The 56973-nt window shown below is 72.6% G+C and carries 51 protein-coding genes and 2 pseudogenes (1 of these 53 only partly in view); 28 read left to right on the top strand and 25 right to left on the bottom strand.

Annotated elements, in window-relative coordinates; genetic code table 11:
- The 6 genes from KXC43_RS44455 to KXC43_RS44435 all read left to right on the top strand — a co-directional run.
- Window positions 1-1528, top strand: partial view of a protein kinase domain-containing protein gene (locus tag KXC43_RS44455; RefSeq protein ID WP_221382322.1) — the 3' portion only. 230 nt of this gene lie to the left of the window's left edge; only the last 1528 of its 1758 coding nucleotides appear in the window; its start codon lies off the left edge, out of view; the stop codon is at window positions 1526-1528.
- A 99-nt stretch (window positions 1529-1627) separates the two neighbouring features.
- Window positions 1628-1828: a nickel-binding protein gene (locus KXC43_RS44450; RefSeq protein WP_308129537.1), complete on the top strand. Its 201-nt coding sequence runs from the start codon at window positions 1628-1630 to the stop codon at window positions 1826-1828.
- Window positions 1785-1880: a hypothetical protein gene (locus KXC43_RS51990; RefSeq protein ID WP_308129536.1), complete on the top strand. Its 96-nt coding sequence runs from the start codon at window positions 1785-1787 to the stop codon at window positions 1878-1880. The genes KXC43_RS44450 and KXC43_RS51990 overlap by 44 nt, the downstream gene beginning before the upstream one ends.
- A 126-nt stretch (window positions 1881-2006) precedes the next feature.
- A complete protein-coding gene (locus tag KXC43_RS44445; RefSeq protein ID WP_221382321.1) occupies window positions 2007-2285 on the top strand; it encodes an AfsR/SARP family transcriptional regulator in 279 nt (92 codons plus the stop codon).
- An 18-nt stretch (window positions 2286-2303) separates the two neighbouring features.
- Window positions 2304-2546 (top strand): hypothetical protein, encoded by a 243-nt coding sequence (locus tag KXC43_RS44440; RefSeq protein WP_221382320.1) that lies wholly within the window; start codon window positions 2304-2306, stop codon window positions 2544-2546.
- Window positions 2547-2772: 226 nt separating this feature from the next.
- Window positions 2773-4260 carry an MFS transporter gene (locus KXC43_RS44435; RefSeq protein WP_221382319.1) on the top strand — a complete coding sequence of 496 codons (1488 nt, stop codon included), beginning with the start codon at window positions 2773-2775 and terminating at the stop codon, window positions 4258-4260.
- Between the two features lie 117 nt (window positions 4261-4377).
- On the opposite strand, the pseudogene KXC43_RS44430 reads toward KXC43_RS44435, so the two are convergent.
- From KXC43_RS44430 to KXC43_RS44420, 3 genes and pseudogenes are all read right to left on the bottom strand, one after another.
- Window positions 4378-5035, bottom strand: a pseudogene (locus KXC43_RS44430) (response regulator).
- The gene (locus KXC43_RS44425) at window positions 5032-6192 is read right to left on the bottom strand and encodes a sensor histidine kinase (protein ID WP_221382318.1); all 1161 of its coding nucleotides are present in this window, start codon (window positions 6190-6192) and stop codon (window positions 5032-5034) included. The pseudogene KXC43_RS44430 and the gene KXC43_RS44425 overlap by 4 nt, the downstream one beginning before the upstream one ends.
- A gap of 127 nt (window positions 6193-6319) precedes the next feature.
- Window positions 6320-7894: a bifunctional AfsR/SARP family transcriptional regulator/alpha/beta hydrolase gene (locus KXC43_RS44420; protein ID WP_221382317.1), complete on the bottom strand. Its 1575-nt coding sequence runs from the start codon at window positions 7892-7894 to the stop codon at window positions 6320-6322.
- A gap of 67 nt (window positions 7895-7961) precedes the next feature.
- Here KXC43_RS44420 and KXC43_RS44415 point away from each other — a divergent pair, with 67 nt between their 5' ends.
- Genes KXC43_RS44415 through KXC43_RS44400 form a run of 4 tightly spaced genes read left to right on the top strand, consistent with a single transcriptional unit; the run spans window position 7962 to window position 12308 of the window.
- On the top strand, window positions 7962-9245 hold the full coding sequence (locus tag KXC43_RS44415; RefSeq protein ID WP_221382316.1) for an FAD-binding oxidoreductase: 1284 nt from the start codon (window positions 7962-7964) through the stop codon (window positions 9243-9245).
- Window positions 9242-10024 carry an SDR family oxidoreductase gene (locus KXC43_RS44410; RefSeq protein WP_221382315.1) on the top strand — a complete coding sequence of 261 codons (783 nt, stop codon included), beginning with the start codon at window positions 9242-9244 and terminating at the stop codon, window positions 10022-10024. The genes KXC43_RS44415 and KXC43_RS44410 overlap by 4 nt, the downstream gene beginning before the upstream one ends.
- 35 nt (window positions 10025-10059) lie before the next feature.
- Window positions 10060-11481, top strand: a complete 1422-nt coding sequence (locus tag KXC43_RS44405; protein WP_221382314.1) for a glycerophosphodiester phosphodiesterase family protein — start codon at window positions 10060-10062, stop codon at window positions 11479-11481.
- Between the two features lie 38 nt (window positions 11482-11519).
- The gene (locus KXC43_RS44400) at window positions 11520-12308 is read left to right on the top strand and encodes an alpha/beta hydrolase (protein ID WP_221382313.1); all 789 of its coding nucleotides are present in this window, start codon (window positions 11520-11522) and stop codon (window positions 12306-12308) included.
- Here the strand turns inward: KXC43_RS44400 and KXC43_RS44395 are convergent.
- Window positions 12289-13023 (bottom strand): CPBP family intramembrane glutamic endopeptidase, encoded by a 735-nt coding sequence (locus tag KXC43_RS44395; protein ID WP_221382312.1) that lies wholly within the window; start codon window positions 13021-13023, stop codon window positions 12289-12291. The two genes, KXC43_RS44400 and KXC43_RS44395, sit on opposite strands and share 20 nt — an antisense overlap.
- A 32-nt stretch (window positions 13024-13055) precedes the next feature.
- A complete protein-coding gene (locus KXC43_RS44390; protein WP_221382311.1) occupies window positions 13056-13898 on the bottom strand; it encodes a helix-turn-helix transcriptional regulator in 843 nt (280 codons plus the stop codon).
- A gap of 123 nt (window positions 13899-14021) precedes the next feature.
- Here KXC43_RS44390 and KXC43_RS44385 point away from each other — a divergent pair, with 123 nt between their 5' ends.
- The 4 genes from KXC43_RS44385 to KXC43_RS44375 all read left to right on the top strand — a co-directional run bounded on the left by KXC43_RS44385 (window position 14022) and on the right by KXC43_RS44375 (window position 17726).
- Window positions 14022-15020, top strand: coding sequence for an aldo/keto reductase (locus tag KXC43_RS44385; protein ID WP_255645879.1), 999 nt, complete (start codon window positions 14022-14024; stop codon window positions 15018-15020).
- Between the two features lie 267 nt (window positions 15021-15287).
- Window positions 15288-15476: a hypothetical protein gene (locus KXC43_RS51985; protein WP_308129535.1), complete on the top strand. Its 189-nt coding sequence runs from the start codon at window positions 15288-15290 to the stop codon at window positions 15474-15476.
- Window positions 15455-15736, top strand: coding sequence for a divalent metal cation transporter (locus tag KXC43_RS51980; RefSeq protein ID WP_308129534.1), 282 nt, complete (start codon window positions 15455-15457; stop codon window positions 15734-15736). Before KXC43_RS51985 ends, KXC43_RS51980 begins: the two co-directional genes overlap by 22 nt.
- 94 nt (window positions 15737-15830) lie before the next feature.
- Window positions 15831-17726, top strand: a complete 1896-nt coding sequence (locus KXC43_RS44375) for a putative bifunctional diguanylate cyclase/phosphodiesterase (protein WP_221382309.1) — start codon at window positions 15831-15833, stop codon at window positions 17724-17726.
- Window positions 17727-17818: 92 nt separating this feature from the next.
- Here KXC43_RS44375 and KXC43_RS44370 read toward each other — a convergent pair whose 3' ends face one another.
- Both KXC43_RS44370 and KXC43_RS44365 read right to left on the bottom strand, forming a co-directional pair.
- Complete coding sequence (locus KXC43_RS44370) at window positions 17819-19057, bottom strand: ricin-type beta-trefoil lectin domain protein (protein WP_221382308.1); 1239 nt, start codon at window positions 19055-19057, stop codon at window positions 17819-17821.
- A gap of 560 nt (window positions 19058-19617) precedes the next feature.
- Window positions 19618-20139 (bottom strand): hypothetical protein, encoded by a 522-nt coding sequence (locus KXC43_RS44365; RefSeq protein WP_221382307.1) that lies wholly within the window; start codon window positions 20137-20139, stop codon window positions 19618-19620.
- Between the two features lie 174 nt (window positions 20140-20313).
- Here KXC43_RS44365 and KXC43_RS44360 point away from each other — a divergent pair, with 174 nt between their 5' ends.
- Entirely contained in the window at window positions 20314-23256 is a 2943-nt protein-coding gene (locus tag KXC43_RS44360) for an MGH1-like glycoside hydrolase domain-containing protein (protein WP_221382306.1), read from the top strand.
- Window positions 23257-23302: 46 nt separating this feature from the next.
- Here KXC43_RS44360 and KXC43_RS44355 read toward each other — a convergent pair whose 3' ends face one another.
- A complete protein-coding gene (locus KXC43_RS44355) occupies window positions 23303-23659 on the bottom strand; it encodes a DUF5615 family PIN-like protein (RefSeq protein WP_221382305.1) in 357 nt (118 codons plus the stop codon).
- Window positions 23660-23720: 61 nt separating this feature from the next.
- On the bottom strand, window positions 23721-24731 hold the full coding sequence (locus tag KXC43_RS44350) for a molybdopterin-dependent oxidoreductase (protein WP_255645878.1): 1011 nt from the start codon (window positions 24729-24731) through the stop codon (window positions 23721-23723).
- 279 nt (window positions 24732-25010) lie between these two features.
- On the opposite strand from KXC43_RS44350, the gene trhA reads away from it, so the two are divergent.
- Window positions 25011-25691: a PAQR family membrane homeostasis protein TrhA gene (gene trhA / locus KXC43_RS51975; RefSeq protein WP_255645877.1), complete on the top strand. Its 681-nt coding sequence runs from the start codon at window positions 25011-25013 to the stop codon at window positions 25689-25691.
- Window positions 25692-25814: 123 nt separating this feature from the next.
- Here trhA and KXC43_RS44340 read toward each other — a convergent pair whose 3' ends face one another.
- The gene (locus tag KXC43_RS44340; protein WP_221382302.1) at window positions 25815-26588 is read right to left on the bottom strand and encodes a class I SAM-dependent methyltransferase; all 774 of its coding nucleotides are present in this window, start codon (window positions 26586-26588) and stop codon (window positions 25815-25817) included.
- Window positions 26589-26685: 97 nt separating this feature from the next.
- Here KXC43_RS44340 and KXC43_RS44335 point away from each other — a divergent pair, with 97 nt between their 5' ends.
- Entirely contained in the window at window positions 26686-29697 is a 3012-nt protein-coding gene (locus tag KXC43_RS44335; RefSeq protein ID WP_221382301.1) for a helix-turn-helix transcriptional regulator, read from the top strand.
- Here the strand turns inward: KXC43_RS44335 and KXC43_RS44330 are convergent.
- From KXC43_RS44330 to KXC43_RS44320, 3 genes are read right to left on the bottom strand one after another with little or no spacing between them, the layout of a single operon-like run.
- Complete coding sequence (locus tag KXC43_RS44330) at window positions 29672-30274, bottom strand: TetR/AcrR family transcriptional regulator (RefSeq protein ID WP_221382300.1); 603 nt, start codon at window positions 30272-30274, stop codon at window positions 29672-29674. The two genes, KXC43_RS44335 and KXC43_RS44330, sit on opposite strands and share 26 nt — an antisense overlap.
- Before the next feature lie 4 nt (window positions 30275-30278).
- Window positions 30279-30707: a nuclear transport factor 2 family protein gene (locus KXC43_RS44325; RefSeq protein WP_221382299.1), complete on the bottom strand. Its 429-nt coding sequence runs from the start codon at window positions 30705-30707 to the stop codon at window positions 30279-30281.
- 42 nt (window positions 30708-30749) lie between these two features.
- On the bottom strand, window positions 30750-31994 hold the full coding sequence (locus KXC43_RS44320; RefSeq protein WP_221382298.1) for a putative bifunctional diguanylate cyclase/phosphodiesterase: 1245 nt from the start codon (window positions 31992-31994) through the stop codon (window positions 30750-30752).
- A 94-nt stretch (window positions 31995-32088) separates the two neighbouring features.
- Between KXC43_RS44320 and KXC43_RS53030 the strand changes: the two genes are divergently transcribed.
- The 3 genes from KXC43_RS53030 to KXC43_RS44305 all read left to right on the top strand — a co-directional run bounded on the left by KXC43_RS53030 (window position 32089) and on the right by KXC43_RS44305 (window position 37371).
- Window positions 32089-33591, top strand: a complete 1503-nt coding sequence (locus KXC43_RS53030) for a GGDEF domain-containing protein (RefSeq protein ID WP_221382297.1) — start codon at window positions 32089-32091, stop codon at window positions 33589-33591.
- A 168-nt stretch (window positions 33592-33759) separates the two neighbouring features.
- Entirely contained in the window at window positions 33760-34188 is a 429-nt protein-coding gene (locus KXC43_RS44310) for a hypothetical protein (protein ID WP_221382296.1), read from the top strand.
- A gap of 60 nt (window positions 34189-34248) precedes the next feature.
- Window positions 34249-37371: an ATP-binding protein gene (locus KXC43_RS44305; RefSeq protein ID WP_221382295.1), complete on the top strand. Its 3123-nt coding sequence runs from the start codon at window positions 34249-34251 to the stop codon at window positions 37369-37371.
- On the opposite strand, the gene KXC43_RS44300 is transcribed toward KXC43_RS44305, so the two are convergent.
- Together KXC43_RS44300 and KXC43_RS44295 are read right to left on the bottom strand one after the other, a co-directional pair.
- Window positions 37331-37966 (bottom strand): hemerythrin domain-containing protein, encoded by a 636-nt coding sequence (locus tag KXC43_RS44300; RefSeq protein ID WP_221382294.1) that lies wholly within the window; start codon window positions 37964-37966, stop codon window positions 37331-37333. The genes KXC43_RS44305 and KXC43_RS44300 overlap by 41 nt on opposite strands.
- A gap of 46 nt (window positions 37967-38012) precedes the next feature.
- Window positions 38013-38279 (bottom strand): helix-turn-helix domain-containing protein, encoded by a 267-nt coding sequence (locus KXC43_RS44295; RefSeq protein WP_221382293.1) that lies wholly within the window; start codon window positions 38277-38279, stop codon window positions 38013-38015.
- Between the two features lie 68 nt (window positions 38280-38347).
- On the opposite strand from KXC43_RS44295, the gene map reads away from it, so the two are divergent.
- Both map and KXC43_RS44285 read left to right on the top strand, forming a co-directional pair.
- Window positions 38348-39175, top strand: coding sequence for a type I methionyl aminopeptidase (gene map, locus KXC43_RS44290; RefSeq protein WP_221382292.1), 828 nt, complete (start codon window positions 38348-38350; stop codon window positions 39173-39175).
- Between the two features lie 67 nt (window positions 39176-39242).
- The gene (locus KXC43_RS44285; RefSeq protein ID WP_221382291.1) at window positions 39243-40226 is read left to right on the top strand and encodes a hypothetical protein; all 984 of its coding nucleotides are present in this window, start codon (window positions 39243-39245) and stop codon (window positions 40224-40226) included.
- Window positions 40227-40233: 7 nt separating this feature from the next.
- Here KXC43_RS44285 and KXC43_RS44280 read toward each other — a convergent pair whose 3' ends face one another.
- Window positions 40234-40872 carry a TetR/AcrR family transcriptional regulator gene (locus KXC43_RS44280; RefSeq protein WP_221382290.1) on the bottom strand — a complete coding sequence of 213 codons (639 nt, stop codon included), beginning with the start codon at window positions 40870-40872 and terminating at the stop codon, window positions 40234-40236.
- Between the two features lie 62 nt (window positions 40873-40934).
- On the opposite strand from KXC43_RS44280, the gene KXC43_RS44275 reads away from it, so the two are divergent.
- A complete protein-coding gene (locus KXC43_RS44275) occupies window positions 40935-41450 on the top strand; it encodes an ester cyclase (RefSeq protein WP_255645876.1) in 516 nt (171 codons plus the stop codon).
- A 13-nt stretch (window positions 41451-41463) separates the two neighbouring features.
- Here KXC43_RS44275 and KXC43_RS44270 read toward each other — a convergent pair whose 3' ends face one another.
- A complete protein-coding gene (locus KXC43_RS44270; protein WP_221382289.1) occupies window positions 41464-42957 on the bottom strand; it encodes a gluconokinase in 1494 nt (497 codons plus the stop codon).
- Window positions 42958-43081: 124 nt separating this feature from the next.
- Here KXC43_RS44270 and KXC43_RS44265 point away from each other — a divergent pair, with 124 nt between their 5' ends.
- Window positions 43082-43876 (top strand): SAM-dependent methyltransferase, encoded by a 795-nt coding sequence (locus KXC43_RS44265; protein ID WP_221382288.1) that lies wholly within the window; start codon window positions 43082-43084, stop codon window positions 43874-43876.
- 48 nt (window positions 43877-43924) lie between these two features.
- Here the strand turns inward: KXC43_RS44265 and KXC43_RS44260 are convergent, their stop codons facing one another.
- Together KXC43_RS44260 and KXC43_RS44255 are read right to left on the bottom strand one after the other, a co-directional pair.
- Window positions 43925-44659 carry a helix-turn-helix domain-containing protein gene (locus tag KXC43_RS44260; RefSeq protein WP_221382287.1) on the bottom strand — a complete coding sequence of 245 codons (735 nt, stop codon included), beginning with the start codon at window positions 44657-44659 and terminating at the stop codon, window positions 43925-43927.
- 91 nt (window positions 44660-44750) lie between these two features.
- Window positions 44751-45746 carry an alpha/beta hydrolase gene (locus tag KXC43_RS44255; protein WP_221382286.1) on the bottom strand — a complete coding sequence of 332 codons (996 nt, stop codon included), beginning with the start codon at window positions 45744-45746 and terminating at the stop codon, window positions 44751-44753.
- Window positions 45747-45891: 145 nt separating this feature from the next.
- Between KXC43_RS44255 and KXC43_RS44250 the strand changes: the two genes are divergently transcribed.
- The 3 genes from KXC43_RS44250 to KXC43_RS44240 all read left to right on the top strand — a co-directional run bounded on the left by KXC43_RS44250 (window position 45892) and on the right by KXC43_RS44240 (window position 50369).
- On the top strand, window positions 45892-47262 hold the full coding sequence (locus KXC43_RS44250) for an FAD-binding oxidoreductase (protein WP_308129533.1): 1371 nt from the start codon (window positions 45892-45894) through the stop codon (window positions 47260-47262).
- Between the two features lie 4 nt (window positions 47263-47266).
- Window positions 47267-48838: a Na+/H+ antiporter gene (locus tag KXC43_RS44245; RefSeq protein ID WP_221382284.1), complete on the top strand. Its 1572-nt coding sequence runs from the start codon at window positions 47267-47269 to the stop codon at window positions 48836-48838.
- Between the two features lie 151 nt (window positions 48839-48989).
- Complete coding sequence (locus KXC43_RS44240; protein WP_221382283.1) at window positions 48990-50369, top strand: serine hydrolase domain-containing protein; 1380 nt, start codon at window positions 48990-48992, stop codon at window positions 50367-50369.
- On the opposite strand, the gene KXC43_RS44235 is transcribed toward KXC43_RS44240, so the two are convergent.
- Together KXC43_RS44235 and KXC43_RS44230 are read right to left on the bottom strand one after the other, a co-directional pair.
- Window positions 50302-51624, bottom strand: coding sequence for an RNA polymerase sigma factor (locus KXC43_RS44235; protein WP_221382282.1), 1323 nt, complete (start codon window positions 51622-51624; stop codon window positions 50302-50304). The genes KXC43_RS44240 and KXC43_RS44235 overlap by 68 nt on opposite strands.
- Before the next feature lie 9 nt (window positions 51625-51633).
- Window positions 51634-52089 carry a YciI family protein gene (locus KXC43_RS44230; protein ID WP_221382281.1) on the bottom strand — a complete coding sequence of 152 codons (456 nt, stop codon included), beginning with the start codon at window positions 52087-52089 and terminating at the stop codon, window positions 51634-51636.
- A 109-nt stretch (window positions 52090-52198) separates the two neighbouring features.
- Here KXC43_RS44230 and KXC43_RS53395 point away from each other — a divergent pair.
- Window positions 52199-52393, top strand: a pseudogene (locus KXC43_RS53395) (STAS domain-containing protein); the annotation flags it as partial.
- Here KXC43_RS53395 and KXC43_RS44220 read toward each other — a convergent pair.
- The 4 genes from KXC43_RS44220 to KXC43_RS44205 form a co-directional block, all read right to left on the bottom strand.
- Window positions 52320-53507 carry a sensor histidine kinase gene (locus KXC43_RS44220; RefSeq protein ID WP_304523172.1) on the bottom strand — a complete coding sequence of 396 codons (1188 nt, stop codon included), beginning with the start codon at window positions 53505-53507 and terminating at the stop codon, window positions 52320-52322. The pseudogene KXC43_RS53395 and the gene KXC43_RS44220 sit on opposite strands and share 74 nt — an antisense overlap.
- On the bottom strand, window positions 53504-54163 hold the full coding sequence (locus tag KXC43_RS44215) for a response regulator transcription factor (protein ID WP_221382279.1): 660 nt from the start codon (window positions 54161-54163) through the stop codon (window positions 53504-53506). Before KXC43_RS44215 ends, KXC43_RS44220 begins: the two co-directional genes overlap by 4 nt.
- 9 nt (window positions 54164-54172) lie before the next feature.
- Window positions 54173-54808 (bottom strand): VanZ family protein, encoded by a 636-nt coding sequence (locus KXC43_RS52490; RefSeq protein WP_308129532.1) that lies wholly within the window; start codon window positions 54806-54808, stop codon window positions 54173-54175.
- Window positions 54809-54874: 66 nt separating this feature from the next.
- The gene (locus KXC43_RS44205; protein ID WP_221382278.1) at window positions 54875-56839 is read right to left on the bottom strand and encodes a right-handed parallel beta-helix repeat-containing protein; all 1965 of its coding nucleotides are present in this window, start codon (window positions 56837-56839) and stop codon (window positions 54875-54877) included.
- Between the last annotated feature and the right edge of the window lie 134 nt (window positions 56840-56973).

Here is a 56973-nt window from a genome sequence, read left to right as displayed (position 1 = left end):
CATCGGCGAACAGACGACCGCGAACGGTGAGAGGCTGCCCTTCATCGTCATGGAGCTCGTCGTCGGCCGCACCCTCAAGGAGGCGTTGGCCGCCGAGGGCTGGTTCCCGGCCCGGGCAGCGCTGGAGATCACTGCCGACCTGTGCGCGGCGCTGGAGTTCAGTCATCGGCACGGCATCGTCCACCGCGACGTCAAGCCGGGCAACGTCATGGTGACCCGGAACAGCCAGGTCAAGGTCATGGACTTCGGCATTGCCCACGCCATGGCCGACCCCTCGGGCATGACAAGCGCCAACGCGGTGATCGGCACGGCGCAGTATCTGTCACCGGAGCAGGCCCGCGGCGAACGGGTGGACGCCCGGTCGGACGTCTATGCGGCCGGCTGTGTGCTGTTCGAGCTGCTCACCGGCCGTCCGCCGTTCGTCGGGGACAGCCCGGTCAGCGTGGCTTACCAGCACGTGCGGGAAGAGCCGTCACCACCCGGCGCGCTGAACCCTCAGGTCACGCCCCCGGTCGACGGGATCGTGCTGATGGCGTTGCAGAAGGATCCGGCGCGTCGCTACCAGAGCGCGCAGGAGATGCGGGCCGACATCCTGCGCGCGGTCTCCAACCAACCCGTCCTCGCGGCTACCACGACGTCCGTGAACGAGCCGACCCTCGACCTGCGGCCACCACCGGGCCCCGCCCCGACGGCCGCGGCCCGCAAGCCCGGCGGCTGGTGGCGCAACATCCGGATGCTCAGGATGGCGGCCAGCGACGACACACCGCCGATCGTCTACATCCCGGTCTCGGTCGATCCGAGCTTCGGCGGGCAATCCATAGCACAGCTCGAGGCCGTGCACGCCAGGCTGAATCAGCAGATCGACGAGGCCCTCGCCCGCCGCGACTGGGAGACCGCGAACAGGCTCCGGGCGACAGCGTCCTCGGTGCTGACCGAGATCATCAGGAAGTTCCGGGCGGAGCCCGAACGAAAGCCGCCGGACACGCCACCCCGCCCGGCCACAGGCAAGATCTTCATCTGCTACCGCCGCGACGACTCGCGGCATTCGGCGGCCCGGCTGTCCTACCTCCTGGGCGAGCGTTTCGGCCGAGAGTCGATCTTCATCGACGTCGACAACGTGCCGATCGGCGCCGACTTCGTCGACGAGGTGCGACGCGAGGTCGGCAGTTGCAAAGCCCTGCTCGCGGTGATCGGCCCGCAGTGGGCCAACGCGAAGGCCCAGGGCCGCCGCCGGCTCGACGATCCGGACGACCTGGTCGTGCTCGAGATCCAGGAGGCTCTGACCTGCCGCGTCCCGGTCATCCCGGTGCTGGTCGACGACGCCCGGATGCCGCGCCTCGACCAACTGCCGGCCGGGCTCAAGCCGCTGACCCGCCGCAACGCCCTGCCGCTGGGCCACGACACGTTCCGCACCGACGCCGCCCCTCTCATCGCCGTCCTGGAGAAGGTGCTCGCCCCCACCACGAACGAACGAAGCGGCTACACGACCACCGGCACCTATTGGCCGCACAACAAAGACCAGCCCTGACGCTCTCAGCCCTGACGTCAAACGGGGTGTCAAACAGGGGCGCTGTCTTATGGGCCGTGCTCGGGAAGACGCCCGGGACTGTGTGGTCAGGAGTTTGTCGTGCCGGTTCACATGGACGTACACAATGTTGAGGGTGGCGTGGCGGGGAAGGACGTCGCCGCCGCGCATGAGGCTGATCTGGCGGCCCAGGGGGCGCACGGGGTCAACTATCTGAAGTACTGGGTGGACGAGGAAGCCGGGAAGATCTTTCTGCCTGGTGGAGGCGCCGGACGCGGAAGCAGCGAACACTGTGCACCGTGAGGCGCACGGGCTCGTCGCTGACGAGATCTACCCGATCAGCGCGCAGGGCTGAGACGAGGAGGACCGGTGGATCTCACGGTGCACCTGCTCGGTTCGCCGTGGGTCGACCGGTCCGACGGGATCTCGTACCAGGTTCGCAGCCGTAAGAGTTGGGCCCTGCTGGCCTGTCTGATTCTCAATGAGCAGCCACCGGCCCGCAGCCGGCTCGCCGGTCTCCTGTACGCCGAGGCCGACGACCCGCTGCGGGTGGCTGCTCTCGGAGCGGCGGCGGATCGCGGCGGCGTCCGAGGCGATTCTGCACGAGGCCGCGCTCGGGCGGCTGGCCGCGGGTGATCTCACGGCGGCTCGCGGTCTGGCCGTGCGAGCGGTGGAGATGAACCCGCTCGACGAGAACCATCAGGCCCTGATGATCCGGCTGTACCGGCTGGGCGGTGACGAACGGGGCGCCGAACGGTAGTACGCGGCGGTCACCGAGTTGTTCGAGAAGGAGCTCGGGGTGGCGCCCGGCATCGCGGTCCAGACCGCGATGCACGAGTCCCATCAGCGGGAACCGGACGACGCGTCGCTCGAGGCGATCGTCGAGTCGGGGGTCGCGGCGGTGGCGGCGGGGTCGGTCGAGACCGGCGTACGGTCGTTGCGGACCGCGGTCGGGCTGGCCGACGCGCGCAGTCGGACCGGTGGCGGCTGGCGGCCCGGTTGCGGCTGGCCGAGGCGCTGATCCACTCGTTGCGCGGGCTGGACGAGGAGGGGCTGGCCGCCCTGCACGAGGCCGACCGGATAGCGCTCGCGGCGCGGTCACCCCGACCTGGACCTCTGGATCGACGCCCTCGGCCGCCTGGCGTCGCGAACCGGAATTCCCGTGTGACGTAAGCAACTGTTTACTTATGGATCGGTCGGATCATAATAAGTCAGCAGGCGTTTACTTCTAGCTGTTGGGAACACCCATGACGCAGACGGTGGAAGAGACCGGGGCCGGGCCGGCCACGAGCAAGAGCTCGTTGCTCGTGCTCTATCTGGCACTGGGCGGGCTGGCCTTCGCGGTGCTCCAGTCGCTGGTGTCGCCGGCGCTGTCGACGATCGGGCACGAGCTCCAGGTGTCCACGAGTGACGTCAGCTGGGTCGTCACGGCGTACCTGCTGTCGGCCTCGGTCCTGACCCCGATCCTCGGCCGGCTCGGCGACATGCGGGGCAAGCGCAAGGTTCTGATCGGCGTGCTCGCCGTCCTGGCCGTCGGGACCGTGGTCGCCGCGCTGGCGCCCAACCTCACCGTCCTGATCGTCGGGCGCGTGCTGCAGGGTGCGGCCGGCGCGATTCTGCCCCTGTCGATCGGCATGGTCCGCGACGAGCTGCCCCGCGAACGGGTCGCCACCACGGTCGGCCTGATCTCGGCGATCTTCGGTGTCGGCGCCGGTATCGGCATCGTGGCGGCCGGGCCGATCGTCGAGCACCTGTCGTGGCACTGGCTGTTCTGGCTGCCGCTGGTTCTGGTCGTCGTGGCGCTGCTCGGGGCGATCTTCGGCATGAAGGAGTCGGCCGTCCGCACGCCGGGCAAGCTCGACGTGCTGGGCGCCGGCATCCTCTCCGTCTCGCTGGTGGCCCTGCTGCTGGCGATCAGCAAGGGCCAGGCCTGGGGCTGGGACGACGGCAAGACCATCGGGCTGCTCGCGCTGGGCGCCGTCGGGCTGACCGGGTTCGTCCTCGTCGAGCTGCGGGTCAAGGAGCCGCTGATCGACATGCGGCTCATGAAGATCCGCGGCGTCTGGGCCACCGACCTGGTCGCGCTCATCCTCGGCTTCGCCATGTTCGGCACGTTCCTGCTGGTGCCCACGCTGCTCCAGCTGCCGGCGGTCACCGGCTACGGCTTCGGCAAGTCGGTCTCCCAGGCGGGCCTGTTCCTGCTGCCGACCGTCGTCATGATGGTGGTGTTCGGTCCGCTCGCCGGCATCCTCAACCGCAGGTACGGGCCGAAGCTGCCGATGTTCCTGGGCGCGGTCTTCGTGGTCGCTGCGTTCGCCCTGCCCGCGATCGCGCACGGCCAGATCTGGCAGGTTCTCGCCTCCGGCATCCTGACCGGCGCCGGCATCGGCTTCGCCTTCGCGGCCATGTCGAACGCGATCATCGAGAGCGTCCCGGCCGCCCAGACCGGCGAGGCCACAAGCGTCAACACCATTGCCCGTACGATCGGCAGCAGCATCGGCACGGCCGTGGTGGCCGCCGTGATCACCTCCAACACCACGCCGCAGGGCCTGCCCACCGACGCCGCGTTCACCAACGGCTTCTGGGTCTGCGCCGCCGTGGCCGTGCTTGCGGTCGTCGCCGCGCTGGCCCTCCCCCGTGCCCGGAAGCGGCACGAGGAGGCCGTCGAGGCCGGCGTGGACGACCTCCCGCCCGAGCCCGACGAGATCCACCTGCTGCACCGCACGAACGCCTGAGCAATCCGGACGGGGTGTGGCCGCCTGCCCGAGCGGCCACGCAAGATCGCGGCGCGGCTCGCTCATCGGCTGGGCGGCTCGCTGGACGACCGGCGGCACCTCGACCCGGACGGCAGGTCAGGGGCTGACCAGGCCGGTGCGGTAGGCGTAGACCACGGCCTGCACGCGGTCACGCACGGCGAGCTTGGTGAAGATTCTCGACACGTACGTCTTGACGGTTTCGGGCCCGATCACCAGGCTCGCCGCGATCTCGGCGTTGGAGAGGCCCTCCGCGATCAGCTTGAGCACCTCCCGTTCGCGGGGTGTCAGCTGGGCGGCCGCGGCCCTTTCGGGGGCGGTGGGGCGCACGCGGGCGCCGAACCGGCCGATGCTCGCGGGTGACTGCGGGAGCGATCAAGGCCTCGCCCCGGGCCACCGTGCGGACGCCGTCGATCAGCTGCTCGGGCGAGGCGTCCTTCAGCAGGAAGCCGCTGGCCCCGGCCCGTAGCGCCTGATAGACGTACTCGTCGATGTTGAAGGTCGTGACCACCAGCACCTTGACCGGGTCGGTCACGCCGGGGCCGGCCAGCTGTTCGGTGGCCGCGATGCCGTCCATCACGGGCATGCGCACGTCCATCACCACGACGCTCGGGCGCAGCCGCCGGACGAGGTCGACGGCCGACCGGCCGTCCGACGCCTCGCCGACCACGGTCAGGTCGGGCTGCGAGTCGAAGATGGTGGTGAAGCCCGCGCGAATCAGGGCCTGATCGTCGCAGACCACCAGCTCGATGGTCATGCCGTTCCGCCCACGGGCACGCGGGCGTGGACGAGGAAGCCGCCGTCGGCGCCGGGGCCGGCGGTCAGCTCACCGCCGAACAGCTCGACCCGTTCACGCAGCCCGGCCAGCCCGCGACCGGACCCGCCGCCGGGGCCGGTCGACGCGCGGCCGGTGTGCACGGTGATCGTCACGGCGTCGGGGCGGTAGGTCAGCTCGACCGCGGTCGGCTGCCCGGCCGCGTACTTCAGGGCGTTGGTCAGCGATTCCTGCACCACCCGGTAGGCCGCGAGCTCCCGCCCGGCGCCCATCTCGGGCGGCGTGCCCGCCTCGGCCAGGGTGACCGGCTGGCCCGCGGCCCGGGTCGAGGCGACCAGCTCACCGACCTGGCCCAGCCCGGGCAGCCGGTCGCGCGGGGCCGGGCGGGTCGGGTCGAGCACGCCGAGCAGATCCCGCAGCTCGGTCAGCGCCTGCCGGCCGGTGTCGCCGATGACCTTCAGCGTGTCCGCGGCCGGTCCGGGGCCGGCCACGAAGCGGGCCGCGTTGGCCTGCACCACTATCGCGGTGACGTGGTGGGTGACCACGTCGTGCAGCTCGCGCGCGATGCGGGCCCGTTCGGCCGCGCGGGCCTGCTCGCTGTCCTCGGAGCGTCGTTTGCGCACGATCGCGCCGCCGACCGCGGCCAGTCCGAGCAGGACCACGAAGATCAGGTAGTCCGGGAGGCGCGCGGTCGAGCCGGCCGCACGAAGGGCGGAACACAGTCCCACGTACGCGACGACGGTGGCGACCACCAGCGGGCCGCGGAAACGACGCTGGTACAGGCCCGCGCTGTAGAGCGCCACGATGAGCCCGGCCCCCGCGAAGCTCTGGTAGCCGCGGAGCTCCTGCACGGCGAACCCGGTCCCGGCGGCGACCAGCACGGCCGAGGGCCACCGGCGCCGTACGGCCAGCGGCAGCGTCATCGCGACGGCGGCGAGCACGGCCAGCACGTCGGCCGGGCGCCGGGGCAGCTCCCCCAACCGGGTGCCGGCCGCGGCCAGCGGCGGCACGAAGGCCAGCGCCAGCAGGACCAGTCCGCCGAGCCCGTCGCGGATCACGACCGGCCGCGAGCGCCACCAGCCGAGCGGCACGATGCGCCTCGAACCGGGCCGCGCCACCCGCCAACCCCGCTGAGCCACCGAGGCAGCGTACCGGGTGATCATTTGCGACCGGCGGGAACGAAGCGCGCCCGGCGGAGCAACAGGAAGCTGAATCACGGGGGAACGCTACGGACACTGACCCGGGTCGATAGTCACCGTGCGGTGGTCAATCCGCGGTAGCTCGCTCGGGGGATGCGAGGAAGTCGAGGGCGTGCCGCAGCAGGTCGGTGGGGCCGGTGAACCACAGGGCGTCGGCGCCGGGCGTCAGCTGCAGGCGGGCCCGGGGCAGATGGGTGGCCAGGTAGGTGGCGTGGCCGGCGTCGACGTTGAGGCAGCTGCGGCGATGCAGCACCAGCGTCGGCGCGGTGATCCGCGGCAGCCGGTGGCGCAGGTCGGCGCCGGTGGCCACTGTGCGGACCGCGAGCGCGACCGACGGGCCGGCGCCACGCCGGCCGAGGCTGTTCCACCACCGGCGGAAGTTCTCGTCGGCGGCGACGCTGGGCGCGGCCTGGGTGACCGAGTCCACGCCGTGGGCCGGGTCGGCGGGCGAGACGGTGTCGCGGATCAGAGCCTCGGTGGTTTCCCGGTCCAGGCCGTACGGATAGTCGGGGCACCGGGTGTAGCGCGGGTAGCACTGCGCCAGCACCAGTGAGCGCACCCGTTCCGGGTGGCGGGCGGCGAACTCGAGCGCGACCAGCCCGGTGTCGAAGTTGGCGAACAGGTCGGCCCGGTCGACGGCGAGGGTGTCGAGGACCCGGCCCACGTCGGCCACCCACTGGTCGAGCGGGTCGCGTCCCGGATCGAGCGGGTCGGAGAGGCCTATCCCCCGCCGGTCGAGGCACACCACGGCGGCGTGCCCGGCCAGCGTGGTCAGCGCGGCGCGGGCGTGGGCGCCGTCGAGCAGTCCGTCGATGGTGAGCATGCCCGGGTTCAGCACGAGCAGATCGCGGCCCTGCTCGGACAGCCTGGTGAAGGCGGTCGAGCCGTCCGGGCCGGTCGCGTAGCGCACAGGCGGCGAGGACGGCAGCCGCAGCACCTCGGCCTGGGCGTCGCGCAGCGCGGCCGACGGGTCGAGGCCGACCTCGACGAGCGCGGCCCGGGCGGTGGCCGCGGCCCGCAGCGCCTCGACCGGCCGGCCGGCCCGGTGCAGGGCTCGCACGTAGTGCACCCACAGCGGCTCGTCGAGCGGGTCGGCCGCGGTCAGCTGGTGCAGCTCGCCCAGGGCCGAGGCCGGGTCGCTGCCGGCGGCGAGGCAGCCGAGATGTTCCTGGACGAGCAGGCGCCGCTCGCGCCGCCAGCCCTGGCGCAGCGCTTCCGCGGCCACGGTCTCGGGCAGCTCGGGGTCGGACCGCCACAGCTCGCGTGCCTCGGCGAGCGCGGCCGCGGCGTCGTCGGGGCGCAGGCGGCGGGCCCGGGCGCGGGCGGACGCGACCAGGCCGACGTCGGTGCGCTCGGGCGCCAGGGCGAGGCGGTAACCGTCGCGGCCGGCCCGCTCGATGTGAGCCTCGGGTTCGACCGTACGCAGGACCCCCCGTACGCGGGAAAGGTGTGCCCGCAACGTCTTGACGGCCGACGGCGGCGGATCGTCCCAGAGCAGCCGGGCCAGCTCGCCCAGCGTGACCGCGGCCGGCGCGCGCAGGGTGAGGATGCTCAGCAGCTCACGGGCCTTGCGGTCGAGCCGCCGCGCGGGATCGTCGTCCGGGGCGATGACCCCGGCCGTCCCGAGCACGCGCACGACCACACCGCTCAATGTAGGACCACATCGGAACCACATCCACAGCACAACGGGCCCTTCGTAGCTTCGGCCCATGACGATGTTCAAGCCCGGCGATCCGGGCTACGACCGGCACCGGCTCGGCTGGAACCGGACCTTCGAGTCGCACCCGGCGCTGATCGCCGTGGCCGCGACGACCGGGGACGTGCGCGCCGCCGTCCGCACCGCCCGGGATCACGACCTGCCCCTCGCGGTGCAGGCGACCGGCCACGGGCTGGTCGCTCCGGTCGACGGCGTTCTGCTGCTCAAGACCACCGCCCTGAACGACGTCGAGATCGACCCGGCCCGCCGTGTGGCCCGGGTCGGGCCCGGCGCGGTGTGGGCGGACGTGAACCGCGCGGCCGCCCGCTACGGCCTCGCCGGGCTGGCCGGCCGGTGCAGCACGGTCGGGGTGACCGGCTATACGCTCGGCGGCGGCCAGTCGTGGCTGTCGCGGACGTTCGGGTTCGCAGCCGACAGCATGATCAGCGCCGAGGTGGTCACGGCCGGCGGGGTCGCCCTGACGGCGAGCCCGCGGGAGCACCCGGACCTGTTCTGGGCGCTGCGGGGAGGCGGCGGGAACTTCGGCGTGGTGACATCGCTGGAGTTCCAGCTGTATCCGGTCGCGCGGGTCTGGTCCGGCATGTCGCTGTATCCGCTGGAGCGCGCGTTCGACGTGCTGGCCGCGTACCGGCAATGGGCCTCGACCGAACCCGAGGCGATGAACACGGCGGTCCTGCTGCCTCAGGTGGACGGCCGCCGGGTGCTGGCCATCCGGGCGTTCCACCACGGCGACGACGGCGCCCGGGCCCTCGCCCCGCTGCTCGAGGTGGCCGGACCGCCGCTGCTCGACGCGTTCGCGATGCGGGCGTTCCCGGAGGCCAGTGCGGCTACGAACGGTCCCGACGTCCCGCCCGTCCCGAACCGGCAGGAGATCGAGCTGTTCCGCACCCTGCCGGACGAGGTGCTGCACGCGATCGTCGAAGCGGGCGCCGGGGACTCGCCGCTCGCGTTCGTCGAGCTGCGGCACTGGGGCGGAGCGATGGCAGCCGGTGACGGCCCGGCCGGGCACCGCGACGTGCCGTTCTCAGTCATGGCGGTCGCACCCTTCCCCACTCCCACCGAGGTGACCCTCGACCGGCTGGTCCGGCGGATACGCCCGTACGCGACCGGTGGTTCCTTCCTGACCCTGCTCACCGATCCGAGCCGGACCCGCTCCGCGTTCACCACGGCCAACTACGAGCGCCTGACCGAGGTCAAGCGCTCGTGGGATCCGGCCAATTTCTTCCGTACGGGCCACAACATCCCACCGGCCCCCATCCGAAAGGCAACCTCATGACCCGCATCCTGGTCACCGGCGCCACCGGCAATGTCGGCGCCCATGTCGTCCGCGAACTGCGAGCCCACGGTGCGGACGTACGCGCCTTCAGCCGCGCCGTGGGCGACTTCGACGATCCCGCCTCGCTGCGGCGCGCCTTCGACGGCGTCGACCGCGTCTACCTGTGCGCCGCCGACGGACCGGCCAAGGTCCGCCACGAGACGGCGGTGATCGACGCTGCCGCCGAGCACGGCGTCGACCGGATCGTGAAGCTCTCCGCCCAGCACGCCGACCGCGCGTCGGACGTCCCGGCGTACGGCTGGCACGGCGAGATCGAGGCTCACCTGCACCGGTCGGGTGTGCCCGCGGTGGTCCTGCGCCCCGCGTTCTTCATGACCAACCTGCTCATGGTCACCGCCTCCGGCACCCTGCCCTCCCCCACCGCCGGCCGCCGGGTGGCGATGATCGACATCCGCGACGTGGCCGCGGTCGCCGCGGTGACGCTGCTCGAGGACGGCCACACCGGCCGGACGTACGACCTGACCGGCCCGGCCGCGATCACCTTCGCCGAGGCGGCGGACGCCCTCTCCGTTCGTTTCCTCGACCTCACCGAGGAACAGGCCCGTCCCCGCTTCGAGAACGCCGGACTGCCCGACTGGCTGGCCGCTCAGCTGGCCGGTGTCTTCGCCCTCATCCGGGCCGGTGGTTTCGAACGCGTCACCGACCACGTCCGCACGATCACCGGCCGTCCGGCCCGCGACATCAACGACTTCGCGGCTTCCCTGGCCCCCGCGAACTGACGGGGCTGCGGCGGCATGGTTCGATACACGGCGACATGCGTGTGCCGATCATTGCCGCCGTTACCCTCGTCGCTCTGGCCGGCGCGGTTCTTCCGCTGCGGGAGACCGAGGCTCTTCCGCTGCCGGCGGCTGTTCCGCTGCGGGCGGTCGAGAAGCCGGGCAGCCTGTTCCTCCGGCACGGCACGGGGGCTCCCGTCATGGTTGTCGCGCACCGCGGCTACTGGCGGGGCGCGCCGGAGAACTCCCTCGGGGCGGTCACGCAGGCTGTCGCGCACGGGGCGCAGGTGGTCGAGGTCGACATCCGGCGCACCCGGGACGGCGAGCTCGTGCTCATGCACGACGACAGCGTCGACCGCACCACCGACGGCCGGGGGCGGGTGGCCGACCTGACGCTGGCCGAGGTGCGGGCGCTGCGGCTGCGGGAAGGGCTGGGCGGCAGGTACGCGCCGGTCACCGCGGTGGGCGTGCCGACGTTGCGGGAGGCCCTGCTGGCCCTGCGCGACAGCGGTGCCCTGGTCAACCTGGACCGCGGATGGGCGTACCGGGACCAGATCTACGATCTGCTCGCCGAGCTCGGCCAGGTGGAGCAGGGCATCTTCAAGAGCGGCGCGCCGATCGACGAGGTGACCGCGTTCCTCGAACGGGATCCGCGAATCCTCTACAACCACGTGGTCGGCGACGCCAACGCGGTGGACATCGGCGCCTTTCCGCCGGGGCGGCCTCCGCAGGCGTACGAGCTGGTCTTCGACCGCCTGACCGACGCCCAGATCCAGCCGGCGGCGGTGGCGCGGGCGAAAGCCACGAGCCGGGTGTGGGTGAGCACCATGTGGTACGGGATGGCGGCCGGCTACACCGACGAGGCGTCACTGCGGGATCCCGCGCTCGGCTGGGCCACGCTGGTCGAGCGGCACGGCGCCGACATGATCCAGACCGACGACCCGGACGATCTGAGCGCCTGGCTGGGCGCCCGCGACCTCGGCCGGCCATGGCCGCAGCAACCCGCCGGCACGGTGCGGGTGCAGGCCGAGGACTACTCCCCCGCCGGCAAGGGCCTGGGCTACTACGACCTGGACGACAACAACCGCGGCGGCGCCGCCCGCCCGTTCGAGGGCGTGGACGTCGGCGACACCGCGGGCGCGATCGTGGTCGGCTGGATCCGGGCCGGCGAGTGGATCCGCTACGACGTCGCCGTCCCCCGCAGCGGCAACTACCGCGTCTCGGCGCGGGTGGCCTCCCCGTACCGCCCGGCCGGCCGCTTCACCCTCACCTTCGACGGCGCCCGCACCACCCCGCCGGTCGAGGTCATGACGACGACCTCCCACTACGCCTTCGCGACCCAGGTCGTGATCCCGTCCTGGCGCCTGACCGAGGGCGCTCACACCGTCGTCCTGCAGGCCGACGCCGACCGATACCAGAACTTCAACCTCGACTACCTGGAGTTCACGCCGCTCGACTGAGCCCTGCCCGCTCGGCGCGGAGGGCACATAATCGGTGCATGGTCCGGCTCCGGGTGGCACTGGTCGTGCTGGTGGTGCTGGCCCTGATCCTGGCCGCGATCTGGTTCCTGCAACGACGGTTGATCTACTTCCCCGACCGGGCGACGCCGCCCCTGGTCGCCGGGGCCGAGCCGGTCACCCTGCGCACGAGCGACGGGCTGCGGCTCGGCTCCTGGCTGTTCCGGCCACCTTCCGGTACGCCCGATCAGCGCACAGCCGTGCTGGTGGCGCCCGGCAACGCGGGCAACCGGCTGGGCCGGGCGCCGCTCGCCGCTGCCCTGGCGGCCGAGGGCTTCACCGTGCTGCTGCTCGACTACCGCGGCTACGGCGGCAACCCGGGCCGGCCGAGCGAGGAGGGGCTGGCCCGCGATGCCGATGCCGCCCGCGCCTTCCTGGTCGAACGGGCCGGGACCAGGCTGGTCTATCTCGGCGAGAGCCTGGGCGCGGCGGTCGTGACCGGGCTGGCGACCCGGCACCCGCCGGAGATGCTGGTGCTGCGGTCGCCCTTCGCCGATCTGGGGTCGGCGGGCCGGGAGCACTACCCGTTCCTGCCGGTCCGGCTGCTGCTGCGGGACGAATTTCCGGTCGCCCAGCCGATCCGCACGATCACCGTGCCGACGCTGGTGGTCTACGGCACGGCCGACTCGGTCGTTCCGCCCGAACAGAGCATCACTGTGGCCGACAATGCCGCCGGGCCGGTCCGGGTCGTCGCCGTCGAGGACGGTGGCCACAACGACGACTACCGCGAACCCCTCGTGACAGGCCTGCTCAGGCGAAGCTGGTCGTAGCCAGGGCGGCCGCCACCAGCAGACCCAGCCCGTTGGTGGCCCAATGCAGGGCGGCGGCGGCCAGCAGGCTTCCGCTGCGGCGGCGCAACTCGCACAGCAGCACGCCGGCGAGGGCAGTGAAGGCGACCGCGCCCAGCACAGCGAGGATGCGGCCGGCCGTTGAAGAACCGAAGACGGTGCCGACGGCGGCGTTGGCATTGTTGAGGCGCAGCGACGGCAGGATGTGCCACAGGCCGAACAGGACCGAGGACGTGATGCTGGCCCACACGGCGCCACGGTGGCGGTTGACCAGGCCGAGCAGGACGCCGCGGAACGCGATCTCCTCCAGCAGCACGGTGCCCAGCGGCACGATGATGAACGCGGTGAGCAGGGCGGCGCCGGGGTGCAGGTGGTAGCGGACGTCGTTGAACGCGGGACGCGTCAGGGGCAGCGCCACCCCGATCGCGTAGACGACCGCAACGGCCAGGATGGCGCCCACGGCGTACTTGAGCCCCGGCACGAACGTACGGCGGGAAAGCCCGAGATCGTGCCAGCTCAGACCGGACCGGCGGGCCAGGAGCACGAGCAGCACGGCAACCAGCGGACCGGCCACCAGACCGGTGTGGTTCGGGCCGTACTTGTCGGCGACGTTCACCGCGGCGAGGATCAGGACAACGGCGCCGAGCAGGAGGAACAGCCTGCGGCGGGACTGGGGTTTGACGGCAACTGGAGGCATGACCGGGCGAAGCGTACCCGCGCCGGCGGGTCTCACACCTCGGCGGCGAACTCCTGGAGACCGACGACACGTAGCAGGTCGAACCGCTCGCGGGTGTCGTCGTCAGCCGGGGTGAGCACCAGCAGGAGCTGGCCCAGATCGGGCGTGACCAGGGTTTCGCAGTGCATCAGGAGCGGCCCGACCCGCGAGTTGACGAAGGTCTTGTGGTCGAAGCGCCGGACCGCGACCTCGTGTTCCGCCCAGAGCCGGCGGAAGGTCTCACTCTCGGCGTTGAGCCGCGCGACCAAGCGGGCGATCGTCGGATCGCCGTGCCGCCGCCCGGCCACCGCGCGCAGGTCAGCCACGATCACCCGGGAGTGGCGTTCCTCGTCCTCCGACGGGTGGACGGCGCGGGCCACCGGGTCGGTGAACCACCGGTAGGCGTGATAGCGCCGGTCGCCCTCGAGGCCGACCTGGTCGCCGGAGAGCAGCATGGCCCCACGGTTCTGGGCGAGAGTCTCCCCGAGATCGGAGAGCACGATGGCCGGAGTGTCACCGAGCAGGTCGAGCATGCGCAGCAGGCCCGCCCGGGCCAGCCGGGCCGTGCCGTCGGCCGGTGGCGGCTGGTGGCCGGCCAGGTGGAACAGGTGGTCCCGCTCGTCGTCGGACAGCCGCAGGGCCCGCGCCAGCGCGCCGAGCAGCTGCGTGGAGGGCTGGCTGCTGCGGCCCTGTTCCAGGCGTACGACGTAATCCACGGACATGCCGGCCAGCATCGCGACCTCTTCTCGCCGCAGACCCGCCGTGCGACGCCGGCGCCCGTCAGCCAGGCCCACCTCGGCCGGGCGGATCGCCTCGCGGCGGCGGCGCAGGAAGTCGGCCAGCTCATCCCGTTGCATGCCCTCCATGCTGCCCCGGCGGGGCCGGCACAACCAGGGACTGCCGCTCCCACGATGAACTCTCCGCTCCCGCCCGGCCCGATACGGGCGCATGGTCGACACAGACCAACGAAGGAGCACACGATGCAGACAATCACCCTCGGCACGACCGGCCCGACCGTGGGCAAGCTGGGGCTCGGCGCCATGGGCATGTCCCACGGCGTCTACGGAGCCACCGACCGGACCGAGAGCATCGCCACCGTGCACGCCGCGCTCGACGCGGGCGTCACGCTGATCGACACCGGCGACTTCTACGGCATGGGCCACAACGAGTTGCTGCTGTCCGAGGCGCTGCGCGGGCGCCCCCGCGACAGCTACCAACTGAGCGTCAAGTTCGGCGGGCTGCGCGGCCCCGACATGTCCTGGAACGGTCAGGACGGCCGGCCCGAGGCGGTCAAGAACTTCCTGGCCTACACGCTGACCCGGCTCGGCACCGACCACATCGACATCTACCGCCCCGCCCGCCTCGACCCGGCCGTCCCGATCGAGGAGACGGTGGGCGCGATCAAAGAGATGATCGACGCCGGTTACGTGCGCCACGTCGGCCTGTCCGAGGTCGGCGCCGAGACCATCCGCCGCGCGAACGCGGTGCACCCGATCGCCGACCTGCAGATCGAATACTCGCTGATCTCACGCGCCATCGAGGCCGAGATCCTGCCCACGCTGCGCGAGCTGGGAATCGGCCTGACCGCGTACGGCGTGCTCAGCCGCGGCCTGATCTCGGGCCACTGGAACGCCGGCCGCAGCGGCGAGCCGGGCGACTTCCGCGGCTTCACGCCCCGCTTCTCCGGCGACAACCTCGACCACAACCTGACCCTGGTCGAGGCCCTGCGCCGCATCGCCACGGCCAAGGGCTGCACGGTGGCCCAACTAGCGATCGCCTGGGTGGCCGCCCAGGGCAACGACATCGTCCCCCTGGTCGGCGCCCGCACCCGCGAGCGACTTGCCGAGGCCCTGCCCGCCCTCGAGGTAACCCTGTCCGACGACGACCTGGCCGAGATCGAAAAGGCCGTCCCCGCCGGCGCGGCCAAGGGCGACCGCTACCCCACCGCCATGATGGCCACCCTGGGCGCCGGCAACTGAGTCTTCATAGCTCGACGGCAGAGGCCTACAAGGCAACCGCATGATGGTCGAAGGCCGGCTCACCACGTCGGCAGCGTGTTGGGCCGGGCATTCCTAGTCGCTTGCACCAAGAAACGCGGCACTACCTCGCGCAGGGCTGGCTTTACGGGTTCGCCGACGGCAAGGGCGGCTATCCGCTCGACTGGACCGTGCTGAAGGCCTGGGGCAGCGACCGGCCGGTGCCCGAGCGCGGGCCGGGCAGCGAACGGCGACTACCTGCTGCCCACCGTGTTCCACTCGGTGCAGTCGGACGAGTCGCGGCACATCAGCAACGGCTACGCCACCCTGCTCATGGCGCTGGCCGACGAGGGCAACCACCAGCTGCTCGAGCGCGACCTGCGCTACGCGTGGTGGAACAACCACCGGGGTTCATCCGCCGTCGCATTCCGCTCTTCGTGCGCCGCGCCGTCACCATGACACCCGCCCTGGTGGTGCTGGCCCTGGGCCTGCCGGTCACCGACAGCCTGGTGATCTCGCAGGTGGTGCTGTCGTTCGGCATCCCGTTCGCCCTGGTGCCGCTGCTGCTGCTCACCCGTCGCCGCGACATCATGGGCGCCTTCGTCAACAAGCCCCTCACCACCGCCGTGGCCGCAGGCATAGCCACGCTCATCATCGGCCTCAACGCTTTCCTGCTCTACGACAGCTTCCTGGCTGAGCGCCGTTCTGCTCCCCGTTAGCAACCGGAAGGCGGTCAACCGGGAACCGCCGCGTCCGATCCTCGCTCTGGCGGGACTTTCCCGTCGTGTGCCCAAGACGGACGAGGAGGCCGACGTGTCGTTGTCCCGTGTCCGTCCCGCCCGCGCGCTGACCGTGCTGCTCGGGCTGCTGCTGGCCGCGCTGGCCGGCTATGCCGTCGTGGGCAACTGGCAGCAGGCGGCGTTGGTGCGTGGTGTCGCCGCGGCCGGCAGTGACACCGACGCGTACCAGCTGGCGGCCTTCGAGCTGACCACGGAGATGGCGACGCTTCAGGGCACCATGCAGGAGACCGGCGGCGAGGAGCACGACGACCTGCTCGCGGCCAACCAGCGGGCCGACGACGCGATGGGCCACATGGCCGAGGTCGACGAGGAGCACCACGGCGATGCCGCCGACCTGGCCGCCCGGCACCGCAACCTGCGCATGGTCGTGATCGGCTTCCTGGCCCAGATCGAACGGGGCGACGAGGCCGCAGCCGAGGTGACGCTCGAGGAGGTGCTCGAACCCGAGTACACGGCGATGATGACCGAGCTGCTGGCCGAGCAGAAACACCACCTCGCCGACTACGACCTCCTGCAGACCCAGGCGCTGCGCGACTCGCGCCACTCGGTGATCGCCGTCCTGGTCGTCGTCCTGGCCGGCCTCGTCGTGCTGGGCGGCCTCGGGCTGTCCCGCCGCGCCTACCGCCGTCAGGTCGAGGCGATGGCCGGCGCCGACCCGCTGACCGGGCTGCGCAACCGGGCCGCCTTCGTCGACCACGTCGCCGAGGCGCTGCCCGACGAGCCCACCGTGCTGGTCATCAACGTTGACGGCTTCCGCGACGTCAACGAGCAGCTCGGGCACCGCGTCGGCGACCTGTTGCTGGTCGAGACCGGCCGGCGGCTGGCCTCGCTGGTCCGCGGCGGCGACGTGGTCGCCCGGCTCGGCGGCGACGAGTTCGCCGTGCTGCTGCGCGACCGGGAGCCGGGCGTCGGCGAGACGATCGCTGCTCGGCTGACCGAGGCGTTCGACCGTTCGTTCGTCCTCGACGAGATCACCCTCGACCTCGAGGTGAGCATCGGCGCCGCCACCGCGGCCGCCGGCGAGAACGTCATCACCGTGCTGCGGCACGCCGACGCCGCCATGCACGAGGCCAAGCAGAACCGGACCGGTTTCCACCGCTTCCAGGGCGAGGGCCGACAGGACGCCGCGGCCCGGCTGTCGCTGCTGGGCGACCTGCGCCGGGCCGTGGAGGACTCGGACCAACTGACCCTGCACTACCAGCCGAAGGTGGCGGTCGACACCGGCGCCCTGGTCGGCGTCGAGGCCCTGGCCCGCTGGCACCACCCGGCGCGCGGCTCGGTCTCGCCGGCCGAGTTCATCCCCGTCCTCGAGGTCACCAACCTCATGCACCGCTTCACCGAGCGGGTGCTGACGATGGCGCTGGGCCAGGCCCGGACCTGGCTCGACGCGGGCCACCGGGTGCCGATCGCGGTCAACGTGTCGGCCCGCAGTCTGCTCGACCCGCAGTTCCCGGCCCGGGTGGCCGCCCTGCTGGCCGAGAGCGGCGTGCCCGGCGACCTGCTGTCGATCGAGGTCACCGAGTACGCCCTGATGAGCGACCCCGACACGGCGATCCACGCGCTGCACCGCCTGCGTGAGGCGGGCGTGGTGGCGTCCATCGACGACTACGGCACCGGCTACTCGTCGATGACGTATCTGAAGGTCCTGCCGATCGCCGAACTGAAGATCGACCGTTCCTTCGTCCTCGACATCGCGGAGAACAACAGCAGCCGGGCCCTGGTCGCCTCGACCGTCGAACTGGGTCACCGCCTGGGCCTGACCGTCGTCGCCGAGGGTGTCGAGGACGAGGCGGCCGTGGAGGCGCTGCGCGAGATCGGCTGCGACACCGCCCAGGGTTATCACTTCGATCGGCCGCTGACGGCCGAGGCGCTGACCGCCCGGCTCGAGGAGAAGCTGCAGACCGCCTGAACGGGATCAGCCTCCGGCGCCGATACGTGTTGACGTATTGACGTGTTGATTCAACACGTCAATACGTCAACATGATGGCGCGATCGCTTCGATCAGGCGCGCGACCACTTCTGGTTGGGCTGACCGGAACAGTCCCACAGCTGCAGCTGGGCGCCGTTGGCCGTGTTGCGGTCCTTGATGTCCACGCACTTGTTGGCGGAGACGTTCACCAGGTCGCCCTGCTGTGACAGAGTAAACCGCTGCACCGGGTTGGTGTTGCACTGGACCAGCTGGATCGGGGTGCCGTTGGTGAGCGCGCCGCCGGCCGGGTCCATGCACTTGCCCATGGAACGCATCGTGCCGTCGCCGTTGGCCACCCACTGCTGCGCGGCGGTGCCGTTGCAGTCGTAGGTCTGCAGCCGGGCCCCGTCCACCGGGTTGGCGCCCGGAATGTCGATGCAGCGGCCGCTCAGGCTCGACTTGAGCGCCGTGCCGTTACCGCCCGGCGGCGGCGTCGGCGTCGTGGTCGACGTGTTGACGTGCACGTAGTCGATCAGCATCTTGCTCTCGGCGGGCAGTCCGGCCGGGTTGCCCTGGCCGAAGTTCCCGCCGATGGCCAGGTTGAGGATGATGAAGAACCCGTGGTTGAAGACCCAGTTGACGTTGCCCTTGGCGGCACGCAGCGATTCCGGGGTGGCGCGGAAGTACTCCCGGCCGTCGACGGTCCAGACGACCAGGTTGGGCGACCAGTCCACGGCGTACGTGTGGAAGGCCTGGTGCCACGGCGTGCTGGAGGTCGTGATGGCGCCGAACGAGTTGCCGCCGGAGTAGCCGGGACCGTGCAGCGTGCCGAACAGCTGGTTGGGCTCGCGGCCGACGACCTCCATGATGTCGATCTCGCCGTCGGTCGGCCAGTTGCTGCCGCCGAGCATCCAGAACGCGGGCCACAGACCCGAGCCGTTGGGGACCTGGATGCGCGCCTCGATGTGCCCGTACTGCTGGGTGAACTTGCCGGCGGTCTGGATGCGGCCCGAGGTGAACTGGCAGGTGCCGTTCCAGCAGCTGTTGCCGCCGCTGCCCTTGCGGGCCGTGATGACCAGCTGGCCCTGACCGTTCATGGCGACGTTGCTGGTGCCGCTGGTGTAGTACTGCAGCTCCTGGTTGCCCCAGCCGCTGCCGCCGGTGTCGAAGTTCCACTTCGACGTGTCGACGCCACTGCCGGCCGGGCCGTTGAAGTCTTCGTTCCAGACGACGGCCGCCTCGGCCGTGTCGTTGCGGGAGCCGACGGCGAGGCCGGCGCCCAGGGCCACCACGAGGGCGGTGGCCGCGATCAAGAATCGGGACTTGCGCATGGGGATGATCCTCCGGGGAGAGGAGTGGGGGTAATACGCAACAGTCTTAAAAATTGACCGCCATGAGTCAAGCCAAAGCCGGTCCTACCCGGAAAATCGGCCCCTAAGACTCCCTCGAACTGTGCGTCGGCGCACTTCAGGCCACGGCCAGCGCGGCCAGGCCGGCGACGGCGGCCAGCACGGTCAGGTGCAGGCGGCCCGAGGGCCAGCCGTCGGGCAGGGCGGTCTCGACCACGGTGGCCGCGCTCAACTCGTACGGCTTGGCGCAGGCGGCGGGAGCGGTCCTCGGGGTTGTTGAAGCCCAGCCCCTCGGCCACGGCCGGCGCGCACAACGGCACCCACCACAGGGCGGTCAGCGCCAGGTCGAACTCGCGCGTGGACGGCCCGGCGGTGTCCCAGTCGAAGAAGCCGGCCAGCCGGTCGCCGTCGAGGACGGCCGGTCAGCGACGGCCCGTCCGTGCTCGCCAACGCCTGCGCGGCGAGCCGCTCGTCCGCCGCACGCCTGCCCCGGAGGGCAGGCGTCAGCGCTTGTCTCGATCAGGTGGCCGAACGTCGAGCTGTCAGCTCATGCGGATCTCGACGAGGACGGCCTTGGGCAGCTCGTTGCCGTCGCCCGGCTCGATCGCCACCGGCTCGTTCGGCTCGACGGCGTACTCCTTCGTCGCGGCGTCGGGGTCGCCCGTCACCTTCGCCTTGACCACGAGGTCTTCGGTGCCGCCGCGGACGCCGAACGTGCCCGGCACCTCCAGCGTGAGGTAACCCTTGGACCCGATCGTCTTGAAGCAGTAGTACAGCCCGAACGGCGGCAGACCGTTGGTGGACTTCTCGACCTGGGTCAGGCCCACCGGGCACTGCCCCTCGGCCAGCGTCCGCTTCGAGTCGAACAGGATGTGGCCGTCGCCCTTGAACAGCTTCAGCTCGTGCTGGGCCAGGATGCCCGCCGCGCCCGGATAGGCGTAGTCCTCGACCAGCGACGGCGGCGCGTCGTCGGCCTGGGCGGCGGTGACGCCGGAGGCAGCCAGCCCCACGCCACTGGCCAGTGTGAACACAGCAAGAGCCGAGAGTGCCTTGGCACCCTTCATATGAATCCCCCGTTGAAATTGTGTGACCGCCCCGCCACCGAGTGGAGACAGAGCCGGCGCGCTGGACGATATCGGCGGCCACCGATCTCCGCAAGGCCGCTCGAGTCTTGACGCTGATGACAGCCGATGTTTGACTTTGATCGTTCATGCTCGTTCGGTTCAGAGGGGCGTGCGATGGTGATTGGTCGGAAGCGGATCGGGGCTGTCGCGGCGCTGAGCCTGATCGGGAGCCTCCTGGTGGCGGGCGAGGCGGCCGCGGCTCCCCCGCTCTATCCGCCCGGCGGCGCGACCACGCAGTTCCTCGATCACCGGGCGCTGCTGGGGACCACCCCCGAACCGGCCTGGTACGAGGCCAACATCCCGTTCGTCGACCTGCCCGACGACGAGATCGAGAAGACGTACTACTACCGGTGGCGCACCTTCAAGGAAGCCCTCAAATACACCGGGCCGCAGGACGGGTGGATCGTCTCGGAGTTCCTCGGGCCGGTCGGCTACTCGGCGCCGTTCGGCGGCATCAACGCGGCCGCCGGGCATCACATCTACGAGGGACGCTGGCTGCGCGACCGGCGCTACCTCGACGACTATCTCGACTACTGGCTCACCGGGTCGGGCTCGGCGGCCAAACCGGCCACCGAGGAGCTGAACAAGAACACCACCGACTGGGCCCACCAGTACTCGTTCTGGGCGGTCGACGCGGCGGTGGCCCGGGCCGAGGTCACCGGTGACTGGCGGTTCCTCACCGAGCGGATGCCGGCGCTCGAGCGGCAGTACGAGGGCTGGAAGCGCACCAACTTCGACGCGGCCCGCGGCGTCTACTGGCAGACGCCGGTGTGGGACGCGATGGAGTTCACCGCCGGCTCGTACCAGAGCGACGACCCCTACCACGGCGGCGACGGTTACCGGCCCACGCTCAATGCCTACCAGTACGGCGATGCCCGAGCCCTGGCCCTGCTGAAGCGCAAGGCCGGCGACCCGGCGGCCGCGCGGCGCTACGACAGCGAGGCGGCGCGGCTGAGGACGGCGACCGAGCGGGCGCTGTGGGACGGCTCCTTCTACAAGCACGTCATGAAGGGCCAGAGCACCCGCATCGCCGACCGGGAACTCATGGGCTACGTGCCGTGGTACTTCAACATGCCGCCGGCCTCGTCCGCGCCGGCCTGGGCCCAGCTCACCGATCCGCAGGGGTTCGCGGCCACCTACGGGCCGACGACCACCGAGCGCCGCAGCCGGTGGTTCATGCACCAGGCGCTCGACGGCTGCTGCCGGTGGGACGGGCCGAGCTGGCCGTTCGCCACCAGCCAGACGCTGACCGCGCTGGCCAACCAGCTGCTCGACTACCCGGCACAGTCCTACGTGGACGCCGCGGATTACGTTTCGCTGCTTCGGGGGTACGCGCTGACCCAGCGCAAGAACGGCCAGCCGTACGTGGCCGAGGCGCACCATCCGGACGAGGACCGCTGGATCTACGACGGCCGCGGCCACAGCGAGGACTACAACCACTCGACGTTCACCGATCTGGTGCTCTCCGGGTTGCTCGGCATCCGGCCGCAGGCCGACGACACCGTGCGGATCGCGCCGCTGGCTCCGCCGGACTGGACGCATTTCGCGGTCGAGAACGTGCCCTATCACGGCCACAACCTCACAGTGGTGTGGGACAGGGACGGCAGCGTCTACGGTCGCGGCGCGGGGATGCGCGTCTGGATCGACGGTGTGCAGAAGCTTTCCCGTACGACGCTGGGGGACGTGCGGGTGGCGGTGCCGGCCGCACCGGCGCGGGCCGGTCAGCCCGAGCTCGTCGACGACGCGGCGAACGTACGGGAAACGGGGTATCCCGCCGCCAGTGCCTCGTACACCTGGTCCGGGGACGCCGCCGCCAACGCGATCGACGGGCAGGACTTCCACCTCGACGTGCCGACGACCCGCTGGACCTCGTACGGAACACCCAACAGCAGCGACTGGCTGGCGGTCGATCTGGGCGCGGCGACAACGATTTCCGACGTACGCGTGGACTTCTACGACGACGGCGGAGGGGTGCGCACTCCCCCGTCGTACGCGCTGCAACACCAGACCTCCGACGGCGCCTGGCTGGACGTGCCGGGCCAGCAGCGCACCCCGGCGGTGCCGGCGGGCCGTGCCATCAACCGGATCGTGGTCGACCCGCCGCTGACCACCGACCGGTTGCGGGTCGTGGCGCCGGGCTCGTTCGGCATCACGGCGCTGCAGGTCTGGCGGCAACCCGACCCGCGGCTGAAAGCGTCGTTCGCGGTGAGCTCGCTGGCAATCGACGCCGGCCGCACCGTGAGCGTGCGGAGCCGGGTCACCGCGGCCAAGCGCACCACCGGCGTGCGGGCGTCGCTGCAGGTGCCGCGCGGCTGGACCGCTCGCGCCCGCACGGCCGCCCAGGCTCCCGTGCTCAAAACCGGCGCCACCCTGACGACCACGTGGGACGTCACGATCCCGGCGTCGGCCGATCCCCTGGCCGGCCTGCCGATCCGGCTGCTGGCCGAGGCCGGCGCCGGCGTGAGCGGCGCGCTGCTGCCCACCCGCTACCAGTTCGACCCGGCCGACTATCCGGTGACCGTGTGGGACGACGACTTCTCCACCGACCGGCTCGACCGGTACCGCGTCGACCACCCGGCAGCCGAGCCGTCACCACAACTGACCGTCGCCGGCGGCACGCTGACGGCCGCCGCCGGCTCCCGCGCGTTCGCCGTCCTGGCCGCCCCCGTCACCACCGGCTCGGCCGTGATCGTCGAACCCACGAAGTTCGCCGGCTCCACCGGAGAGGACAGCCTGTTCCTGGGCTTCTCGGCGGGCGACCACACCAACGCGCTGGCCTGGTACAACAACTTCCACGGCACCTCGGGCGCCGACGTACGGGTGGACGGCACATCCCAGCCCGACGGCGGCTGCTGCGCCCCCGTGCGCTGGCAGCCGGGCGACCGCTTCGCCGTCCTGGCCCGCTCCGGCACCCTGACCACCTGGCACGAGCACGCCGGCGCCTGGACCCTCATCCACACCGCACCCCTGGCCGCCGTGCCGGGTTCCCCCGCCTTCGGCCTGCGCCTCGACGCCGGAACGATGGCCCTCACCCGGGTGACCGCCCGCTCCCGCTAATCACCGCCACCCCCACCGCCGCTGCGCCTCGCTCAGCTGAGCCGAATCACCGCAACCAGGCGACACCGTCCGGGCCGGGCAGGCCGTCCGCCGTCAGCATCTCGTCGAGGGCTTTGGCAATTCGCTGGAGTCCGGCGCCGGTACGAGGAAAGCGCCGGCCCGAGATGAAGACGATGCCGTGATGTCCGAAGCCTTGCTGCGCCAACCGCGCGAAGTCGCTGATGTTCTCGGTGACCACACACCGGCGGTTCCGGCTCGCCCGAGCCAGAACGTCCTCGTCCGTCTTGGCGGCGAGTCCCACCTCGATCTCCAGGACGGCGACCGCATCGTGGCCGGATTGCCGCAGGTGTGCGGCGTAGTAGCGCAAGGCAACCCCCACCTGGGCCGAGGCCGATCCGGTCACCTCGGCAAGCTGGCGGAGCAGCGCAGCCGAGTCGATTTCGGGATCTTCTCGCGGTCGACGGTCAGCTCAGGGGGAAGACGGACTGGGCCCACGGTGGGCGGGCGGAGGGCTGGATCGAGGTCACCCACTTGACCCACCAGAAGCCGCGGCGGCCGGGGGCGGCCAGGCGGGCCGGGTAGCCGTGGCCGTAGGTCAGGGGGCGGCCGTCGATCGCGGTCACCAGCCAGACGTCGTCAAGACTGCCGGGGCCGAACCAGCGGGCGTAGCCGGTGGTCGAGCGGACCTCGAGGCTGCGCCAGCCGTCGGCGGGCACGCCGGCCGCTTCTAGCAAAGCGCTCAGCCGTACGCCGTCCCACTGCTGGCTGCTGTACCAGCCGCTCGTGCAGTCGAGGACCGCGGTGAACCGCTCGTGGGGCAGGGCGAGCAGGGCGGCCAGGTCGAAGGTGGCGGCGCCGACGCGTACCTGCCAATCCGTCTGGTCGATGCGTTGAATGCCGTCGTCGAACCAGGACGTGACCAGCAACCTCATCTGCGGGACGGAACCGCTGAAGCGACGCTCGGTGGCGGCCCACGTGTCCCAGGCGGCGGTGGCGGCGGCCGCACCGGCGCCGAGCACGCCCAGCCGCAGCAGGGCCCGCCGGTCGACGTCGGTTCGTCGCGGCCGGACGTAGTGGCCGGCGAAATGCAGGGCCACCGCGAGCAGCGCGCCGATGGCCGCGCCCACGTGGATCTGTATGAGGGTCAGCGGGCCGACGTCCTCGACCGTGCCAGTCGAGTGGAGCAGCCCGCTGCCGATCGTCACCAGCACGAACACGAGCAGGGCCAGCGACAACGCCTTCTTGCCGCGGCCGCGCCGCTTGTTGCCCAGGCCGCGCCGGATGACCACGTACTTCCACGGGGCCAGCAGCAGGATCGCCAGCGCCGCCCCGGCATGCAGCTGGATGAGGTCGAGCGGCCAGTTCACGCCGACGGTGTTGGCCGCCGTGCCGGTGAGCACGCCGGCCGCGATCAGCAGCCCGAGGGCGAGGTCGATCCGCCGCCCACCTTGTCGCGCCCGGAAGCTCACCTTCATGGCCGAACGGTAACTCGCCGACCCGCTCCGGTAGCCGGGGTGAGACGGTCCTTTCGCTCAGTGCGCGGGCAACGCTCTACGCGTATTGTCTTTGCTGCGGCCGGTTTTCGGCTGCCGCCTCAGACCCCGGCGTGCGTCGCTGCGCTTACAAGGGTGGGCCATGGCACCGTACTCAACGTCCGTCTGCGCCGTCGTGGCCGTAGCAACCCCCGCAACAACGTGAGCTCTGCTGACGTGCCGGCAGAGGAGCGCCACCGTCCTGAGGCGGGCCTGGATCGGTTGGGAGACCGGGTCGAGCACGGCCTGGACCACCTCAGCGCCGTGGTCAAACCCCGGCTCCGGGGGTGGCTGCATGCCGTCGCCTTCCCCGTCGCCGTGGCAGTCGGGGCGCTGTTGACTGTGCTGTCCCCGGATGCCGGTTCCCGGCTGGCCCTGACGCTGTTCACGGTGTCGGCGGCGCTGCTGTTCGGCATCAGCGCGGTGTATCACCGCGGTCAGTGGACGCGGCGCACTCACGGCGTGCTGATGCGGTTCGATCACGCCAACATCTTCCTGATCATCGCCGGCACCTACACGCCGTTCTGCGTGCTCGCGCTGCCGTCCGGGCAGGCCCGGACCCTGCTGTGGATCGTGTGGTGCGCCGCCCTGGGCGGCGTCGCCTTCCGGGTCCTGTGGGTGGGCGCGCCGCGCTGGCTGTACGTTCCGGTCTACATCGCTCTGGGCTGGGTCGCCGTCATCTACCTGCCCGGGTTCTGGCAGGCGGGCGGCGCAGCGGTCGTCACGTTCCTCCTTCTCGGCGGCGTGCTCTACACGCTCGGCGCTGTGGTCTACGGCTTGCAACGGCCTGACCCCAGCCCGCGCTGGTTCGGGTTCCACGAGGTCTTCCACGCCCTGACCGTTGCCGCCTTCACCGCCCATTGCATCGGCATCTCCATCGCCCTGCGCACCGTTGACGCCTGACGGCAGGTCAGCGCTGCGCACGGCTTGTCCCCCGCGAGAGCATGCTCGGGCGGGCCGCTGGCGTGATCTGCCGTCGGCTTCTCGCCGTCCCGAGCGGCACTGGCCGTAGGGCATCCTAGGAACCTAGCCTTTGCGTCGGACGGCGCCGATCAGAAGCGGCCACATCGCGGTGTGGTCGCCGTAGACCCGCGCGGCCGTGTCGATCTCGGACAACCATTCGTCGCGCTGGGTCTCGGTGATCAACGACTGGGCCAGGGCGAGGGGGGCGATGCTGCGGTAGGTCGCGGCCAGCATCCCGGCCGAATCGGCCGTCGTGCCGAGGCGGCCGGTCACGTCGGTCGTGTCCGGTGCGCCGATCCCGGCCTGGGCGAACAACGCCGGCAGCCGGGTGCCCAGCCGGATGTCGCGGCCCGCCGCCGCGTACGCGCCCAGGAACACCCGCCGCCACTCGTCGACCACGCTCAGCGGCGGATACGAGTCGACCGTTCGCATGTCGTAGTCCTGCACCACCAGCACGCCGCCCGGCGCCACCCACCGCCACATCCGGCGCAGCACGGCCACCGGATCGGCCACGTGCAACAGGATCAGCCGTCCGAAGACCAGGTCGAAACCCCCGGCGGGCACGGCGTCGTCGTCGCGTTCCACATCGGCCCGTACGAACGTGCCGTCGACGGCGGCCCCGAGCGACACGTCGACGTCGATCCCGGTGACCACTCCCCCGCGCGCCACCATCAGGTCCATCACCGCGCCGGTGCCGCAGCCCACGTCCAGGCACCGATCGCCCGGCGACAACCCGGCCCGGTCGAGTAGACGGGCGGTGGCCGACGCCCAGACCTCGGCCTGGCGCCGCAGCCGCTCGTGCTCCTCGGTCGTGCGTCCCATGACGTAGTCGCTCATGACTCCCCCTCAGGTGTCGGGCATGTGCCCTCAGGCTGGCCCTCCGGGCCCGGCGGGAGCATCGTGGAGGCGCTACCGAGATTTGGACGCCGGAACCATGACCGAACTGTGCGGACGCGACCGGGAACTGGCCGACCTGGCCGGGCGCATCACCGTGGCCGCGGGCCGGGCAGGCCGGCTGGTGATGATCGAGGGCGACGCCGGCATCGGGAAGACCGCCCTGGCCGACGCGGCCCTGACCGCTGCCGCCGGACGGGGCCTGACCGTGCTGCGAGCCCGCGGCAACCCGCTCGATCAGCAGTTCCCGTTCGGCGTCGCCCGCCAGATGTTCGCCCCGGTGCAGACCGCGCCCGGGTGGCGCCGGCTCTGCCGCGGCCCGGCCGGGTTGGCCGCCCGCGTGCTGACCACCGGCGACCCGCCGCCCGCGAGCAACCCCGATGCCATGTACGCCGCCACGCACGGCCTGTTCTGCCTGACCACCGCGGTGACGGCCCGCCATCCGGCCGTCTTGTTCGTCGACGACGCGCACTGGGCCGACCTGCCGTCGCAGCGCTGGCTGGCCGGGGTGGCCCGGCGCATCGACGAACTGCCGCTGGCGCTGGTGCTCACCATGCGCACCGGGGAACGGGTTCTCGGTGACCTGCTCGCCGGCGACGTCCTGACGCTGGGCCCGCTCGACGCGGCCGCCTCGGCGGCGCTGATCCGCGGCCGGTTCCCCGGCGCGACCCCCGAGTTCGCCGCGGCCTGCCACCGGGCCGGCGGCGGCAACCCGTTCCTGCTCACCCACACCGACGCCCCGCACGCCGGCGTAACCGACGGAAACGCCCCGGACGCCAGCCGCCCGCCCACCGGCGCAACCGACCGGAACACCCCGCACGCCAGCCGCCCGCACGGCGGCGATACGTCGCCGAATACCCCGGAAGCCGGCCGCCCGCACGCCGACCCGGGTTCGGCCGAGGTGGCGCGGTGGCTGGCGTTGCGGTTGCAGCGGATGCCGGAGGGCTGTGCCGAGCTGGCCTCCGGTCTGGCCGTGCTCGGCCCGGCGGCGCGGCTGCGGGACGCCGCCGACCTGAGCGGCCTGACCTGGGAGCGGGCGGTCAGCTGCGCCGACACGCTACGCGCGGCCGGGCTGGTCGCGCCGGGCGAATGGGCGCCCGCCAACCCGATGATCGCCGGCGCGTTACTGCGGAACCTGGGCGGCGCGACGCGTGCCGGCTGGCACGCCCGGGCGGCCGACCTGCTCGCGGCCCGGGGCGACGACGTCGAACGGACGGCGGTACACCTGCTCCGGGCCGAACCGGCCGGCCGATCCGACCGGGCCGGCGCTTTGCGTGCCGCCGCCGCGCGAGCCACCGCCCGCGGCGCCCCTGAGATCGCCGCGGCCTATTTGAGCCGAGCCCTCGACGAGACCCCGCTGGACAGCGGCGCGACCCGCCTCGACCTGGCGCTGGCTCTCGCCGCCGTACGCCGCGCGGGCGCCACCGCTCTCGCCCACGAGGCCGTAGCCGGGATCGCCGATCCCGCGGACCGCGCCGAGGCCGCTCTGCGATGCGGCCGGGCCCTGGCCATCGCCGCCCACGGCTCGGCCGCCATCGCCGTGCTCCGTCTCGGCGCCGCCGATGCGGACCCGGCCACCCGGGCCACGATCGATGCGGACCCGGCCACCCAAGCCCGAATCACGGTTGGTTCGACCAGCCGAGCTCGGATCAAAGCCGACCCGGCCGCCCAGGCTCGATTCGAAGCCGACCCGGCAAGCCAAGCTCGGATCAAAGATCACCAGGCCACCCAGGCCCGCATCGAGGCTGAGATCGCCGGAGCAGCCGGCCTGGACAGCCGCACCATGCCGCTGATCCGCGAGTTCGCCGCCCGCCGGCGCGCCTGCCCGCGCACGGAGCAGCCGCAGCTGTGGCGGGTGATCGAGGCCGTCAACGCCACGTTCGAGGCCCGCCCCGCCTCGCACAGCCTGGCCATTCTGCGGCCCCTGCTCGACGACGGCGGTCTGGCCGACGAAACGGACTCCGTTCTGCCCACCGTCGCCGGGCTCACGCTGATCGCCAACGGCGACCTGGACACCGCCCGGGCGATGGGCGAGGCCGTAGCCCGCGACGCCGGCCCGCGCGGCTGGCTCAGCACCGTCGCCCACGGCCGGTTCCTGCGCTCGCTGGCCGGGCTGCCCGCCGGACTCGTCCCGGCGGCCGTGGCCGACGCGCGGGCCGCCGTCGACTTCAAGCTGAGCTGCGACACCCCGCCCGGCGGCCTGCTCTTCGCGCTGTGCCCGCTGCTCGACGCGCTGATCGAGGCAGACCGGATCGACGACGCGGAAACGGTGCTGCGCACCGAGTTCCCGGGCGAGCCGCCGCCGCACGCGATCAGCAGCCCGATGTTCATGCAGAGCCGGGCCCACCTGCGCCTGGCCCAGGACCGTCCGGCCGAGGCGATCGCCGACCTGCGCGCGGCCGGCGAGATGTGGCGCGATCTGGGCGTACGCCATCCGGCGCTCGCGACGTGGCGGGCCGATCTGGTGGCGCCGCTGCTGGCCACCGGCGCTCCCGCCGGCGACCTCGCCGCCGAGCAGCTCGCGCTGGCGTCGGCGGTGGGGGCGCCCGGCCCGTTGAGCACGGCGCTGCGGGTGGCGGCCCTGGTGGCTCCCCGCGACCAGCGGCTGTCCCTTCTGGAGGAGGCCGTGAAGACCGGCGAGGGCACGGCCGACCGGCTCGCTCACGCGTACGCGCTGATCGCCTTCGGCCGCGCCCTGTGCCGGGCCGGCCACCGTGAAGCGGCCCGCGTTCCCCTGCGTACGGCGTTGAGCCTGACCGCTCCGACCGGAGCGCACCGCGCGGCCGCGACGGCGACCGCCGAACTGCACGCGACCGGCGCCCGCCCCCGCCGCTCGGCGACGCACGGCCCCGAGTCGCTGACCACCGCCGAGCAGCAGATAGCGGGCCTGGCCGCGTCCGGCCTGACCAACCGCGAGATCGCCGGCCGCCTCGTGCTGAGCCGGCGCACCGTCGAGACCCACCTGGCCCACACGTACGCCAAGCTCGGCATCGCCTCCCGCCAGGGCCTCGACGCAGCCCTGCAACCTACGGGGCGAGGGACGCCAGAATGACGTCCTGCGCCGCGCGGACCGTGGCCTCGTACGACGCCGGGTCACGGCCGATCCGTTCGGCGCCCGCCCGCATGGCCCCGGAGAGCAGCTCCACCGTGAGCGGCACGTCGCCGACATCGCGGAACTCCCCGCGCGCGACGCCGTCGCGGACGACGCCCTCCACCTCGGCCACCACCACGGTGAACGGGTTGCCGGGCCCCTTGGGCACCTCGGCCACCAGCGCGGCCGAGCCGGGCCGGAACATCGGCTGCAGAGCCTGATCGGTCGACGCGGCCAGCACCGCCGCGACGATCTGCCGCATGCGCTCGGCGGCCGGCTCCGCCGAGCGGGCGGCGATCGCGGTGACGCTCTCGACCATCGGCCGGCTGGCCCGGCCGGTCAGCGCGAGGACCAGCGCGCTCTTGTCGACGGCGTAGTTGTAGAGCGTGTTGCGCGCGAGCCCGGCCCGGGCCGCGATGTGGCCCATGGTGATCGACTCGTAGTCACGCTCGAGCATCAGCTCGCGCATCGCCTCGGCCAGGGCGGCCCACACCATCTCGTGGTGTTCCTCGATGCTGGCTCCCCTGATCCGCGGCATACGGTCATCCTGCCTGAGGCGCCAGATGCTGGTTCTCCTGGTGGGCGACCGTGAGCTTGACGCGGCTGAGCCGCCAGCCCCGGGGCGTGCGGACCGCCTCGTTGTCGTAGAAGCCGACCACCAGCCAGCGGTCGCCGGAGGGCGTCCAGTGCTCGGCGCGGACATGCGCGTGGACCGTCGCGCGGTCGCCGTCGATCTCGACGACGTGCCCGGTGATGGCATGGTGGGTCGCGGTGAAGGGAGCGAAGGAGCCGCGAAGGATCTCGACGTACTGCGGCAGGGGCAGGGTCATCGGCGGGACCTCGACGACCGAGGAGAAGTCGAGCGTCACCGGGTCGGTGAGAACCCGCCCGGGCAGGTCGGTGAACTGCTTGAGATCGGCGACGTCGGCGTAGCGGCCCAGCAACTCGATCAGTGCGGCGTGATCATCCATGGCGCAAAGGTTACGACAGGTTGTCGTAAAAAACCAGGCGGGTCAGGAGGGTGTCAGCAGAGCCTCGTTCGCGAGGAACAGCGGGATCGCGCGGGCGGGCTGCGGCACCGCGTAGTGGAAGCCCATCCCCTGCCGGTAGCCGAGGTCGTGGAGCATGGCCGCCTGCGGGGCGCCCTCCACGGCCTTGGCCACCGCAGTGATGCCGAGGTCGGCCGCGAGCGTGGCGATGGCGCGGGCCACGGCCGCCTGCCGGGGCGAGGTGATGATCTGCTCGGTGATGGAGCCGTGCAGCTTGATGACGTCGATGGGCGCCGACGCCAGCGCCCGCAGGGAGGCCGGCCCGGCGCCGAAGTCGTCCAGCGACACCCGTACGCCGGACTCGCGCACCGCCCGCAACGTGCGCACCACCGGCTCCTCGAGCAGGGCGTCCTCGGTCACCTCGACGATCAGCCGGCCGGGCGCGGTGACGGTGCGCGCCACCTCGTCGGCGAAACCCGGTTCGCGCAGTTGATGAGCCGAGACGTTCACGTACGTCCCGGGCCAGTCCGCCTCCTGCTGACGGCACGCCTCGGTCAGCATCCAGCGGCCGAGCGGCACGATGAGCCCGCTGCGTTCGGCGATCGGGATGAAGTCGCCCGGCATGATCGGCCCCCGGACCGGGTGCTGCCAGCGGGCGAGCGCTTCCAAGCCGGTCAGCGTGCCCGCACCGAGCCGGACGATCGGCTGGTACACCAGCTCCAGCTGCCCGCCCGCGACCGCGTCGTGCAAGCCCTCGAGCACCGCCGCCTGGTCGAGGAAGTGGGCCCTCAGACCCGACTCGTAGTGCACGGGCCGCCCGTGGCCGCGCGACTTGGCCGTGCGCAACGCCATCTCGGCCTTGCTGAGCAGGTCGGTCCCGCGGTCGCCGGGCGCGGCGTGAGCGACGCCGGCGCTGGCCCGGGCCGAGACCGGGCGGCCGCCCGCGTCGATCGGGCTCGCCAGCGCGACCCGGATCCGCTCGGCCAGCTCCTCGAGCCCGGGCACCGCGATCCGGGGCACCAGCACCGCGTACTGGTCGCCGCCGAGCCGCCCGACCACTCCGGCGTCAGCGACGGTGTCGCGCAGCACGCGGGCCACACCCTCGAGGATGCTGTCCCCGGCCTCGTAGCCGAGCACGTCGTTGACGCCGGCGAAGTCGTCGAGGTCCACGACCAGCACACCGGGCGCGTCACCCCGTTGGAACCCTTCGGTGGCCTCGTCGAGACGGCGCAGGAACGCCGCCCGGTTCGCCAGATCGGTGCCGGTCACAAGACTCCGATCGGCACCCGGCGACCTTCGCTTAGGGTCGGTGCCGCCGGTCGAAGAGGCTTACCTCGCGCGGCTCGCTGCCGATCACCAACTCGTGGAACCCAGGCGCAGGCTGACCCCGGACCCCGTGCTGGCCGGGCTGGCCGTCTTCAGCCTGGCCCTGATCGGGTGGTTCCTCGCCGGTCCGGGCGGGGCGACCGTCTCGTGGACGGTGCAGACCGGCCTCGACGTGACCATCGCCGTCTGCTCGTGGCGGCTGGCCCGGCAGAACACCGGCCACCGGCACGCCCGGCGCTTCTGGCTGGCCGTCCTCGCCACCGGCGTGTGCTGCACGCTGGGCGACGGCTTCCAGGCCGTTCTCACCCTCTTCGACCCGGCCGCCGGTCACCAGCCGAGCGTCGTCCAGACCGGCCTGGTCGTGCTGGGCATGCTGATCGTCGTCGTCACGATGGTGTTCCACCCGCTGGGCGGCACCGGGCGCCAACGGCTGCGGTTGTGGCTGGACGCGGCGACCGTGCTGGCCGGCGTGGCCGTCTTCCTGTGGTACTTCCTGCTCGCCGGCGTGGTCACCCACGGCAACCGGACCGAGCTGGCCGGCGCCGCCGCCACCTCCACGGTCATGCTGCTGATCACCGTCGGCCTGCTCAAGCTGATGCTCGGCGGCACCGCCCCGTTCGCCCGCGTGCCCGGCATCGTCGCCAGCATCGGCGTGGCCGGCACCGCGGTCGCCGCCTCGACCGTGACGCTCGTGGCCGGCGACGCCGACCCGGGCGTCATCTACGTCTCCCAGTTGTTGCCGTGCCTGCTCATGCCGGTCGGCATGCGCCTGCAGACCCTGCACATGCGCCGCGCCCACACCCGCACCGCCCCAGCCGACCGGCGCCGCTCGAGCCGGCTGCCCTACGTGGCCATCGTCGCCGTGCAGCTGCTGCTGCTCGCCGCGCTGGTCGGCCACAGCGGTGACCTGCGGATCTGGGGCGTCGCCGTGGGTGCGGTGACGATCACCGTGCTGGTCCTGTCGCGCCAGGTCGCGGCGTTCACCGACAACGAGCGGCTGCTGGCCGAGCTCGACCACCGGATGGCCGAGGTCCGCGACCTGCACGACGAGCTGCACCACCGGGCCAACCACGACGCGCTCACCGGGCTCGCCAACCGCAGCCTGCTGGAGCAGCGCCTGGCCGAGCAGCCGGCCGGCGACCAGGTCAGCGTGCTGCTCGTCGACCTCGACGGGTTCAAGCCGGTCAACGACTCGTACGGCCACCACGCGGGCGACCAGGTGCTCGTCGCCGTGGCCGAACGCCTGGCCGCATGGACGCCCGAGGGCGGCCTGGCCGCACGCCTGGGCGGGGACGAGTTCGCAGTCCTGCTGCTCGGCCCGGCCGAGAGCTCGGCCGCGGTCCCGACCGAGGGCCTGGCCGCGGCGCTGGAGAAGCCGATCATGCTGCCCGGCACCGCCGAGGTCACCGTCGGCGCCAGCGTCGGCCTGGCCACCGGCTCGCCGGCCGACGCCACCCATCTGCTGCGCGAGGCCGACGCGGCCATGTACCGGGCCAAGGCACAACGCAAGACGGAGAAACCACTAAGTTTCTCGATGTGACCGAAGGGGTCGCGGGGCGGTACCGGCTGAGCCGGGCGCTCGGCCGCGGCGGGATGGGCGCGGTCCGGCAGGCGCACGACGAGCTGCTGGGCCGCAACGTGGCGGTCAAGGAGATCTGGTTGCCCACCACCGGCGGCGAACCAGCGCGAGGGCATCCTGCACCGGGACGTGAAGCCGGCCAACATCCTGCTCGACGCCGAGCAGGCACGCCCGCTGCTGGCCGCGGTGGTCGCCCGGCCCCCGCAGAAGCCCCGCCGCAGGCCCACGTCCGATACCGTCGTCGCCCCCGCGGACACGGTCGCCGCGCCCACCGTCGAGCAGAGCCCCGTCGGCCCGACAGCCACCGCGCACACCGTGCTGCTGCCGTTGAAGGCCCGGTCCCGTACGGCTTGGATCGCCGCCGGTGTGGTCGGCGTGCTGCCCCTGGCCGGCGGCATCGCCTGGGCCACCGGCCGCAACGGCCGGACGATCATGAACAAGAGCATCGACTCGGTCGGCGCCGATCTGCCCTGTCTGTGCGCCGACGCCACCCTCGTCAGCTACGGCAACCGGAACGTCTCGACCGACACCTACGAGCGCGTCAGCCGGACCCCCTGAGCTGGATATCAGCCTTTCGGAGGGGCCGCCGGCGGCGATCTTCGGAGTAACTTACGGGCAGTGTTCCTCTCCGTTCTGGGCCCGCTGCGCGCCACCGTCCGGGGCGCGGCGGCCGACCTCGGTGGGCCGCGGCAGCGGGCCGTGCTCGCACGTCTCGCCGTCGCGGCCGGTGAGGTCGTCTCAGCCGACCGGCTCGTCGACGACCTGTGGGGCGATGCCGACGTGCCGGCCAAGGCGCTCGCCACCCTCCAGGTGCACATCAGCCACCTTCGCCGCGCGCTCGAACCGGGCCGGGCCCCGCGCACTCCGGCCACCGTGCTGGTCAGCGTCCCGCCCGGCTACGCCCTGCGGCTGCCCGCGGAGGCGGTGGACGCGTGGCGCTTCGACGCCCTGGTGCGCCGGGCCGCCACCGCCCCGCCGGCCGAGCGGCTGCGGCTGCTGACCGAGGCGCTGGACTGCTGGCAGGGCGACGCGTACGCCGAGATGGCGGCCCAGCCGTGGGCCGTGCCCGAGGTGGCCCGCCTGGCCGAGTTGCGCCTGCTGGCCGTCGAATCCCGGGCCGAGGCCCAGCTCGCGCTCGGCCGCCCGGCCGTCGTCGTGGCCGAGCTCGAGCGTCACCTGCACGACAACCCCGGCCGCGAGGCCGCCGTCCGCCTGCTGGCGCTCGCTCTTTACCGGTGCGGCCGGCAGGGCGACGCCCTCGCCGTGCTGCGGCGCACCCGCGACCACCTGGCCGACGAGCTCGGCGTCGACCCCGGTCCGGTGCTGCGCGCGCTCGAGGCGGCCATCCTGACCCAGGCCCCGGCGCTCGACCCGCCCCCGGTGGCGGCCGCGCCGCCGGCTTCCTTCACGGCCGCGCCGGTCGCCTGGGGCCGAGACGCCGAGCTGGCCACGCTGGCCGCCGCCGCCGAGGAGGCCGATCAGCACGGCGCCCGGGTCGTGCTGATCGGCGGCGAGGCCGGCGCCGGCAAGACCACCCTGGCCGAGGCGGCCCTGGCCACGCTGGCCGAGGCGGGCTGGCACGGGCGCCGCGGGCGCTGCCCCGAGGTGTCCGGTGCCCCGCCCGGCTGGGCCTGGTTCGAGGCCCTGGACATCTCGACGCCGGCCGCTGCCGACGCCAACCCGTTCGAGCTGGGCCGCTCGATCGCCGCCGCGCTCGACACCGGCCGGACGGCGGTGCTGCTCGACGACGTGCACCAGGCCGACGACCTGACCCTGCAACTGCTGCGGCAGGTGGTCGCTCAGCAGGCCCGGCGCCCGCTGCTGGTGCTGGTCACCTATCGCACCACCGACCGCAGCGACGAGCTCGACGCGACGGTCGCGGCACTGCTCGGCGCGACCTCGGCCCACCTCGTGCTGCGCGGCCTGGCCCCGGCCGCGGTGACCGAGCTGGCCCGGCGGCACGGCCTGGCCCAGGCGGGCCCGGAACTGCTGGCCATGGTGGCCGAACGCACCAACGGCAATCCGCTGTTCGTGCGGGAGCTGGCCCGGCTCATCGCGGCCGAGGGCGCCGGCGCGGCCGGGTCGGGAATCCCCACCGGCGTCCGCGAAGTGCTGCGCCGCCGCATCGCCCGCCTGCCCGACGCCGTCGCGACCACGCTGCGGCAGGTCGCCGTGCTCGGGCGCGAGGCCGACCTGGACGTGCTGGCCGCGGTGGCCGGCCGCGACCCGGACGACCTGCTCGACACGCTGGAGGCGGCGGTCATGGCCGGGCTGCTCGACGAGCCCGCGCCCGGTCAGGTGCGCTTCACCCACGCGCTGGTGCGCGACACGCTTTACGAGGACACTCCGCTGCTGCGCCGGGCGCGGTTGCACAGCCGGGCCCTGGCCGTGCTCGACGGGCAGGCGGAAGCGGCGACGCTGGCCCGGCACGCGGCCGCGGCGGCCGGTCCGGCGACGGCGCAACAGGCCATTCCGTACGCCGTGACGGCCGCCCGCGCCGCCGAGCGGGCCGGGTCATGGCGGGAGGCGGCCGGCGAGTGGCGGCAGGCGCTGCGGTTGCGGCAGCTGGCGGGCACCCGGGCAACCCGGCCGGCGGTCGAGCTGCTGGCCCCGGCCGTGACAGCGCACGCGCGGGCCGGGGACATCGTGCGCGCGCGGGCGATCTGTCTTGACGCGCTGGCCGCCCACGACGACGTCGCGCTGCTGGTCGCCTGGGACGCGCCGCTCATCTGGACGACCCGCGACGGGCGCGAGCCGTCCTTCGTCGCGGTGGAGGCCATCCGGGCCCGGCTCGCCGGTGAGCTCTCCGACGATCTTCGCGTACGACTGCTGCTCGCCCTCTTCCGCGAGCTGGAGGGCTACGACGAGGCCGAGGCCCAGCGGATCAGCGCCGAGGCCCTGGCGCTCGCGCGCGGCGTGGACGACGCGCGCCTGCTGTGCGCGGCGCTCAACGTGCGGGCGTACGCCGCGCTCGGCCCCGACCTGCGCCGTGAGCGCCGCCCGGTCGCCGAGGAATACCTGGCGCGGGCCGTGGAGTCCGGCCAGATCGACCACGAGGCGGTCGCGCACTGGCTGCTCTTCCTCGACTCGGCCGCGCACACCGAGCTGGACCGGGCCCGGGCCGAGATGGACCTGGCCGTCGCCCGGTCGACCACGGGACAGCTGGGCAGCCTGCTGGCGGTGGTCGGCATCTTCACGGCGCTGCTCGAACTGCTGGCAGGTCGGGTCGACGAGGCCCTCGAACGGTACGAGGAGGTGAGCCGGCGGCTGGCCGAGCACGGCGCGTTCAACGGCGCCGCCATGGCCACCGTGGGGCGCCTGGGGGCCGCGCTGGCCCGCGGCGACTTCGCGCCGCTGCGCGACGAGCTCATCGCGGTCGAGGCCGCGTACCCGGGACGGGTGACGGACCCGCTCGTGCTCGCGCTGCTGGACTCGGGCGACGAACCGGGGGCCCGGCGAGTGTGGGCGGAGCGCCGGCCGATCGACCGGAACTACTACTGGCTGGGGTTCACCACACTGCGCGCGCACGCGGCGGCCCGGCTCGGCGACGTCGAGACCGGCGCTTCGCTCATCGCCGAGCTGCTGCCGTTCGCCGGGCGGGTCGCCGGGCTCGACTCGGGTTCGCTCTACGCCGGCCCGGTCGACGGCGCCCTGCACGCCCTGACCGGCGATCCGGCGTACGCGAAATCGGCCGCCGCTCTCACCGAGAGTCTCCGAACACCAGGCTCTCGCGGCGCTTGAACGGCAGCGGCAGCAATCTGATCATCAGAGCGACCGGGATGCCGCCCTCGCGCCGGGTCTCGGCCAGCTCGTCGTCCGTGCTGACGGCCAGGATGCGCGGCACCTCGAAGCTCATCTTGGCGCCCCGCTTGCGAATCGCCGTCTCGACCCGGTTCCACTCGTCGTCGGAGACGTACTGCCTGATGAGCGGCACAATCGTGCGTTCCTCGTCGGCGATGTGCTCGCGCAGGGTGTCCCGCAGGTCGGCCAGATCGGCGGCCAGCTCGGCCGGGACGACGTGGGTCGCCGCGAGTGCGGCCGCGCCCGCGCGGATCCGGGCCAGCTTGGGATCGAGCACGGCGTGGTCGTCGGTCAGCTCGGTGAGGTCGACGTGCGCGCCCGCCGAGCGCTCGAGCACCGGCCACAACACCTCGTCCTCGGCGCTGTGATGGTGGTGGATGCTGTCGCAGAAGTCGGTGAGGTAGCCGGCGGTCGCGGTGGCCCGCTTGCGCCCGGTCCGCGCCGCGGTCAGCCGGTCGGTCAGCTCGGCCAGGCGGTCGAGGTCGCGGAGCATGGCGCGGTGGGCCAGAAGCAGGCCGGTGGGTTCGTTGTTCATGCCGCGTACGGCGCCGGGGACCGCCTTCAGCCGGCCTAAGAGCGACTTAAGACGCCTGGCGCACGGGCTCGTCGGCCAGCCAGACGTCGGCCAGCTCGCTGAGCGGGATGCCCAGGGCCTGACTGAGGCCGACGACGGTGCCGAAGGCCGGCGCGGGCAGCCGGCCCGCCTCGATCTTGCGCAGCGTCTCGGGTGAGATGCCGGCGACCAGAGCCACCTCGACCAGGCCGCGGCCGGCTCGCGCGGCCCGCAGGGCGGCCCCGAGGCGCTGGCCGGCGGCGATCTGTTCGGGGGTCAGAGGTCGGCGAACCATGCCCGCAGGATACCGCCCGCCGGCGCGTGGTATAAAAATACCGAGAGGACGTCGAGGAGGAGACTGTCGTGATCGAGCTCAAGTCGGCCGACGAGATCGGCCGGATGGCGGTGGCCGGCCAGTTCGTCGGCGAGCTGCTCGCCGAGTTGAGCGGCGTCGCCGCCGTCGGGGTCAACCTGATGGACATCGAGCACCATGCCCGCCGGCGTATCAAGGAGCGCGGCGCCGAGTCCTGCTACTGGGACTACGCCCCGTCGTTCGGCCGCGGCCCGTTCCGCAACGTGCTGTGCCTGTCGGTCAACGACGCCGTGCTGCACGGCCTGCCCCACGACTACGTGCTGCGCGACGGCGACCTGCTCAGCATCGACATGGCGCTGGGCATCGACGGCTGGGTGGCCGACTCCGCGCTTTCGTTCGTCGTCGGCACGCCCGACCCGGCCGACCTCAAGCTGATCGAGGCGACCGAGGTCGCGCTGGAGGCCGCGATCACCGCCGCTCAGCCCGGCGGCCGCCTCGGCGACATCTCGGCCGCGATCGGGCAGGTCGCCCACTCGTACGGCTATCGCGTGAACCACGAGTTCGGCGGCCACGGCATCGGCCGCACCATGCACGAGGCCCCGCACATCTCCAACGACGGCCGGGCCCGCCGCGGCATGCGCCTCGACCCCGGACTCACGGTCGCCATCGAGCCCTGGCTGTGCCAGAGCACCGACAAAATCAAGTACGACGAGGACGGCTGGACGATCCGCTCGGCCGACGGCTCCCGCACCGCCCACTCCGAGCACACGGTGGCCATCACGCCGACCGGCCCGCAGGTGCTGACCCGCCGCCCCACCCCCACCCCCGCCGCCGATACCGACACCGACACCACGAGGAAGCCCGCCGCGGCCGCCTGAACTTTGGTCGGCCATCGATCGACTGAGGACGGATGTGCCGCCGGGCCGGCCTTGGCAGATTGACGCCATGGCGACCGAAACCGCGGCACCCGGGCGGCTCCGCCGAGTCGCCACCAGCCCGGCGCTGCTCATCCTGCTCGTCGCGCCGTTCTTCGGCGAGGGCCTCTCCGGCTCCAGTCCACCGCTGGAGCTTCTGCTGCCGTGGAACCTGGCCTACATGATGGCCCTCTACGGCTGCGGCGCCCTCGTCTGCCGCGAGGTCGCTCACCGGCTCGGCCTCAGGTTCGGCGGCCTGGTGCTGCTCGGCGTCGCCTACGCCGTGTGGGAGGAGGCGCTCGTCGACCGGTACTGGTTCTTCCCCCAGTTCTGGCAGGATTCCGGCATCGGCGCCTACAGCGTCGTGTGGCACACCAACGTGCTCCTCGCCGCCCACCTCACGGTGTTCCACACAGCGATCAGCATCTGCGCGTCGGTTCTCGTCGTCGAGTGGCTCGCTCCCCAGGCCCGGAACCGCCCGTGGACCGGCCGCACCGGTCTGGTCGCCGCGGGTCTGGTGCTGGCCGTGACCCCGGTGATCTACGGCGAGTTCGACCAGCGCCCACCGGTCGCCGTCCTCGTGGCCGCCGGTGTTCTGCTCGTCGCGATCGTGGCGGCCGCCGTGCTGGTGAGCCGCCGGCGGCGTCCGGTTCCCACACTGCTCACCGGAGGCGCGACCCGGCCCCGGCGCGGGCTCGGCATGCTGGCCTTCGCCGGTGTGGCCGGGCACTGGATTCTGACCTACACGGTCGCCGGGACCGGGCTGGTGTGGCCGGTCGGTGTGGCGTTGTCGCTGCTGCCCGTGGCCGCCGGCCTCGTCCTCGTACCGCGTCTGGCGGTGACCGGTCCGTACGGCAGCGACGGCGTCCGCGTGGTGGTCGGCCTGCTCTCGTTCTTCGTGCTGCTCGACCTGGTGGTCGCGCTGCTCGGCCGCTACGACATGATCCTGGTCGCGATCCTCACCGCCTGGCTCGCGCGACGCCTGCACAACCGGAGAACCCGCGCAGGGTTCTGACACGCGCTCAGGGGGCGGCGATCGCGTCGGCCAGCGCCTGCGCGAGCCACTTCTCGTACTCGTCGGGCGTCCAGCCCCGCTCGCCCACGAGCAGCTCGTAGACCTCGGGCGCGATCAGCGTCCACACGATGTCGGTGGCCCGGTCGGCGTCGACGCCGGCGCGCAGGCCCCCGGTGGCGGCGAGGTGCCGCACGATGCCGCCGGCGCCGGCCATGCGTTCCTCATTGGTGGTGCGGCGGAACCGGTCGAGATCGGGGTCGCCGCCGCGGGCGCCGGCGAGCAGCCGGGCCAGCAGCGGGCCTGTGCGTTCGGCGATCCGGCGGGCGGCGTACGCGTACCGGGCGAGCTTGTCCCGGGGGCCGGCGGCGGCGAACACGGCCTGGATCTCGGGGCGGTCGATCATCGCGACGGGCTCGTCGTCGCCGGCCAGCGTGACGTCGTAGACGTCCTTGATCAGCGCCGCCTTGGTGCCGAACGCCTTGTAGACCGTCTCGGCCGAGACGCCCGCCTGCGTCGCCACGTCGCGCATGGTGACCGCCGCGGGCCCGCGTTCGACCAGCAGATCGTGGGCGGCCTCGAGGACGTGACGCCGGGTGAGCCGAGCCTGCTCGGCCCGCCGGGTGTTGTCGTATGCGCGACGCGTCATTGATTACCGATCCTTAGTATCGAATACTTCTTCACTGTATCCGATATCTCAGTGGAGGCACCATGCGCACCATCGACACCGACGCCTGCATCCGCTCCATGGCGATCATGGCCGCCGGCGACCTCGCCGAGCTGACCCCGATCGTTCACCCGCAGGCGGTCAACCGTGAGGCCAAGGACGAGCCGCCGGCGTGCCGGGGGCAGGGGCCGGCCGCATTCGTGGCCACCGCCCACTGGCTGCGGGCCGCGTTCGCGGATCTCGCGTTCGACATCCACGACACCGTGGCCGACGGCGATCTGATCGCCGTGCACTGCACGATGTCGGGGCGCCAGGTCGGCCCGTTCGTGTCCTACGACGAGCGGGGCGAGGTGGCGCAGGCTTTCCCGCCGACCGGCCGCACGTTCGCGATCACCCAGACCCACTGGTTCCGGATGAGGGACGGCCAGGTGATCGAGCACTGGGCCAACCGCGACGACCTCGGCCTGGCCACCCAGCTCGGCTGGGTGCCGCCCAGCCCGGCCTTCATGGTGCGGATGGCCCTGGCTCGGCGGACAGCCCGCCGCAGCGCCGCTGCCTGATGGCCGGCGCCGCCTACGTCCGGCCGGCTCCGCCCTGCCCGTCCCGCACCAGCGCGTCGTACAGCTCGGCGAACCGGGCGCGCCGTTCCGCGTAGTACCCGAGGCGTTCGGTCCGGGGCTCGTATGTCGTTCCGGTGGCCCGGGGCGCGCGCACGGCATCCGGCGCCAGCACGTCGAGGGCGAGCAACGCCGTCCCCCGCTGTGTGGCGCGCCGCCGGGTCACGTGGGTGACGGGCCGCCCGAGGACGTCGGCCAGGATCTGCAGCCAGTCGGGCTGGTCGTTGCTGACCCGGCCCGCCGCCGCGACCTCCACGACCCGCGGGGCGGCGGGGCGCAGCTCGTCGGCGACACGCGCGTACGTCATGGCGACGCCCTCGACCAGCCCGCGGAACAGGGAGTCGCCGTCCGCGGCCGCCGACACACCGCCGAACACGGCCCGGGCGCTGCCGACCCAGCCGGGCGCGCGTTCGCCGGTGAGATACGGCAGCACCAGCGGCGTGGCGTCACTCGGCGGCGCGGCCAGGAGCGCGGCCGGCTCCGGGCTGAGACGCAACGTGTTCTGCGCCCAGCTGACGGCGCGGCCGACGTCGTTGATCGCTCCGCCGAGCAGCGTGCGGGACGCGTCGACCCGGTAGTTCCACAGGCCGAACGGCAGCGGGTCGGCCGGGCCGTCGAGCAACACCCGCAACGCGCCGCTGGTGGCGGTGGCCGCGGTGAGCACCGTGGCGTCGGTCGCCCCGGCCCCCACGTTGCTGGCGAAACCGTCGGTGATGACGGGGAACCACACAGCCCGGGCCAGGGCGGGCCGGCCCGCCGAAGCCGCCGACGGGGTCTCCCCCGGCGCGGAGAACTGTTCGCGGCGGACGCCGGCCGCCGCGAGCAGCTCGGCGTCGAGCTCGCCGGTGCGCCGGTCGAGCAGACCGGTCCAGGCCACAGTGGACGTCCCGGCGAGCGGCCGCCCGATCAGCCGGTTCAGGACGTACTCGCCCAGGGACCACCAGGCCGCGGCCTCAGCCACGACCCGCGGCTGGGTGGCCGCGAGCCAGCGCAGGCGCGGGGCGTGGTAGCTCGTGTGCAGGCGAGTGCCGGTGCGCTGCTGCAGCGCGTGCTCGTCGAGCTCCGCCCGCAACGCCGCGACCTCGCCGGCGCTGCGGGAATCGGCGTAGGTCAGGCATCCGGTAAGTGCGCGCCCGGCCGCGTCGACCGCGATCAGCGAGGCGGCGAAGGTGTCCATCGCGACGCCGGCGATGCGGGTCCCCAGCCGCGGATCCCCGGTCACCGCGTCGAGGACCTGCCCGACCTCCGCGGTCACCTGGTCGGGATCGATGACCGAGGTGCCGTCGGGCGCGACCGTGAAGGCGTGCGGCACCTTGTGCTGCAGGCCGTGGACCCGCCGGCCCGAAGCGTCGTGCACGCCGCCGCGGGTGGCGGTCGATCCGATGTCCAGGGCGAGGACCAGCGGGTCGAGCGCCGCCTCGAGCGCGACGTCGTCATCGGTCGGGGTCATCGCAGTCCTCGTCGTCGGCGGCACGGCTCTCCGGCGACCCTAACCGACCCGGGCGCCGGATCTCGCGGCGATCGTCACGAACGACCCTGCCGAAGGCCCGGCCGTCCCCACTAGCGTGAGTCCCATGAGCAAGGAATCCGGCGCTCCCCGAATCGACACGACCGTGCCGCACAGCGCTCGCGTGTGGAACTACTGGCTCGGCGGCACCGACAACTATCCGGTCGACCGGGCGGTCGGCGACAAGGTGCGTGAGGTGTTCCCGGCCATTGTGGAGAATGCGCAGGCCTGCCGCGCCTTTCTCGCCCGTACGGTCGGCTACCTGGCCGGCGAGGCCGGCGTCCGCCAGTTCCTCGACATCGGCACGGGGCTGCCCACGGCCGACAACACCCACGAGGTGGCCCAGCGGATCGCCCCCGGGTCCCGCGTCGTCTATGTCGACAACGACCCGCTCGTCGTGGCGCACGCCCGCGACCTGCTCGAGAGTGGGCCGGACGGCGCCACCGACTTCGTCGACGCCGATCTCTCCGACACCGCGACGATCCGGCGCGAGGCCGCGCGGACGCTCGACTTCAGCCGGCCGGTCGCGCTGATGCTGATGGGCATCCTGGGCCACGTCGAGGACGACGACGAGGCCCTGTCCATCGTGCGCGGGCTGGTCGGCCTGCTGCCCTCCGGCAGCTACCTGGCCTTCTACGACGGCACCGACACCAGCGCGAAGATCGTGGAGGGCGCCCGCGTCTCCAGCGAGGGCGGCCACGACTATCACCTGCGCAGCCCGGAACGGATCGCCCGCTTCTTCGACGGCCTCGAGCTGGTCGATCCCGGGGTGGTCACCGTGTCCCGCTGGCGGCCGGAGCCGGGGCCGGACGGCGAGCCCGCCCACCAGGACTCGTACGGTGGCATCGGACGCAAGCCCTGAGTGTTCTGCCGGTCACCCCGCAGCCCCCGCGCCAACGGCAAACAAGCGCTAAAAGTTGCGGTGCAGGCGGCGCAGGGCGAGCGCCAGCTGCAGGCGCAGGCGGCCGCGGGGCTCGCGGACGTCCCAGCCCAGCACCGGAATCGTGTGGGCCAACCTGTCCTGCAGGGTGGAGTGGTGGACGCGCAGGGCGGTGGCGGCGGCGCGGAGGCTGGCCGTCTCGGCCACGGCGTCCAGGGTCGTGAGCATCCACGGGGCGGTGGCGGCCGCGCGGCCGAGGGCCCGCACGTCGGGCACGGGCTCGGCGCCGGGGCCGACGGCGGCGGCCAGCAGCGTCAGGCCGCCCAGGTCGTCGGCGTGCACGACGCGGCGGCCGGGGTCCTGTTCGGTGCCCTCGGCAGTGAAGCGCAGGGCGATGCGGGCGGCGGCCCATGACTCGGGCAGGGCCGCGGGTGGGCCGGCCGGGCCGAGGCCGGCTCGACCGGTGGGCGGCTCGGCGGTCTCGGGACTGAGCGCCGCCGTGCCGTCCTCGAGGGCCATGGCGCGTACGCGGTCGGTGGGCTTGTAGCCGAGCCGAGCCGCCGCCTTCAGGCGCGCCGGTTCGTCGGCCCCGGCCTCGATGACCAGCTCGATCAGGGCCGGATCGGCCCGCGGCGGGTGACTGCGGGTGCGCTCGAGCACAGCCCGGGCCGCGGCGGCCGCCCGTTCCAGCACCATCGCCTCGACCGGGCCGGGCGGACCGGGACGTTCCAGCCAGAGGGTCGCGCTGCCGGCCGCGGCCGACATCCAGGCCGGATCGAGCGGAACCGGGAGCCCGGCCGAGCCCCGGCGAGGTCCTTCACGATGCCATCCTCCCTCGCCGTCCGGGTGTTCCGGGTCAGCCGAGCAGCCTCTTCAGCCAGCGGACCCGGGCCGCCCGGGCCTCCTGGCTGATCGCGGCCTGCGGCGCCATCATGTCGAAGCCGTGGAAACCGCCGGGCCACACGTGCAGCTCGGCCTGCCCCCCGGCCTGCCAGAGGCGGCTCGCGTAGGCCACGTCCTCGTCGCGGAACGTCTCGGCCGAGCCGACGTCGACGAACGCGGGCGGCAGGCCGGCCAGGTCGGTGGCCCGGGCCGGCGCCGCGTACGGGGAAACGTCCGGCCCGCCCCGGGCCGCGCCCAGCAGCGTCGTCCAGCCGGTGTCGTTGGCCGTGCGGTCCCAGACGCCGCGCCCGGCCATCTGGACCGCCGACGGGGTGTCGTTGCGGTCGTCGATCGTCGGGCAGAGCAGCATCTGGCCGTACAGCGCCGGGCCGCCCCGGTCGCGGGCCAGCAGGGCCACCCCGGCCGCCAACCCGCCACCGGCGCTCGTCCCGGCGATGACGATCCGCTCGGCGTCGATGCCCAGCTCGTCCGCGTGCGCGGCGGTCCAGACGAGCCCGGCGTAGCAGTCCTCGACCGGCGCCGGGTCGGGGTTCTCGGGCGCGAGCCGGTACTCCACCGACACGATCACCGAGGGCACCTCGGCCGCCCAGTCCTGGATCACCTCCACGCCGGTGCGGTTGTCACCGATCACCATGCCGCCGCCGTGCGTGTGATAGATCGCCGGCAGCGGCGTGGTGTGCCCGGCCGGGGTCAGGATCAGCAGCTCCACGTCGGGGTCGCCGGGCGGCCCGGGCACGCGGCGCCGGGTCACGGCGAACGCGCCGTCGCGGGCGAGGTCGTCGTCGCTGAGGTCGGCGAGCACACTGCCCGCGCGCATCGGCTCGATCATGTCGGCGGTCAGCGCCGAGGGCATCTGCTCGCCGATGACCTCGAGGGCGGCCGCCAGCTCGGGGTCGAAGGGCGGCGGCGGGCCGGCAACGCCGCTGGCATCGGGAAGAACGCTCGTCATGAGGAACCCCTTTGTTACGAGAAGGTTTCCTCCATTCTGTGATCCAGGCCACCGCGGCACGAGCGCCAACCGGCGGGAACTACCCGCCATCCGGCGGGCTCGCCGCCCGGAGCCGCGGGCCCGCGGTCGGCGTAAGGTCGCGGACGTGAAAAAGCTGCTCGAGGGGCTCGACGTCGTCGACGACCCGGATGTCCTGGAGGGTCTGAGCCACGACGACGCGGAGTGGGCGCCCTACGGCCGGGCGGCCGGCGCGGTCCGCCCGCGGACAACCGAGGAGGTACGGCGGGTCGTCGCGGCCTGCGCCGGGCGGAACATCCCGATCGTGCCGCGCGGGGCCGGCACCGGGCTCTCCGGCGGAGCCAACGCCGTGGACGGGGCGATGATCCTCGACCTGTCGAAGATGAACCGGATCGTCGAGATCGACACCGAGAACCTGACCGCCACCGTGCAGCCGGGCGTCGTCAACAACGACCTCAAGGCGGCCGTGGCCGAGCACGGCCTGTGGTACCCGCCCGACCCGGCCAGCGCCCCCTGGTCGACCATCGGCGGCAACGTGTCGACCAACGCGGGCGGGCTGTGCTGCCTGAAGTACGGCGTGACGCGCGACTACGTGCTGGGCCTGGAGGCCGTCGTGGGCGGACCCGCCGGCGAGTACGGCACGGTGGTGCGGCTCGGGCGGCGGACGACCAAGGGGGTCAGCGGCTACGACCTGGCCGGCCTGTTCACCGGCTCCGAGGGCACGTTCGGCGTCATCACGGAGATCACCCTGCGCCTCCGCCCGGCGCGGCGCGAAGCACCCCGTACGGTCGTCGGCGCCTTCGGCAGTGTCGTGGCCGCCGGCGAGGCGGTCGCTGCCATCACCCGGGCCGGGCTGCTGCCGGCGGCCCTCGAGCTGCTCGACCGCACGTGCCTGCAGGCCGTCGAGGACTGGAAACACCTGGGTCTGGAGGCCGACGCCGCGGCGCTGCTGCTGGCCCAGCCCGACCTGCCCGGCGCGGCCGGCGACGAGGAGGCCACCCGAGTCGCCGAGGTGTTCCGGGCGGCGGGCGCGCTCTGGGCCGAGCAGTCGACCGACGAGATCGAGGCCGAGGCACTGTTCGCCGCCCGACGCCTCGCCTACCCCGCCCTGGAACGGCTCGGCCCGGTGCTCACCGAGGACGTGTGCGTCCCCCGCTCGCGCGTGCCGGACATGCTGGCCGCCATCGAGCGGATCGCCGCCCGGCACGGCACCACGATCGCCACCATCGCGCACGCCGGGGACGGCAACCTGCACCCGATGATCCTGGCCCCGGCCGGTGACGAGCAGGCCCGTCACGCGGCCCAGGCCGCCTTCGAGGACATGCTGACCGCGGCCATCGCGATGGACGGCACGGTCACCGGCGAGCACGGCGTCGGGCTGCTCAAGCGGACCGGCATGCAACGCGAGTTGTCGCCGGGCGTGCTGGCCATGCAGGTCGCGGTGAAACAGACCCTCGACCCGCTCAACCTGTTCAACCCCGGCAAAGTGATCGGCTGAGCCCGTGCTGAGCCTGATGCTCGCGGTCGCGATCGGGGTGACCGTGCTCGTCTGCACGAGCCTGGCCCGCCAGTTCCGGATCGTGCCGCCCGCCCTGCTGCTGGTGGCGGGCGTGCTGCTCGGCTTCCTGCCCGCGCTGCGCGCGGCCCACCTGCCGCCCGAGGCGGTGCTGCTGCTCTTCCTGCCGGTGCTGCTCTACTGGGAGAGCTTCACCTCGTCGCTCCGCGAGATCCGTTCCAACCTGCGCGTCATCGTGCTGCTGAGCACCGTGCTGGTGGCCGCCACCGCGGCCGCCGTGGCCGTCGCGGCCCACGCGCTGGGTCTGCCCTGGGGCCCGGCCTGGGTGCTGGGTGCGGCGGTGGCGCCGACCGACGCCACCGCCGTCGGGGTGCTGGGCCGCTCGCTGCCCCGCCGCCTGGCGACCACGCTGCGCGCCGAAAGCCTCGTCAACGACGGCACCGCGCTGGTCATCTACGCGCTGGCGGTCGGCGTCACGCTCGGCGAGGAGCACGTCGGTCTGGTCAACGTCTCCGGAATGTTCGTGCTCGCCTACCTGGGCGGCATCGTGATCGGAGCGGCCGTGGCGTGGGTCAGCGTGCTGGTGCGTAAGCGCCTGCGCGACCCGTTCCAGCACAACATCCTGGCGCTGGCCACTCCCCTGGCCGCCTACCTGATCGCGGAGGAGGTCGAGGCGTCGGGCGTGCTGGCCGTGGTGGTCAGCGGTCTCTGGGTCAGCCGGGCCGCGCCCCGCCTGTTCACCGCCGAGGCCCGCCAGTACGTGGGCACCGTCATGGGTTTCCTGACCGCGCTGGCCAACGCGGCCCTGTTCGTGCTGGTCGGCCTGGAGGTGCAGTCGGCCGTCCGCGAACTGAGCACCGTCGGTCTCGTCCAGGCGCTGGTGGCCGTGGTCGCCGTCTCCGCGGCCGTCATCGGGGTCCGCTTCGCCTGGATGTTCACCAGCCCGTACGTGATCCGCATGATCGACCGCCGTCCGGCGCAGCGGGAGCGGCGGGTGGGCGCCAAGCCGCGTACGGTCGTGGCCTCGGCCGGTTTCCGCGGTGCGGTCTCGCTGGCCGCCGCGCTCGCCGTGCCCCACTCGCTCGAGGATCGCGACGTCATCGTCTTCGTCACGGCCGGCGTGATCGCCGTGACGCTGCTCGTGCAGGCGCCGCTGATGCCCCGGATCGTGCGCTGGGCGGGCGTCTCCGACGACGGCAGCGCCGAACGCGAACGCCGCCAGGCCGAGATCACCGCGGTCGAGGCGGCCATCGACGCCCTGCCCGCGCTGGCCGACCGGGCCGGCGCGAGCCAGCCCCACGCCGACCAGCTGCGCGAACAGTTCCAGCAACGCCTCGACCTGCTCCGCGGCGACGACTCGGGCGCCGCGGGTGTGGCGCGGGACCGCGAGGTGCGCCTGGCAGCCGTGGCCCACAAGCGCGCCACGGTGGTGCGCCTGCGCGACGAGGGCACGATCGACGACGAGGTGCTGCAGCAGATCCTGGAAGGACTCGACTTCGAGGAGGTCCAGCTGCGGAACCACACCTTCGGCGACCACGCCGGCCCCGGAAGCCCTTGAGCGTGAGTCGTCGCCAAGCTCGCGCGCCCGGTCGCGATCACCGTCCGGTTTCTCACCGGGAGGGGCGCCCGCGGCCGGCCTTACTTTCGTCGGGGGGTGTTCGCAACCTTCGCCAGCAGTGTCGCCGGGCGCCGATTTCTAGGTTCTGTTGGTGCGGAAAACTCTCCTGGCAGTTCTCGTCCTGTTTCTGACCATTGCCGGACCGGCGCCTGCTCGGGCTGCGGAACCGAACTTCGACGGATACCTGCGGGAGGCGTTCGAGTCGACGGGGCTGCCGGGGATGTCGGCCGTCGTGACCCGTGGCGACCAGGTCGTCCACGCGAGCGGGTTCGGGCGGGACTCGGACGGGCGGGCCGTCACGGCCGATACTCCGATGCGGGTGGCCTCGCTGAGCAAGTCGTTCACCGCGGCCGCTGTCCTGACGCTCGTGGACGAGGGCCGGGTGGCTCTGGACCAGCCGGTCGTCACCTACCTGCCGGACTTTCGCATGGCGGATGCGCGGGCGGCCCGGATCACCGTGCGGCAGTTGCTGAATCAGACCTCGGGGCTTTCCGACCGTACGGTCGACATCGGCGCGACGCAGCGGGCGGCCGACCTGGCCGGGTACCTGGGCGCGTTGCGTCCGGGAAGGCTCGCCCACGACCCCGGGAGCCGGGGCGAGTACTGCAATGTCAACTTCGACGTTGCCGCTCGGTTGGTCGAGGTTGTCGACGGGCGGGGGTTCGGCGATGCTCTGCGGGAGCGGGTCTTCGGGCCGCTCGGCATGAGCGCCAGTTCGGTCGGGGACGAGGCGTCGCCGGGATTCATCTCGGTTTACGGGGCTTGGGTGGCTCGGGCCGAGCTGCCGGGCTTCCGGGGCGGCGCCGGCGGGGTCGTCACCACGGCGGCCGACCTGGGCCGGTGGCTGATCAGTCAGAACGGTCGCGGGCCGCGGGTGCTGACGCCGGGCAGCCTGGCGGTGCAGCACCAGCCGGGGTCGGGCACCGACTACGCCATGGGCTGGGGCCGGGAGGTGGTCGACGGCCGCACGCTGCTCGTGCACTCGGGCAACCTGTTCACCTACACGGCCGTCCAGGCGGTCGACCCGGCCACCGGCTACGGCTATGCCGTGCTGACCAACAGCGCCTCGCTGCACGACGACATGTACAACGTGATGCTCGGGCTGGTGGCTCTCGGCGCCGGTGAGCGGCCGGAGGCTCCGGGCGGGGAGCGGCAGAAGCTGGAGCTGGGGCTGGCGCTGACCGCCCTCGTCGCGGCCGGTCTCGGTGTTCTCGGTGTCCTGCGGTCCGAGCGGTGGGCGAGGCGCCGGGCCGGGCGGTCCCGATGGTGGACCGGGATCCGGCTGGGCGGGGGCCTGCTGCCGGTGGTGCTGCTGGCCACGTACCCGCAAGGGGTGTCGTTCCTGTCGAACGGCCGGACCGTGACCTGGGCCCAGCTGACCTACTTCGCCGCGCCGCTGACGATCACGCTGGCCGTCGCCGCTCTGGCCGGCCTGGCGACCGCTGTGGCCCGGCTCGTCCGGCTGCGTTGAGGCGAGCGCAGTCGGCGGCGCGGTTCAGCAGCAGGGTTCGTTCGCGTTCGTTGCGGGTCAGGGCGGCTGCCCGCTCGAACTCGGCCCGTGCCTCGACGGGGCGGCCCAGCTTGGCCAGGAAGTCGCCGCGGACGCTGGGCAGCAGGTGGTAGTTGTGCAGTGCGGGGACGGCGGTCAGCTGGTCGAGCAGCGCCAGCCCGGTCTCGGGCCCGAACGCCATGGACAGCGCCACCGCTCGGTTCAGCTCGACGACGGGGGACGCCACGGAGGCGGCCAGCCGCTCGTAGAGCTGGGCGATGCGCGGCCAGTCGGTGTCCTCGAACCGGCGGGCCCGGGCGTGACAGGCGGCGATGGCGGCCTGCAGCACGTACGGACCTGGTTGTCCTTCGACCAGCACCTCGGCCCGGTCGAGGGCGGCCAGGCCGCGGCGGATCAGCAGCTGGTCCCAGCGGGCCCGGTTCTGGTCGGCCAGCAGGATCGGCTCGCCGCCGCGGGCGGTGCGGGCGGCCGCCCTCGAGGCCTGGATCTCCATCAGCGCGACCAGGCCGTGCACCTCGGGCTCGCTCGGGGCCAGCCCGGCCAGCACCCGGCCCAGCCGCAGGGCTTCCGCGCACAGGGCCGGGCGCATCCAGTCGTCGCCGGCGGTGGCCGAGTAGCCCTCGTTGAAGATGAGGTACACGACCTCGAGCACCGAGGCGAGCCGGGCCGCCCGCTCGTCGCCCTGCGGCACCTCGAACGGCACCCGGGCGGCGGTCAGGGTCTTCTTGGCCCGCACGATGCGCTGGGCGACCGTCGCCTCGGGCGTCAGGAAGGCCCGGGCGATCTCGCCGGTGGTCAGGCCGCCCAGCAGCCGCAGGGTCAGCGCGGCGCGGGCCTCGGTCGACAGCACCGGGTGGCAGGCCACGAACATCAGCCGCAGCAGGTCGTCGCCGATGCCGTCGTCCTCGGCGACCTGCGCGGCGATGTCCGGGGTCGTCTCGTCGAGGTCCCGGCCGACCTGTTCGACCTTGCGCCGCAGGGTCTCGTTGCGGCGGACCCGGTCGATGGCCCGGCGCCTGGCGGTGGTCATCAGCCAGGCGCCGGGGTTGCCCGGCACACCGTCGGCCGGCCACTGCTCCAGCGCCGCGACCAGGGCGTCCTGCGCCAGTTCCTCGGCCGCGCCGACGTCGTGGACGAGCCTGGTCAGGCCGGCGATGAGCCGGGGCGCCTCGATCCGCCAGACCGCCTCGATCGCCCGGTGGGTGTCAGTGGCCACTGCCTTCGTCTACTCCGCCGGGTGGCGGGACGCAACTGTCGCCTCCCGCTTCTCCACGGTCTCCCGCAGTTCCGCGGTGAACTCCTCGCCGAACTGATCACCGAAGTCCTCGGCCAGGGCAACCCGCCGGATCTCGAGGTTCGTCTGCTCGCCCTCGCCCACACGCATGGTCGGGCAGCGCTTGAACCACTCGACGCACTCCTCGAGCGACTTCGTCTCGACCAGGAAGTAGCCGGCGATGAGCTCCTTGGTCTCGGTGAACGGCCCGTCCACCACCGTCTTCTTCCCGCCGTCGACGTAGATCCGGGCGCCTTGGGCGCTGGGGTGCAGCCCGTCGGCGGCCAGCAGCACGCCGGCGTCGACGAGCTCCTGGATGAAGGCGCCCATCGTCTCGAAGTCCTCGGGCTCGGGCGGCAGGCCGGCTTCGCTCACCGAGGTGGCCTTGGTGATCACCATGAACCGCATCGTTGTCTCCTCATGTCGGGTGCGCTGTCATCTGTGCGTCGAACGGCGACCGGCCGTTTCGACACCGAGGCCCCTGTAACAAAGGGAAGGTGTTCCGCGCTGTTACAGCATGGCGATACTTCAGGTGCGAGGTGAGGTCGATCTGCTGACCCGGGACAGTTTCGAACGGACGCTCGACCGAGGCATGGAAACCGACGGCGACCTGGTCCTGGACCTGAGCGAGCTGCGCTTCATCGACGGCGCCGGTCTGCGCGGCCTGGCCCGGACGGCCGACCGGCTGGACCGGCAGGGACGGCGTCTGAGCCTGGACCGGCCGTCTCCGCACCTGCGCCGGCTGCTGAACCTGGTGGGGCTGGGGCGCTTAGCCGTACGGTGACCGCCAGACCGCCGGCTGGGCCGGGCGCCAGCTCCAGGGTTCCGCCGTGGGCGCGGACGATTCGCTGCACGATGGACAGGCCGAGGCCCACGCCGGCGTGCTCGTCGGCGCGTACGCGGCCGGTCGCGCGCCGAAAGGGTTCGGTGAGGGCCGGCAGCAGGTCGGGTGGCACCGGCTGCCCGGTGTTCACGACGCGCAGCGTGCTGGAGTCGCCGTCGGCCTCGGTGTGGACAGCCACCGTGCCGCCGGCCGGCAGGTTGTGGACGATGGCGTTCTGCACCAGGTTCGTCACCACCCGCAGCAGCAGCTCGGCGGAACCGGCGGCAGTGGCGGACGAGCCGGTGACCTCGAGCGTGATCCCGCGCTGCTCGGCCAGGGGCAGCAACGTCTCGACGGCCTCCTCGGCGAGCAGCGAGAGGTCGACGCTGTCCCGGGTGACGTCCTCGCGGCCCAGGAACAGCAGCGCCTCGGTGAGGTCGATCGCCCGCTGGTTGGCGACGTGCAGGCGTTCGATGATCTCGTCCCGGCCCCGCTCGGGATCCCGGCGGGCCACGTCCAGCAGCGCCCGCGAGATCGCCAGCGGGGTGCGCAGCTCGTGCGAGGCGTTGGCGGCGAACCGCTGCTGCTCGGCCACGTGCGACTCGAGCCGGGCGAGCATCGAGTCGAACGCGTCGGAGAGCTCCCGGAACTCGTCCCGGCGGCCCGTCATGCCGATCCGGTGGGACAACGACCCGGTCCCGGCCGTCCGGGCCGCATCGGTGATCCGCTTCAGCGGCGCGAGCATCCGGCCGGCGAGGAGCCAGCCGCCGACGAGGCCGAACGCCAGCAGGAACACGAGCACCGCGGCTGCCCGCGGAGCGAAGATGTGCAGCAGGTTCGACCGGACCGGGAACACCCCGTCGACGGAGGAGTCGGCGCGGATGAGCAGCGCCCGGTCGGGCACGTACCGCAGCAGGAACACCCACACCGTGGCCAGCAGCAGGACGCCGGCCAGCATCAGGAACCCGGCGTAGCTGAGGGTGAGCTTGACGCGGGCGCTCATCCGGCGATCCGGTAGCCGGCGCCGGGCACGGTGCTGATGATCCAGGGCTCGCCGAGCCGTTTGCGCAGGGCCGAGACGGTGAACCGGACGGCGTTGGTGAGCGGGTCGGCGTTGGCGTCCCAGGCCCGTTCCAGCAGGTCTTCGGCGCTGACCACCCCGCCCTCGGCGGCGACGAGCACCTCCAGCACGGCGAACTGCTTGCGGGTGAGCGCGACGGGGCGCCCGTCGCGGAAGACCTCACGGCGGAAGGGGTCGAGCCGCAGACCGGCGACCTCGCGCACCGGCGGCCGGGCGTGCGCGCGCCGGCGGTCGAGCGCCCGCAGCCGCAGCACGAGTTCCCGCAGCTCGAACGGTTTGGTCAGGTAGTCGTCGGCGCCGAGCCCGAACCCGGAGGCCTTGTCGTCGATCCGGTCGGCCGCGGTGAGCATGATGATCGGGATCCCGCGGCCGGAGGCGACGATGTGCCGGGCCACCTCGTCACCCGAGGGGCCCGGGATGTCACGGTCGAGGACGGCGAGGTCGTACGCGTTGACGCCGAGCAGTTCGAGGGCGGTGTTCCCGTCGAGGGCGATGTCGGCGGCGATCGCCTCGAGCCGCAGACCGTCGCGCACGGCCTCGGCGAGGTGCGGCTCGTCCTCCACGATCAGTACGCGCATGTCCGGAGCCTAGGCTCGCCACCAGCGCCGGGAGGCCAGGGCGGCCAGGGCGGCGCCGGTCGCGTTGACCAGCACGTCGTCCACCGACGAGACACGGTCGAGCTGGAAGACGTACTGGGCGGTCTCGATCAGAACCGAGCAGCCGGCCCCGAGGGCGAACATCCGGGGCACGGACGCCAGCATCGCGAACCGCATCGGGGCGAAGAACCCGAGCGGCGCGAGGATCACCAGGTTGCCGCCGATCCCGAGCGGGCCCATCGTGACCAGGTCGAGCAGCGGGATCAGGCTCAGCCGCCCGGGAACGACACCGGCCCCGGGCCCGGGCATCAGGGTCAGCCAGACCAGCGGCACCGTCCCGTAGACCAGGCCCACCTCGGCCACCGACCTGCGCCAGGCGCCCCGCCGGGCCAGGGCCAGCGCCGCTACCAGGAGCGCCGCCACCGGCAACCCGGCCAGCAGCATGAACACGACGCCGTTCTCGGTGTCGTAGCAGCCGTGCCAGTGCCCGGCCAGGCACCGCGGGGCGGCCATGAACAGCATCCGCCGCAGGGCGTAGACCGCCGCGGCCAGCAGGATGACGACGACGGCCGAGACGAGGAGCCCGGTCCGGCGGGGCGGTGCGGACAGATCTGCGCTTCGGTTCACGGCCCCATTCCACCCGGTGGCGTGTTGCGGAGACGTATGCAAAATCGCCTACGCCCCCGCGACAGCTCACCAGATGCGGGTGGTGGCCTCTCCGGAGGAGAGGGTGGCGATCGGGCCCGCCGGGAAGTCGCCCGCCTGCTTCGGGGCGCCCAGCAGGTCCTTGTCGAGCACGGCCGGGGAGCCGTCGCGCTCCTCGAACTCGGCGTCGGCGAACCGGACGCGCTCCAGGTCGAGGCCGGAGACGGCGGCCAGCCGGACCGCGTCGAACTCGGCCGGCAGCGAGGTGACCAGGTGGACGCTGTCGCCCTCGTCGGTCACCGAGACCGAGCCCGCGGACACCACGACCGGGCTGTTCTCGCCGTCGAAGGGCTGGGCACCGGCCGCGTACACGTTGGCCCGGGTCCAGACCGGCTGCTGCACGGTGAGGTAGCGCTGGTGGTCACCCGGCGGCTGGGACTCGATGCGGTCCCGGTAGTCGTCGAACGAGACCGGGTAGCCGTTGTAGGCGGACGTGCCGCTGAACGCGGGCTCGGCGCCTTCGGCCTGGTCCCCGTACGCCCGGGACGGGTCTCCCCCGACGAAAAGGTTGCCGAACCAGCGGTCGTCACCGGCCCGGATGTACGCGTAACCGGCGACCTGCGTGCTGTGCGGGCGGTGGTACGGGGTGGCCCTGTCCATGACCGCCTCGACCCGGACGGTGCCCGCGATCAGGTTGTTCACGAACGCGCCGCCCTGGCTGAACAGCTCGATCGCGGCCGGCGAGGCGAAGACGTTGTGCTCGACGATGTACGGGCCGTGGCTGACCTCGATGAAGATGTCGCGGCTGTTGTTGTACACGACGTTGCGGCTGATCCGCGTGCCCTGCGTCTGCCAGTCGAGCCACACGCCGAGCGAGCAGTCGTGGATCCGGTTGTGGCGGATCTCGACGTCGATCGCGGCGTGCAGCTTGATGCCGCCGATCTCGTATCCGTAGTACTCGCGCTTGAGGGCGATGTTGTAGATGTGATTGTCCTCGATGGTCGAGAACACGCAGCCCAGGTGGCCGACGATGCCGTTCTGCCCGCAGTCGTAGATCGTGTTGCGGCGGATGACGTGCGAGCCGATGTGCTCCTTGTCCCACCCGATCTGCCGGGCCGTGAAGACCGACTCGAGCTGGTACTGGTAGCCGGGCTTGTCGCCGCGCTCGGTCGAGTAGTTGTGACCGGTCGAGGCCTCCTTGCCGATGCTGATGGCCGAGGTCTTGGCGTCGTGGATGACGTTGTCCTCGATGATCCAGCCCTTCGACCAGTTCGGGCCGATGAGCCCGGGCTGGTCGGCGGTGGGCGGCGTCCACGGCGTGGCGGCCTGGGCGAGCTCGAAGCCGCGCACGGTGATGTAGTCGAGGTGCGTCGCCTCGGGGTAGAAGACCGACCGCCGTACGTTGATCTCGACGAGGGACTGGTTGGGGTCGGCGCCCTGGAAGTTGGCCCAGATCGTCGTCGTCTCCTCGGCGACCGAGGCGAACCACACGAGCTGCGTCTGGTCCGGGTTCCGCACCGTGTCGGTGGTCCTCGTCCAGTTGTCGATGACTTCCGTACGCCGGTCCGGCGCGTCGACCTCGGCCCGCGAACCCACCTCGTAGAAGCTGAGGCCGTTCAGGTAGACGTCGCCCAGGTGCTTGCGGGGCGCCTTCTCGGCGTAGACGATCCAGTCGCCGGCCACCTCTTCGGCGTACGGGTTGAAGTCGCCGAACAGCGTGTTGGGGACGGTCACCTTCCACACCGTGCCGCCGTCGTTCTCCCAGCCGGTGATCCGCTCGGAGCCCTTGATCACCACGTGCTCGCCCTCGGCGGCGCGGTAAGTGATGCGGCGCGACTCGCTGAGGCCGCCGCGGCGGGGCTTGACCCACTCGCGGTATTCCCCCGCGTGCACGGTCACGGTGTCGCCGGCCTGGGCCAGGGCGGCCGCGTGGTTGATCGTCCGGAAGGGTTGGTCCGCCGTTCCGGAAGCGGCGTCGGAACCACTGGTGGCCACGTGGTACTCGAAGGTCATCGGGTAAAGCCTTTCTACTTGCCGAATCCGGCGGTCAGGCCGCTGAGCAGCTGGCGGCGGCCGATCGCGTAGAGCAGGACGATCGGGACGGTCGTGAGCACGACCGAGGCGGCGATGGCGGGGATGTTGATACC

Source organism: Paractinoplanes polyasparticus (genome assembly GCF_019710575.1).
Classification (GTDB): domain Bacteria; phylum Actinomycetota; class Actinomycetes; order Mycobacteriales; family Micromonosporaceae; genus Actinoplanes; species Actinoplanes polyasparticus.
This window is presented reverse-complemented; position numbering and strand designations above follow the sequence as displayed.

Coding starts and splice junctions, on each gene's coding strand:
- KXC43_RS44445 (WP_221382321.1), top strand. CDS start 2,007: ATGAGCAGCCACCGGCCCGCAGCCGGCTCGCCGGTCTCCTGTACGCCG.
- KXC43_RS44435 (WP_221382319.1), top strand. CDS start 2,773: ATGACGCAGACGGTGGAAGAGACCGGGGCCGGGCCGGCCACGAGCAAG.
- KXC43_RS44415 (WP_221382316.1), top strand. CDS start 7,962: ATGACGATGTTCAAGCCCGGCGATCCGGGCTACGACCGGCACCGGCTC.
- KXC43_RS44410 (WP_221382315.1), top strand. CDS start 9,242: ATGACCCGCATCCTGGTCACCGGCGCCACCGGCAATGTCGGCGCCCAT.
- KXC43_RS44405 (WP_221382314.1), top strand. CDS start 10,060: ATGCGTGTGCCGATCATTGCCGCCGTTACCCTCGTCGCTCTGGCCGGC.
- KXC43_RS44400 (WP_221382313.1), top strand. CDS start 11,520: ATGGTCCGGCTCCGGGTGGCACTGGTCGTGCTGGTGGTGCTGGCCCTG.
- KXC43_RS44395 (WP_221382312.1), bottom strand. CDS start 13,023: ATGCCTCCAGTTGCCGTCAAACCCCAGTCCCGCCGCAGGCTGTTCCTC.
- KXC43_RS44390 (WP_221382311.1), bottom strand. CDS start 13,898: ATGCAACGGGATGAGCTGGCCGACTTCCTGCGCCGCCGCCGCGAGGCG.
- KXC43_RS44385 (WP_255645879.1), top strand. CDS start 14,022: ATGCAGACAATCACCCTCGGCACGACCGGCCCGACCGTGGGCAAGCTG.
- KXC43_RS44370 (WP_221382308.1), bottom strand. CDS start 19,057: ATGCGCAAGTCCCGATTCTTGATCGCGGCCACCGCCCTCGTGGTGGCC.
- KXC43_RS44365 (WP_221382307.1), bottom strand. CDS start 20,139: ATGAAGGGTGCCAAGGCACTCTCGGCTCTTGCTGTGTTCACACTGGCC.
- KXC43_RS44360 (WP_221382306.1), top strand. CDS start 20,314: ATGGTGATTGGTCGGAAGCGGATCGGGGCTGTCGCGGCGCTGAGCCTG.
- KXC43_RS44350 (WP_255645878.1), bottom strand. CDS start 24,731: ATGAAGGTGAGCTTCCGGGCGCGACAAGGTGGGCGGCGGATCGACCTC.
- KXC43_RS44340 (WP_221382302.1), bottom strand. CDS start 26,588: ATGAGCGACTACGTCATGGGACGCACGACCGAGGAGCACGAGCGGCTG.
- KXC43_RS44335 (WP_221382301.1), top strand. CDS start 26,686: ATGACCGAACTGTGCGGACGCGACCGGGAACTGGCCGACCTGGCCGGG.
- KXC43_RS44330 (WP_221382300.1), bottom strand. CDS start 30,274: ATGCCGCGGATCAGGGGAGCCAGCATCGAGGAACACCACGAGATGGTG.
- KXC43_RS44325 (WP_221382299.1), bottom strand. CDS start 30,707: ATGGATGATCACGCCGCACTGATCGAGTTGCTGGGCCGCTACGCCGAC.
- KXC43_RS44300 (WP_221382294.1), bottom strand. CDS start 37,966: ATGAACAACGAACCCACCGGCCTGCTTCTGGCCCACCGCGCCATGCTC.
- KXC43_RS44295 (WP_221382293.1), bottom strand. CDS start 38,279: ATGGTTCGCCGACCTCTGACCCCCGAACAGATCGCCGCCGGCCAGCGC.
- KXC43_RS44285 (WP_221382291.1), top strand. CDS start 39,243: ATGGCGACCGAAACCGCGGCACCCGGGCGGCTCCGCCGAGTCGCCACC.
- KXC43_RS44280 (WP_221382290.1), bottom strand. CDS start 40,872: ATGACGCGTCGCGCATACGACAACACCCGGCGGGCCGAGCAGGCTCGG.
- KXC43_RS44275 (WP_255645876.1), top strand. CDS start 40,935: ATGCGCACCATCGACACCGACGCCTGCATCCGCTCCATGGCGATCATG.
- KXC43_RS44270 (WP_221382289.1), bottom strand. CDS start 42,957: ATGACCCCGACCGATGACGACGTCGCGCTCGAGGCGGCGCTCGACCCG.
- KXC43_RS44265 (WP_221382288.1), top strand. CDS start 43,082: ATGAGCAAGGAATCCGGCGCTCCCCGAATCGACACGACCGTGCCGCAC.
- KXC43_RS44260 (WP_221382287.1), bottom strand. CDS start 44,659: ATGTCGGCCGCGGCCGGCAGCGCGACCCTCTGGCTGGAACGTCCCGGT.
- KXC43_RS44255 (WP_221382286.1), bottom strand. CDS start 45,746: ATGACGAGCGTTCTTCCCGATGCCAGCGGCGTTGCCGGCCCGCCGCCG.
- KXC43_RS44230 (WP_221382281.1), bottom strand. CDS start 52,089: ATGCGGTTCATGGTGATCACCAAGGCCACCTCGGTGAGCGAAGCCGGC.
- KXC43_RS44220 (WP_304523172.1), bottom strand. CDS start 53,507: ATGAGCGCCCGCGTCAAGCTCACCCTCAGCTACGCCGGGTTCCTGATG.
- KXC43_RS44215 (WP_221382279.1), bottom strand. CDS start 54,163: ATGCGCGTACTGATCGTGGAGGACGAGCCGCACCTCGCCGAGGCCGTG.
- KXC43_RS44205 (WP_221382278.1), bottom strand. CDS start 56,839: ATGACCTTCGAGTACCACGTGGCCACCAGTGGTTCCGACGCCGCTTCC.